Below are 57,671 nucleotides of genomic sequence, written 5' to 3' on the forward strand. Positions count from 1 at the left end.
AAGCCAATCAATGTTAGGGCATATGGCGTAATCCTACTTGAAAAGAATAGTTCAAGTTCTGGAAAGCTTAATTGAAGTGCATTATGCAAGTGCATCCGTGTACGTTTTATTTCTTCTTCTACTTCTTGATAGAACCGAGAAAGGTCACGGATTTCATTATAAATTTCCGGCTGTTGTATTTTTTCTGGTCGATCATTTTTTTGATGGGCTTGTGCTAATTTGTGGGCGTCATGTTTGTCTGTTTTCCAGCTCCTCAAGGTTCCTTGTTCTAGTTGTTTCTTTGCTACAAGAGGATTTAATAAGCAATAACGCAATTGGTTTTCTCGACAAAAGGTTTCAACTGGATTTGAATAAATACCGGTTGATTCAAAGACAAAAATAGGTTCTTCAGAAAGGTTTCGGACTTCATCAAGCAACGTTTGAAAACCATCCTTGTTATGAAGAATTTCTCCTTCAGAAAGACATGTTTGACCATCGTATAGCACTTTGTAGCTTTTCCCCATAGAAATATCTAAAGCGATAACTAATTCCAATATTTTTCCTCTCTCTTCTTGATCATTTTGAAAGATCTCCACTTATTCATTTCGATTCCAATTTCCTATACACGAGCTCCATGGCCCCAACATACTTAAATCTGATTCAAAAATGAAAGTGAAGAAGCTCGGTTTATTTTGCGGATTCGAGATCCCTGAGGCTGGTCGAGCTTTCTTTCACTCCTCACTATAGCTCAAAAAAAGAAAAATAGTGGGTAAAGTCATCCGTCGATGACCTTACCCACTAATCTTAGTATGTTTTTTTAAACGATAAAATCATGGTCATCAAGGCGATGGTTTTTCTTAATTATAAAGCGGTGACTCTAATTTCTTATTCTTCATATGATCATAGATGAGATAAACAGCGCCAAGCGTTGTGACAATAAACGCAAGAAAGTAAGGGGACATCAGATGGCGGACAAGCCCTGAAGTGAGCGTACTCAGGATCGCGCCAAGGGAAAAAACAGCCGACAAGATGCCGAAGGCTGATCCGTATTGGCTGTGGCCGACTTTTTGGGCAAGAAGCGAGGTGATGGCTGGGAAAATAAGCCCAAACGTCAATCCCATTCCGAATAAGTCAAACGTCATGCCCACAGGAAGTATTTCAGCAGCCATTTGATAATAGAGAAGGCCAGTGAGCACCATCCCGATGACAATCCGCCCTGTCGCTGAGAACCGATTGAGCCAGAAGAAGCTGAGGGAAACTAAAGATCCAAACCCCATAAAACTAAAAAGGATCCCTGTTTGTGTTGAGGAGAGTCCCTTTTCAACGGTTAAGAATGGAAGCTCATAGATAAGGGCGCCATGCCCAAACATGAGGGCAAACCCGACAAAGAATAAGGGGAGGAGTTTTTTATTTGATAAAATAGCTCGTAATGAAGTGCTTTCTCTTGTATGGACAATAATCGGATCAACATCTTTCACAAAAGCTAGGGCGAGCAGCGCGGCTATGAATAGTGCACCGCCAACAAAAAGGTAGGTTCCTCTATAGTCAAAAACGTCGGCCAATCTTCCGCCAATAAATGGAGCAATGATATTGGCAAGTGTCACAGTTAAACCATGAATAGCCATGTTTTTCCCTTCCTGACGTCTATTGCGAGCATAAGCTGCAAGCAGAGCGAAACAAGCCGGTCCCATAAAAGCCAAGATAAACCCATTTAGGATTCTAAAGACAAGGAGTTGCAAAGGATCATGGGCAGTGGCATGAGCCGCCATAAAAATGGAAGATAAGAACAGGGGCAGAACGATAAATGGCTTTTTGCCTATACGGTCAATAAAGGGTCCAGCGATCACATGTCCAAATAAGTTGGTAATGGATGAACTACTTAACAGGATACTTACGAAAAAACTAGAAGCCCCAATTGCTATGGCAAAGGGGGTGAAAATCGGAAATTGAATATGTAAACTTAATGACATTAAAAACAACACTAAATAAATTGCTGCTTTGCCTGGCTGTCTTTTCATTAATCTTCGCCTCCACTTTTGAAATGTATGACGTTGTCCGCAGAATTAGACATCCCTTCAAAAAGTGTTCACAATTTATTCACAGAGTTGAATGGAGAGCAATGCTTTTTAGCAAGAAGGAAAAAAGGGGGACTACGTCGAAAGAACTAATTAAAGAGGCCAGTGGAGGCCAAAAAAAGTGAAACTTCAATCAGTGGGGTTTTTGCTCTTCACCACTGATAGTTAGTTGAACCATCGGGATGGTAGCGTCCGTTGCTTTACACTAAACAGCCTTGTAACTCTTCATGTTTGAAGTGGGAGTTTTACGGATGGTTGCACTGGGATAAATAGGAAAAAGTAGGGTGGGGTTATATTGAAATTTAGCGAGTATGCGTATCAAAGACCAGATATTCAAGTTATTGACAAGCAGATTCATGATCTTCTTGAGCAGTTTAACGCGGCGGATTCAGCCGAGGCCCAAAGCCATCTTATTGATGAAATGAATAAAGTGAGGGGCGAGTTTGAATCGATGGCAGAAGTTGCCGCCATTCGCCACACGATAGACACAACAGACCCGTATTATGAACAGGAACAGGATTATTTTGATGAGACACAGCCATTGTACCAAGGGCTCGTGACGGATATTTATCAAGCACTCATCCACTCTAAATTTAGAAATGAGTTAGAGGCTAAGAAGGGGAAACAGCTTTTTAAAATGGCTGAACTTACCCTAAAGACATTTTCTCCTGAAGTTATCGAAGAGCTGCAGCAAGAGAATCGCTTAGCAACAGAGTATGATAAGCTGATTGCCTCCGCAAAAGTAGTCTTTGAGGGCGAGGAATATAATCTCAATCAATTGACACCTTTTCGTGTGTCTATAGATCGATCAGTCAGAAAGGCAGCAACCGAGGCCTTCTACCAATTTATGTCTGACAATGAGGCGCAATTCGATGGAATTTATGATAAACTCGTCAAGGTTCGCTCTAAAATTGCCCAGAAGTTAGGGTTTGAAAGCTTTGTTGAATTGGGTTATGCACGCATGCTTCGGACAGACTATAGTGCGGATCATGTCGCAAAGTTCCGTAAACAAGTCGAAGATTTCCTAGTCCCTTTGACGACCAAGCTCTTACAAAGACAACAAGAACGCCTGGGTTTAGATGTCTTTACTTATTATGATGAGGCTGTACAATATAAGACCGGCAATGCAACACCAAAAGGAGATGCCGATTGGATTGTCAAGCAAGCCAAGCAAATGTATGCTGAAATGTCTCCTGAGACCGATGAATTTTTTAGCTTTATGACAGATCATGGGCTCATGGATCTCTTGGCTAAGAAAGGGAAAGCCTCGGGCGGCTATTGTACTTATATTAGTAAATGGCAATCTCCTTTTATTTTTGCCAACTTTAATGGGACCTCAGGCGATATTGATGTATTAACACATGAAGGTGGGCATGCCTTCCAAGCTTATTCGAGTAGAGACTTCGCAACGCCTGAATATCAGTTTCCTACCTATGAAGCGGCAGAGATCCATTCCATGAGTATGGAATTCTTTGCTTGGCCTTGGATGGAGAGGTTCTTTGGAGAAGACGTTGACAAATATAAATTTACGCATCTTGGTGGAGCGTTATTGTTTATTCCATATGGCGTAGCCGTTGATGAATTCCAGCATTTTGTTTACGCCCATCCTGAAGCGACACCAACAGAACGGAAGGCGGCATGGCGGAGTCTTGAGAAGCGCTATCTTCCCCATCTCAACTATGAAGGCAACAACTATTTAGAGAACGGTGGTTTTTGGCACAAGCAAGGGCATATCTTTAGCTCACCTTTTTATTATATTGATTATACCTTGGCTCAAATTTGCGCCTTACAGTTTTGGAAGAAGATGAATGAAAACCATGAGGCAGCATGGGCCGATTATGTTCATCTTTGTCAGCAGGGAGGAAGCCGATCCTTTATAGAATTAGTGAAACTCGCCGGCCTCATGTCTCCTTTTGAAGAAGGGTGTGTGGAAGCCGTTGTTGGCGCGGCTGAAGACTATTTGAATCAGATTGACGATAAGAAGCTTTAAAAGAGAAGGGCCGACGCTGTCGGTCCTTCTTTAAAAGAAAAGAAACCACATAGCGGTTAAGAGCATGCCGCTACTATATATAATGTAAATGGAAAAGTGTATAATCTTGATTCATGAGAATTAACATAAATAAGTTGTACTGTTCCAATAAGCGTTGTTTTCATACAAAAGCATAAACTTTTAGGTCACTAGGATAGTGTGGATTTCCGCTTTAATTAACGGGGTGACAGAAAGCGCAGCCTTAGTATAAGAAAACCTTTTCAGTGCTTTAATAAGGACCAGGCTTGCTCAGTTGTTTTCATGAATTGTTTAGGACTGCTGTCTTAAATTCCCTAATGTTTTTTCATATTGTGCGTCCCATCAATATGTTATGATTTCTATTAGATGTTAATTTTCAGGCGTATGGTGGGTTTTTAATGAAAGAAAAGCAGTATTCAGTCACGCCTTCTGGAAGTGTGAACACCAAAATTCCTATTTCAGAATTGGCAAGTAAGCGCACAAGTAAGGACTTAATTGAGGATTCGGAGTTTGATGCCTTCTTTTTTCGGTCTCTTGAACATCAAGGGACACTATTAAATGAGGCGCAAATTGCAGCTGTTAGACATACAGAGGGGCCATTTTTGACATTAGCTGGAGCGGGTTCAGGAAAGACCTCTGTGCTGATAAGTCGGACAGGTTATCTTATTAATGTCTTAAATGTTTCCCCGCGAAATATTCTTTTAGTCACCTTTACTCGTAAGGCGGCAGGTGAAATGAAGGCACGTATTGCAAAGCTACCGGGACTTACTCCGCTGGAGGCACGACAAATTCAAGCGAATACCTTTCATGCCTTTTTTTTGACGATTTTAAGGCATCAGGGGATTCGCGAAGAAATTTTAAGCTCAGATCGCTATCGTCAAATTATTATGAAGAAGATCCTGAAGAGTGAGGGTCTTCAAGATGATTATCAGCCCGAGGCTTTACTAGGATTATTTTCTCATTTTAAAATTAATCGCATGACAATGGCGGATATACCGGATAAAACGCCCGCAGAGAAGGAGCAAAAAAACCTTTTCAGACGGTATGAGGAATGGAAAAAACAGCATAGGCAGATGGACTTTGATGATATTTTAGTGAAAGCCTATGATGTGCTGATGGATACCCCCCAACTGCTTCGTTCTTTACAAGCACGGTTTCAATATGTGATGGTCGATGAGTTTCAAGACACGAATGCCTTACAGTATGAACTTATAAAGCTGTTAGTGGCTCAACATCAAAACCTTTTTGTTGTCGGGGATGATGATCAAACTATCTATTCGTTCAACGGAGCAAGCAACCACTATATTTTGAATTTCCATAAGCAATTTCCAAGTAGCCAAATGACAACATTAACCATTAATTATCGATCGAGTGCTGAAATTGTCGGTCTTGGCAACCAGGTGATTGCTAAAAATCATGAGCGTAAGATGAAGGTCCTACAGGCAGTCCGTAAGGGGGAAGTGGGTCCAAAGTACTTACGCCCAGACACCATAGATGAAGAGGCTGATATAGTTGTTGAACGGATTAAAAAGGCGATCAGCCAGGATGGGAGAAGCTTTCGTGATTGTGCTATTCTCCATCGGACCGCCAACAATAGTCGCGCTATATTTGAAGCATTAATCTTAAATGATATCCCTTTTATCCCTTATTCTTTGGGCCAAGAGAACTTTTATGAACAATGGATTGTAAAACCCGTTGTGGATTATTTACGTTTAGCAGAAAATCCTCGCCATTTCGAGGCTATTGAAGGCGTCTTACCATCGCTTTATATTAACCGGCAGCAAGGAATGGATTGGATTCAGCGTCAAGAGAGAAGCGAGAAGAAAAAATATCCTCTCATTCATCTTAAGACACTCTCGGGCCTAAAACAGTTTCAGATAAAAGCTATAGAAGAGCGGATGAGGTGGATCAAGAAATGGTGGGAGATGCCCCCACTGGCTGCGATAAAATCGATAAGAAAAGAATTTTATGATGCTTTTCTGGAAGCGAATCATGAAAAGTTATCTTTACACAAAGAAATGATTAAAGAAACCTTGGATGAGTTAGAGACCTCTGCCAAACGTTTTGCTGAGCATGAAGATTTCTTAAGGTTTGTTGAGGATATGATTCAGCGTCATAAGGACATGCAGCATTTAAAAAGTCAATCTGAGGCAAATGCCGTATCACTTATGACGATTCATAGAGCAAAGGGATTGGAATTCCCGGTGGTCTATCTCATTGGAGCATCTGAAGGTATTTTGCCACACAGCTCGGCTATTGACGCCGAGGTACTCGAGGACAAAAGAACACAAACCCATGAAAAAGGCAAAACAATGGCTGCGATTGAAGAGGAAAGGCGGCTTGCCTATGTCGCCATTACAAGAGCAATGGACGAATTGTATATCAGTTCCCCAATCTATTATCGGGGTAAGAAAACAGAAGTGTCTCGGTTTATTCTCTCGCCTTTTGTTCCAGAGGCAAGACAAAAAGAAGAGGTGTCCTCTACCGGAAAGCGAGAGACAACGTCTACTATTAGACAGGCCGAACAGAGAACCGATGAACCGCAAACTTTTCTGGCTTGGTTATGCACGAGTCAAGCGTGTATTGCGTGGCAACGTATTCAAACCCACGAAGAGGCGACTCAAAAATCAAAGGTATGTCCTGTGTGTTCAGCTAAAATGGTTCAAGGTGTCAAGGAACAATAAAAGGGCCCGTTACCACCGGGCCCAACTGGGTAAAAGTAAATGAAGGTTACATTATTGAGGTGGCACAATGCCGTACACATTCCCAATCTTTGTCGTCATTGCTGGATCAGCAGGTTCTAGAGGATAGAAGCCTTGTTGAACCATCCATTGCCAGACTTCATAAGCATGATTACAGCTCATCATAAAGGCATTTTGACAAAAAAGTCGGATTTGCGGTTGGCTGAGTTCCATCGCTGCCCATGCATATTCACGACCTGCCCGTTTTAAGGTTAAAAGATAAGCAGTGGCCATTTCACGATCATTAAAGTCTTGTACAGAAGTCCGTGGAGTAACGGGTGGATAAGCACTTACAGGTGAAGTCGTATAGGATTGTAGGTTTTGATTGAGTTCAGGAATGGGGAGCTGTGTTTGTGCGCCTTCAACTTTGCTTAGATATTCCACCTTTATATCATAGTCTCTAATGTGATAAGGGAGATGTTTCTCAACAATGGCCTTGAGTTCAGGATTTTGGATATGCTGAATGAAATAGCCCATATTGGTGATCGAATTGACACAGCTAAGCGTCAGCTCATGTAATTCATGAACTTCATGTGCAGCAAGTTGCATGTTTATCACTCCTCAGTTTTAGTCTTGGGTAGATTCCCCTCGGTTGAGGAAATTATTCAATCCAGCCCCTTGATAGGAAACTTTTACAGTCCTTTATGAGCGGATTACGGTCTGAAGCTATAAATAGTTTACAAAAAGAGGGAATGATTTTGACTATCACTAAAAGGCTTTTTGTTTTAAAATAGAAGGATGAAAAGAGAGATAAGCGGGGAATAGCATGAAGGCGAAATCATTACACAATAAAAACAAAATCTTAGGCTTGCTCCTTTTTGGTATCATCTTAATTGCAGTGATGGTCCTCATTGACACACTAAGTACTCCAACTAAACATATAGTGGAAGATCATATCGATCCCTTTAAAAACGTAAAACAGTACGAGCCTGTTATCCAGAAGGAATTAGCCCATAAAAATTTAGAGCAATATACACCCGTCATGTTGGCGCTGATGCAGCAAGAAAGCCATGGTAAGGGTGGGGATCCAATGCAAGCTTCAGAATCTGCCGGTCTCTCTCCAAATAGTATTAAGGATCCTAAGAAAAGTATCGATCAGGGTATCAAACATTTTCAAAGTATTCTTCAGTACGGCGATAAAAAAGGCGTGGATTTCCAAACGATTTTGCAGGCCTATAATATGGGAACCGGTTATATCAACTTCGTTGCTCAGCATGGGGGGCATCACTCAGAGAAATTGGCAAAGGAGTTCTCTCTTCAGCAAGTCCATAAGAATCCAGAGCTTTATAATTGTGGTGGAGATAAAAGTAATTTCCGTTATCCATACTGTTATGGCGATTTTTCCTATAGCGAAAAGGTTGCGGCAAATGTGAAGTCGTTGACGGATAGTACTCCCGTTTATCTTACGAGTCAGGACCATAAATCTACGGAACAATAAAAGGTCAAGCTTCGCGAGTCCTCGTGTCACAAGGCTACTACTATTTAGTTAGAAAAGCGCAGGGCTGTGCCAGCTTCTATTTTTTAAAGAATAAGAAGGCTATCGAAGCCATAAAGAGATCGGTAGAAAAACCTGTCTTCATGGATAAGGACTTGGTGTAAGCCAAGCAATGCTTTATTTGAAACCTCATGAACTAAAAAGTAAAAGGATTCCGATTATCATTTTTAGATAACTGGAATCCTTTTTTTAACGTCAGAAACGGTAATTTTGCAGTGGACTTTTAGTAGCCTCATGAAAAGGCTACTAGGTCTCTGTCCTTAGCTTCCACAGTCGATATAAATTCACAACGACTGTTTTAACAACAGCATAGACAGGAACGGCTAAGATCATCCCGAGAATGCCGGCAAGGTTCCCGGCGACGAGAAGTAGGATGATAATTGTCAAAGGGTGTAAATCTAATTTTTTCCCGATAATAAGAGGGGACATAATATTCCCATCAAGCTGTTGAACAATCACCACCACTAAAATAACAAAAAGCGCTTTGGCGGGTGAGATAAGCAGAGCAACAATAACAGCAGGAGCTGCCCCGATAAAGGGTCCCACATAAGGGATAATATTGGTGACCCCTGCAATAATTCCGAGAAGAAGTGCGTAAGGCTGACCAATAATTAAGTACCCGATAAATGTAAAGGTCCCGACGAACAAACAAACAATCGTTTGCCCTTGGATGTAAGTCCCTAAGGTTGTTGCTGTTTCCTTTAGAATATTAATGCCTTCCTGACGATAGTGAGAAGGAACAAATCTTGAAGCCGCTTCAGGAAATTTCCGACCATCCTTAAACATGTAAAACAAAATAAAAGGTACGGTGATGATCGTAATGGTGATGCTTGTTAAAACACTAAAAGCAGTTTGAAGCCCCGTTGTTATGTTTTTAGTTAAGCTTGAAGCCGTCGAACCTAATATATCGTTAATCTTATTGAGGAAATCTTGTTCGGAATTCATGGAGTCACTGATTTTCTCGAGATAATCCTGTTTCATGATCCATTTAAACCATTCAGTATGAGAAGTCTTGTCGGCCAAATCTTTAATAATGACCATATAATCTGGAACATGATTGATAAACTGATCAATTTGTCGAACAACAACTGGTCCTAACCATCCGATGATAAGAGCGACTATTCCTGCAAAGAGAACATATAAAATAAGGATAGCCACGGTTCGAGGGATTTTGGCGCGTTGTATGGTATTGACCACTGGATTGAGTAAAAAATACAAAAAGGTTGACACTAAAAACGGGAAAAACAAGGTAGAAATAAATGTGAAAATCGGTTGAAAAATAAAAGTAAGCTTAGTACAGACAAAGAGGATAACCACAATCATTAAAATTTCAAACGTCCACATCTGCAGCTTAGTTTTAAACACCTCTGCATGAACTCCTCTCAGTTAAAATAACAATTTCTATGTATCTCATCATCTATCTCCTATTTGCCTTAATGTTATACGAGAATAGGGCAATAAGCAACGTTCTAACAAAGATTATTCAATCCTCTTTTGAACAGAATCTGATTTGCCTTTATTCGTAAAATTTGTTTTAATGTAAATATATTATATGACACGGAGGTAACCAATCATACAATGAAGCTCACACATGATTCCTTAAAGCGTTAAGAGAATAACGTCATATGCAAGTTCAAAAGAGTTGTTTTAAAGCTGTATAATAGGACTCTTTGGACAGCATTTATGAGTGCGTTTCGCCTTTGTGAGACGGACGGGATCAGTGTGTGTACTTTTGTAAAATTGCATCATTTTGAGAATGAAAAGCGTTTCATGTATAGAAGGAGTATGCGTTGAGCGTTTCATTTCCCGTATCTGTCCACAGGCTGACGTCTGTGTTTTTTTATTTTAAGGATATGGGGGTTAAAGGATGTATATTTTTAAGGCAGATCACCTGCAAAAGGACTGGAATGGACGGCAGCTTTTTACAGATGTCAATTTAGAATTAAAAGAAGGAGAGCACCTGGCACTGTTTGGTCGTAATGGGTCAGGCAAAACCACGCTCCTTAAAGGGTTGTTTAATCAGCTTGCCTTTGAGAAAGGGACAGTTCACCGCTTTGTACCATTAGAGCAGTGGGCGTGGTTGGAACAGAATGTTTCAGCGGATTCGGATCTTAGTGCAAGACAAATGGTGGAATCTGCTGATCGTGAACGATTTAGGTTGAAAAGTGAGCTTGAAGTTGCGGAAAGTCGATTAAAGGGGGATGCCACAAGTTATCCCGATATATGGGAGACTTATAGTACAGTTTATGAAAAATTCCTTGCTGCTGATGGTTATAACCTAATGAATGAAGCTGAAAGAGCGCTTGTGGAAGTCAGGCTTGATGAGGTGGCATGGGATGTTCCCTTTCAGCAATTAAGTGGTGGGCAGAAAACAAAGGTGCAGCTTGCTCGCCTTTTGTTACATCATCCTCGCTGTATATTGATGGATGAGCCAACCAATCATCTCGATCAGGAGTCATTATTATGGTTAGAGGAATGGGTCAGACAGTTTAAAGGGGCTATCCTCTTTGTCTCCCACGATCGTTTGTTTTTGGATCGGGTCGCAGATGCCTTATATGAGTTAAGTCCAAACGGGGTCAAGCGTTATACGGGTGGTTACTCCGCTTATCGAGAACAAAAAAGGATTGAATGGCAAACGCAAGAAACACTTTATAAGAAACAGGAAAAGGAGCGGAAAGAACTCCAAGAAGCGATTAATCGCTATCAGAAGTGGTTCAGTTTAGCCCATAAAGCAGCGGGACAAAATGATTTTTTAAGGTCAAAGGCAAAGAAAAATGTGTCGCGATTTAAAGCTAAGGAATCAGCACTCGAACGTTTGGAAAAGGATCAAGTAGATCGACCGAAGGAAGATAAAAAACTCAACCTTCATTTGCAAGACAGTGACTTTTCCGCTCGACAGCTATTACAAGTTGAGCACTTGGGCTTTTCCTATGGGGAGGTTCAGGTGTTGTCAGGGGTTTCTCTCCATATAGGACGTGGCGACCGGATAGCGGTGATCGGGGATAATGGGTCAGGAAAAACCACATTGCTGAAATTACTAATTAACGAACTCAAGCCTTCACAAGGAACTATTTATCGCCATCCGCAATTAAAGATTGGGTATTTTTCTCAGGAGCTAAATAATCTCCATGAGGATGAGACGTTACTAGATAGTCTTTTGGTGATGCCAGAAATGACTCAGTCAGAAGCCCGAACCATTCTAGGAAGTTTTCTTTTTCCGCAGGATGATGTCTTCAAGAAGATCAAACATTTAAGTATGGGTGAAAAGTGTCGGATTGCTTTTCTGAAGCTATATTTTAGTGACGCAAATTTGCTCGTGTTAGACGAGCCGACCAATTTCCTTGATGTTGCGACTCGGGAGGTCATCGAGTATGCTCTAGAGGCCTATCCGGGAGCACTCGTCGTCGTCTCCCATGATCGCTACTTAGTGCAAAAAGTGGCTAACCGGATTGTTCATTTAAAGGATCAACAGATTGAGGATTTTCATGGAAACCTTCAAGAGTATGAGCAATTTTTACAAAAAGGTCACTTAACGAATGATGAACAAAGAAAGGAGAATGAACGGCAGCAGCTTAATCTCCAATTAACGCAATTAATGTCTGAAAATCAGGAAGGCGCATCCGTGGAAGAACAAGAACTGCTCCTTCAGAAAATCAAAGAGACGAAGCAGAGAATAGCTGATTTAATGAAAGGCCAGGACAAAACAAAATAATCAATTAAAAATACTGAACCGATGCAAGTTCAAAGGTGGAGTTAGAAACAGAGAACGTCGTCAAAATGCGGAGACTCAAAATCTTTAAACCATGATGGGCCTCTTGCTAAGAATAAAGCAAAATCCGTTCATTCAAATCGAGTGTTCGGATTTTGCTATGAGTGAAAGACTTCTGTTCCAACCTCCTTTCTCCAAAGTGGATCTTCGGATCATTCCTTTTGTTGAAAAAACTTACTCCCTCGACTTCAGCCCCTTGCTTAACGCTCCCTTTAGCATAAAAACCTTTTTTCATTGCCTCAACAAAGGACATGTTACGCCTTGCTCGTTATTTCGTATAAATTAGGCACATTATTTTTTATTTTTACATACATTAGAGTTGAAAAGAGGGGTGGGAGAATGGAAATATATGTTGTTCGTCAAGGCGATACGTTGGGACAAATTGCACAGAAGTATAATGTGAATATCCCTCAAATTGTGGCTGTTAATGAACTCGAGGATTCCAATCAATTGGTCCCTGGAGAAGCGCTCGTTATTCCGACATCCACACGAAGTTATACAGTGCAGTATGGCGATACATTGTGGAGCATTGCGCAAAAAACAGGTTCAACCGTACAGGCGCTGATCCAAATGAATGGATTAACAGATCCCAATACGATTAGTCCAGGGATGACCTTGACGATTCCAAGTCATGGTCAAAAACCGTTGATCGAGACCAATGGCTTTATTTATGATTTGGATAGTCATGGCGTGAATGCAGTTAGACAAGTGAGTGAGCATTTGACCTATTTAGCACCGTTTGCCTATGGGATTAAAGAAGACGGTGGCTTAACGGCTCTTGGTGATACGGATGTGATTCGCGAAGGGTTGAATCATGGGGCTGTTCCAATGATGTCGATTTCAAATTTCACCTCTCAGGAACTCGGCTCCGATTTAGCCCATACTCTTTTAATAAGCGAGGATCTCCAACAAAAATTATTTGAAGCTATCATCAGCATAGCAAAGCAGAAAGCGTATCAGGGTGTTAATATCGATTTTGAAAATGTCTATCCATATGATCGCGGCTCTTATAATCAATTTTTGGAGCGTGCGGTCCGGCGCTTGCATGATGCGGGACTCTTTGTCTCGACATCACTTGCACCGAAGACGAGCGCCTCTCAACAAGGGTTGTTGTATGAAGCACATGATTATCCTGCGCATGGGCGAATTGTCGACTTTGTCGTCTTAATGACCTATGAATGGGGCTATCGCTTTGGGCCGCCGCAGGCCATTTCTCCACTAAATCGGATACGACAAGTCATTGATTATGCCGTGACAGTTATACCGAGAAATAAAATTATGATGGGTTTCCAAGTCTATGCTCGGGATTGGCGGATTCCTCATGTTCAGGGACAAGAGGCGGAGACCTTTAGCCCGAAAGAAGCAAGGGAACGGGCCCTTCAATATCAATCTACTATCCAATATGATCACAAGGCACAATCGCCTTTTTTTCAATACACTGATCAACAAGGCCAAAGGCATGAAGTTTGGTTTGAAGATGCCCGAAGCGCTCAAGCAAAATTTGATCTCGTTAAAAGTGCACATCTTAGAGGAATTAGTTATTGGGTTCTCGGTTACCCCTATCCTGAAAATTGGACATTGCTTGAGGACAACTTTACGATTAGGAAAAGACTGTAAAAACTAGATAAAGAAACGTCTATAAGTAAAATTCGAACGATGTTCCGGGGAATCACCATGATCCGGATGATCGTTCTTTTTTGTAATATCACCAGAATTTATAAGTTTAACGCTTATAGTGTTGCTCTCCACTCCAGGCTGTTAAAGCGAATGTCATCAAAATTTAAAGGGAAAGGACGTGAGTATGGTGAATAGAATACTATAGAGGAATGAACAGCTATTCATAATTTGAAAACGCTGTCAAAAAGGAGTGCTTTTATGAAAAAAACAACCGAGGTGTCGGTTCAAGAACTGTTTGCAGAAGTTGAACGCCTAATGAATGAGGATCCGGCCCCTTATCAAGAACTCGATGTTGTCTATCAGTTTGAACTTAAGGGTGAAGAGGAAGGGACTTATCAATTAAAGCTCTCTCAGGGTAAGGCAAGGGTAAAAGATCAACCAATAGAGGAGGCGGATTGTCGCTTACAAATGAAGGTGACAGACTTTAAAAAACTGATTACGGGTCAACTTAAGGGAACCACGGCCTTTATGCTCGGGAAATTAAAAGTCAAAGGCAATATAGGTTTAGCGTTAAAGTTGGATCAGTTACTAGAATACTATGCTGTAGACTAATCGTGTTGTTTGAAAGGGATTGGAACGGAAGGAGTACGTATCAGAGGCGAAGTGAAAAAATCTAAATGGGAGAGGAGGCTGAGGTATAACTTCTTTCCGCACTTTGTGTGTTTAAGAGTTAAAGGAGTTAACTTAATAAACACCTTTAGAAGTTAGCCTTGTATTCATGAAGCCGAAGAATCTGGTTGAAATGCTTAAAAGAACCGTTGACCGTTACCCTGATAAAACAGCCTTAATGTGGAAAGAAAATGGGAAGTATCGTGGGATGAGCTACCGAACGATGTGGAAGCAAGTCAAAGATTGTGCCAGTGGTCTAGCTCATCTAGGAGTGAGTGAAGAGGATAAGGTCGCGATTCTCTCCGAAAATAACCCGAAGTGGCCCATATCGGATTTTGCGATTAGTAGTTTAGGCGCTGTCAGTGTTCCAATCTACCCGACACAGACAGTTGAACAAACGGCTTTTATACTCAATAATGCTGAATGCAAAGTCGCTATTGTAGAGAATGAGGCTCAGCTAAGCAAGGTCCTTCAAGGAGATAGCGCGGTAACTCGGATTATTGTGATGTACCCTGAGGAAGAAGTTCTCCCGGGCTCAGCACTTAGTTTTATAACCCTTATGGCCATAGGGGAATCTAAACCTCTCGAGGACTGGACAGAAAGGTGGGCCGCCATTGAGAGCAATCATTTAGCGACTATTATTCATACCTCAGGAACGACCGGGAATCCAAAAGGCGCCATGCTGACCCATGAAAATTTTCTAGCCAATATTGAAGGTGTCCAATTTTGGGTTCTTGAAGCGCGTTCAGAGGATGTTCTTTTGTCCTATCTCCCTTTATCCCATGTCTTTGAAAGAACAGCCGGACAGTTTATTCCATTGAATGTAGGGGCAGCTATTGCCTATGCAGAAAGCTTAGAGACGATTGTTGATGACCTTCTTTTAGTACGGCCCACGGTGATGACGAGTGTACCGAGATTATTTGAAAAAATATACGCAAAGGTTCAAGAAGAGATTCATGCGGGTTCATCTTTTAAAAAGAAAATTTTTAACTGGGCAGTAGAGGTGGGGAGGGAGCGCTATGATTATTTAATCTCGAGTTCCCCCGATCACTTGTTATTTGGTGAATTGCCTTCGGAGCTTAGAAGAAAGTGGAAGTTAGCGGAACGGCTGGTTTATCGGAAAATTAAAGAGAAAGTGGGTGGACGTATACGGGGGTTGATTTCTGGAGGGGCGTCACTGAACCCAGAGATTGCGCAATTCTTTTGGAGTATTGATATTCCGGTAATGGAGGGCTATGGACTGACTGAAACCGCCCCTGTCATAGCGGCAAATCCAATCACTCGGACTAAGATCGGAACAGTGGGAAAGCCACTTCCAAATTTAGAAGTGAAGCTGGCTGAGGATGGTGAGATCCTTGTCCGAGGCCTTGTTGTCATGCAAGGATATTATAAGGATGAAGAAGCAACAGCCCAAGCCTTTGACAATGGCTATTTTAAAACAGGTGATATCGGACAATTTGATGAGGAAGGCTATTTGAAAGTGGTCGATCGTAAAAAGAGCATTTTGATTCTCTCAACAGGGAAAAATGTGGCTCCACAGCCTGTGGAAAATGCCATCAATCAAAGTTCTTACATTGAGCAAAGTGCCCTGATTGGTCAAGGTAGAAAGTATGTGACAGCCTTGCTTACGCCTAACTTTGAGTATCTGGTCCCATGGGCTCAGGCTCAAGGTGTGAAGTTTGCCTCTCATGCTGAATTACTCCACTCTGAAAAAGTCAGAGTCTTAATCATTAATGAAGTGCAAAACTATACCCGGGCGTTTGCATCCTTCGAGCAACCTAAAAAAATGCTTTTATTTGGGAGACAGTGGACGGTGGAACGAGAAGAGATTACGCCGAGCCTCAAGGTTAAAGTGTCACATCTTGAAAGGAAATATCAACCGTTTATAGAGGCTTTATATCTTGATCAAAGGCAAGACTATGGGCCTTTACAAGAAGAGGAAGTTCTGATCCCCTTAATTGTACCTAACGAGAGGGATAAGAAGTCGAAAACAGAGAGTGCATAAGGCGTAAGGGTGAACTTTTAAAATAATAAAAACTGACGAGAGCGGGGGACTGACTTTTTACACGGGGGTCCTTTGCTCTCTTCACCTAATTAACCAAAATAAAACTGTCAGCAAGTGTGCTAACAGTCTAATTATAGAAGTTTATTTAAACGCTGGGTTAAGAGCTCATTTAAGAGGTCAAGGATGGTATTCTGGCTTTTCTTTATTTGCGTCATCGTATCCTTAGTGAGAGATTCTAGCTGGTCTTTCTGATCTTGAAGTGTTTGGGCTTTAACGATGGACGCGTTTATTTTCGAGGTTAATCCCTTTAATTTCTGTTCTTCAGCGGTCTTTTTTAGTTGTTTTAATGGTGTGAGGGTAGAATGAATGATCTCAATAGCTTCAAGTGACTTTTGCGTCTGATTTAAACCCTCCTTAAGGTTTTGAATGTATTGGTCACGCTCATTCATGTGCAAAACGAAGCCGAGAACTGAACTGTGAATTTTATCTAGTTTCTCTTGATTTTCTTTCAGGTTCTTTTCCAAATCAAGAGTCACTTGAGTGATACTTTGATCCTTCTTATCTAACCGCTTTTGGAGAGCACCCCATTGCCTATTCAGTGCTTCACTGATCGTATCCTTTTTATTTGAAGAGGGGAGGTCAGTTCCTGGGTCTTGCGAATCCGGAACAGTATTGATGCCCGTATCCGTTGGTGTATCTTGATTATCAGAAGGGACTAACTCTTCTGTTTGCTTCTCATCGATAGGGGGATCGGTTGTACCGTTACCCTCTTGCTGAGTTGATACAGCAGGATCTGATGGGGGATCTTGGTCCTCTTGGCTCGGGTTTGCTGGTGAGGTTGGTGGACTTGAAGGATTTGACGATTTGTCTTTAGACTCTGTCTTCTCGTTGGTTTGATTTTGCTCTTTTAATTTAGTTGTCTTGGCCTGATTAAGCTGTCCATCCTTGCTATCTTCTAGAATATCTTTAAATGACTGATTTTGGTTCCTAAGTTTTTCTTCATTATCAGGAGCAGGGACTTTGGGGCTCACCTTGCTGAAAGTAACATCAAGTGCGGGGAGAACCGCATCATCGCCTGTTTGATGATGGGCGACTAAGGTCACTTCCTTCATACCTAATTGGCCGATCTTTGGAATATAGAGGCTTCCAAATTCAATGTGAGTGACATCAACCCCCATATTTTTTATATGGACCTTTTCTTGCGAGGCCATTTTAAGGGTGACGGGGCCATTCTCAGTATCCACCGTCTTATAGATCGTGAGACCGTAAAGGGTGATGTCACTAAAGTTGAGGCGGAGCATGAGTTGCTGCTTCTTTTCGGCAGTCTCTCCAACTTGAAGACCTGGTAAGCCCATTGCTCCTTCTACGCGCTCCGCCTTGATGAGAATACCTGAAGAAGAGGCGCTAGCAACAGTGGCGTTGGCTCTGTGTGGAACGATGGGAACTACTATTGAGAGTAAGAATGCCAGAATAGAGAGAGAGGTGATCATTTTATAGGAGTGCATACGCACCATTCCTTTGCTTTCCTATGAACAGGTTAGTCAAAACATCACGTAATTAAGAGGTTTTTACTTTATCTTCAAGTTCAAGATTAGACTCGGATGGAAGATTTTCTGACGTTGGCGTTCGCTCTTCCACCGTCGTTTTTTTCCAAGCGATCGCCATTGCTCCCCCGATAATGCCGACGAGGGTACCCATCAGGAAGCCACCAAGAGCACCCATCACGGATAAGACCGCCAAAAAAATAATAATGATGCCACAAAGGATGTTAAATTGTGGGTAAATATATAATAGGACGCTTAAAATGAGGATCAACCCGCCAAATAAAAATCCGATAAAGGCCATGCTTCCTGGAGCAAAGGCAATAGCATAGAGTTGCAAGGGGATCCATAGAATAAGAAGGCCAGAAAGGAGCGACAATGTCGCTCCCCAAAAGGGACGAGTATTTTTCCAGTGTTTGAATTTTTGCCACTTTGAGAGAGTCTCTACCATTTGATCATCCTCCAAATAGAAAATGAATGCGTTACTTCGAGTCTATGTGTTGAAAGGAAACTTTTAGACCTGGAAGTTCAATGGCTTTTTGGAAGAGATACGTCGTATCTAAGGACCCGTTTTTCAAGGTAATGGATTGGGAGTCCTGTGTAAATTCCTTGGACACTTTCTTAATAGGGTCTTTGACATCACCGACATAATTCTCCTTCATGGTCATTTTATTAAATTCTGCATCTGCTCTGATCGTTCGTGCCTTTTGGATAAGTCCCGTTATTTTTACGGGTTTATCGGATGTAATGTTTACCCGAAGTGTTCCCATACCAGGTAGGCTAAAATCTTTGGCGATATGCAAGCCATAAATGGTGGCGTGATCTAATTCGTTGACGAAGATAGGGGTTTGTTTGGCCTCACCCGATTCCCCGAGTCCACCATAAAGTTTAAACCCATCACCGACGAGTTTGTCAAAGGTGACTGAAAAATTTCCTACGCCACCAATAGGGACAGCATAGGCGACACCACCAGCGCCAAAGAAGGTGAGAAGAGCGCCAAGGAATAGAAAGCCAGAGATAAGAGCTATAAAGAACCTTTTTTTAACCGTTCTTCCTCTCACTAAAACATGTTCAATCAACAGAGGTCCTCCTTCTAAGAATAAATTGATAACGCTTACAACATACTTTAATCATATGTAAAAAGAAGGAGGCTCACTATTCCTAATAATGTAGGGGGAGGTGAAGATGCCATACGACAAATGAAGGTTTGGCATTGAAGGAATAGGGGAAACGATAAGACATCGAGTTGTTTGTTAACTTATAAATTTATAAATTTTCTAAATGGAAAGCGTTGTGAATAGTGGATTGAAGGCTATGCAATCATTGGTTGAAAGGAAGTCCTCGCTATGGATCGTGAGCTGAACCTACAAATGGAGGAAATTATTGAAAAAGCCATAGAGGATATCAATACTTTTTATGAAGCGATCATGAAGGAATGGGCAAGCATCGCTGAATATTTAGAAGCAAAGGGATCAACGGTAACTCCCTATTATAAAAAAGCGATGGCCATTTTCTCAGAATTGCTCTCGATGTATCAAAAAGGACCTGACTCTGACACGCTACTAGAACAGTTCCATAAACGTTGGTTTCGGGATATCCATGAACAAACAAAGCCTAATTTGGTCCTGTATATATTAACTCTTATGGAAAATGCGGTCTTCAAAATTGTTCGACCGATTACCGTGACAAATACACAATACTTAGGAATTCAGTTTCTGTTTATTAAGATTTCAGAAGTGATCTTAATGAAACAGGATCGTCCCGTTCTTCAAAGAGACAGCCTTTTGAACATGCTCGTAGAGGCGCAACAATCACCGATACTATGGATTGCCCGAGTCTGTCAAACGGCGAATGGCTACCAAGTGGTGAGCATTTATACGTCACAAGGAAAACCTAATCCGCCGTCTGTTTCACCACAGCCCTCCTTATTTCTTTTAACAGAGTCCTTGATTAGGACCTATCAGTCTGATCCTCAACAGAGGGTGATGTCCTACCCTTTTCAAAACGAAACTCTTATTATAGGGTCACAGCGAATGGAAGATTCCGAGCTCTTCTTCTTTCTTCAAATTCTTACTCACGTGTTAGAAACGGATGAAACTCGGGTGAAGGTCCCGACACATAGCGATTGGAAAGACGCGGTGGTCATGTTTACTGAGCTAATTATTCGTTCACAAACACTCTATGAGGCAGTTCAAAATATTACGTATGGATTTGTACAGTTTCTTAAATTTGAAAGGTGTGCCCTTTTTTCTTATTCCGATAAGGAGGAGAGTGGTTTTGGTCTTTCTGGCTATCATGTAAACAAAGAGGAGATTAGAGGGATCGAGGAGCATATTGGTCAGGTCCCCTTAATCTATGAAAGTTTAAGCAGACTCAAGCCCTTAGGGAAAGAGCTTTATTACTATCAACCGATTTATTTTAAAGACATCGCGGCAACCTTTCCGAAACAATATGTCGAACAGTTCCAGCTTAGCTCCATTGTGGTTGCCCCTATCTATGTGCCTTCGAAAACACAACTCATTGGGGCGGCCATTCTTGATTGTGGCCCCAATACTTTCTTTGATATTGATAGTGAAACGTTGTTAATTTTAAAGAAGTTCGGGCGTTTGGCTGGAGAACTCCTATCAAAATTCCTTATGGTAAAACCTGAGTACTTTGGGGAATCTGAAAATATTTCATTGTCCTCACGTGAACTTGATGTATTAAAATTACTTGCTGATGGCGCTTCAACCACAGAAGCAGCTGAGATCTTGGAACTTAGTGAATACACAGTCAGAGATTATATCTCTCATTTAATGAAGCGTCTTCGAGCGCGGAATCGAACAGAGGCGGTAGTTAAAGCAATAAGGATGGGGATAATTCAATAGTCTTTAAAGGGGTGATCGTAGAAATCACTCCTTTAAAGCTAAGGGCAGACCATGATCCCTTGATTTCTGTATAGGTTTGGGCGAACCTTGGTGTCCTATATCGATTGATCATGATCAATGTTACACACACTTAAGACATTGCCATCGAGATCTTCAAAACCAAAGCCGCCATAGCCTTGTTCGTTTACATTAAGCGCTCCTACTTCCACGCCTTTTGATTGCAAGGATGTGTAGGCTTGTTCTAAATCATCGGCATACAGATCAATGACAGAGCTTTGAGGAATATTCCAAGGGGTGTTGGCAAAAACGAGGCGTCTCGTATCGTCAGTGCCTACGAGAAAAAGAGTCGGAACACCAGGAGTATTAAATGAAAGCATCGCTGTAGTCTCGTCTTTATGGAGGACACTCAGATTGAGGACACGAACATACCATTCGAGGGACTTCTCGATATTGGCAACAGGAATTTCTATTGTTGCCACTTTACTAATGAATGTATCAGCCATAAAACAACCTCATTTCTTTATTTTTTTAAAGGATTATATAACAAAAGTGAGCGAATGCCTATAACTTATTTGGCTATAGATGCAGAAGTTTAGCTAGAACTTGCTCACGGACATAAAATAAGACTGCCGAGCGTTGTGACTCGGGCAGCCTATAAATGACCCAATGTTTATTTTGCTTCTTGAGCAGCCTTAAGTGCAGCCTCATAATTAGGATGATTAGTGACCTCACTGACGTATTCAACGTAAGTGATGCGGTCTTGGCTATCGATAACAAATACCGCACGAGCTAAAAGTCTTAATTCTTTAATGGCTAAACCATAGGCTTGTCCAAAGGATAGATCGCGATGGTCGGATAATGTAATGGCTTTATTAAGCCCAGCGTTTCCGCACCAACGTTGTTGAGCAAATGGAAGGTCAACACTAATTGTTAATAAAGTGACATCGTCTAACTTTTCAACTTCTTCATTAAATTTGCGGGTCTGGGCATCGCAAACCCCTGTGTCTAAGGAAGGCACAGCACTAATAATGCGAACACCTTTAAAATCTCCTAATTTCTTCTCTGATAGATCGTTGGCTAAAACAGTGAAATCGGGTGCCTGTTGACCTACACTTACCTCATTACCTAATAAAGTTACAGGATCTCCACCAAAAGTTACACTTGCCATTATAAACACCTCCATTTATGTACTGATTCTATATTATTATGCTTTGCACCCAAAATGCAAAAAAATGGCCTTGTTTTTTCCAGGCAGACAGCAGACTTTATGGTTTGTTTTTCTCATGATAATATAAAAGGAGCGGAAAATAACATAGTTAAAAACAGAGAATTGAGGTGGCCGGGTTGGTATCACGTTTTGATGAAATTATTGAGCGCAGGCAAACGGGCGCAGTAAAGTGGGATAGCCGTAAAGAAGTTTTTGGAACAGAAGACGTTTTGCCACTATGGGTAGCAGATATGGATTTTGCTTGTCCGCCAGAAGTTGTAGACGCTATTGTAAAAAAGGCACAGCACCCAGTCTATGGTTATCCGAAGCAACCTGTAGAATTATTTGAAGCGATACAAGGATGGTTAAAGAGGCGATTCGATGCTGAAGTCCCAAAAGAATGGTTAGGAACGATTCCAGGTGTTGTCCCTGGCATACGCATGGCTGTGGAGACTTTTACAAAACCGGGGGATAAGATTGTCATACAAACACCCGTATACCCTCCTTTCTATTCATCGGTAGAAGATTTAGGGCGCCATCTCATTAAGAATCCACTTAAGGAAAATGATGGCTATTATACAATGGATTTTGAAGATCTAGAACGGAAAATTGATGCGAAGACGAAGATGCTCATTTTATGTCACCCACATAATCCTATTGGACGCGTTTGGACTAAAGAGGAATTAATGCAACTTGCCGAGATTTGTCGTAAGCATGGAGTCATCATTGTTTCAGATGAAATACATTCGGACTTAGTTTATGAAAAAGGGGCACATACTCCTTTCTATACTTTGCCAGAAGAACTATCTCAGCAAAGCATTTCCTTCATTGCGGGGAGTAAGACCTTCAATTTGGCCGGCCTATTTTCATCCATTGTGATTTCAAATAATACAAAAATCCTTGATGAATTTAAGTCAACTTCAGCTAAATTTGGGCTTAATAGCATTAATCTATTTGGTTTAGAGGCCATGATAGCGGCTTATACACATGGAGATACATGGTTGGATGAGCTTCTTGAGTATTTAAAAGGGAATGCTGACTATATTTCCAACTTTTTAAAGACAAGAATACCAGAGATTAAAATGCGGGTGCCTGAGGCCACTTACCTTGGATGGTTAGACTTCCGCGCGTTAAATCTTTCAGGACAAGCCTTGCGTGATTTTGTGATTAAAGAAGCAAGATTAGGCTTAAATGACGGGGATAGCTTTGGAGTTGAAGGCCAAGGCTTCCAGAGGATCAATTTCGCTTGTCCCCGTTCCATACTTGAAGAAGCGATGGAACGGTTAGAAGCCGCTGTGAAGAAATTGCAGTCTTAATTATAATAAAGGGGAAGAGGACGGCAAACTGCCGCCTCTGATCCTGTTTTTATAACGTCAGAATGTATAACCTAGTGGAAGACCTTATAAGTGCAACTTAGGCTTTCGCCATTAAGGCTTGGCGGAAGCCAAGTTTTCTAACCTTTTCCTTGCACATTTTTAGTAGATGGGTTTATAATATTTTTGTTATTGATTTGCGGATGTGGCGGAATTGGCAGACGCGCTAGGTTCAGGGTCTAGTGGCTTTACAGCCGTGGGGGTTCGAGTCCCTTCATCCGCACCAAAAAATAGTCTTAACGGGAAGTAACTCAGCTTTTTAGAGCACTCTAGTCTAACCATCTATGAGTAAGCGACGCTGAGGAATGCGGAAAGCATTCCGAACTAACTAAGGTAAGCTACGAAGCATAAGCTTCAGCGCACTAGCCGAGAGGCAGCGTGATAAGCTATCTATGGCTAGGGTGGCAATTAAGTAAAATTATCTATGAGTAAGCGACGCTGAGGAATGCGGAAAGCATTCCGAACTAACTAAGGTAAGCTACGAAGCATAAGCTTCAGCGCACTAGCCGAGAGGCAGCGTGATAAGCTATCTGAGGCTAGGGTGACAATTAAGTAAAACCATCTATGAGTAAGCGACGCTGAGGAATGCGGAAAGCATTCCGAACTAACTAAGGTAAGCTACGAAGCATAAGCTTCAGCGCACTAGCCGAGAGGCAGCGTGATAAGCTATCTGAGGCTAGGGTGGCAATTAAGTAAAATTATCTATGAGTAAGCGACGCTGAGGAATGCGGAAAGCATTCCGAACATACCAAAACCAAGCACAGAAACGAAAAAGTTTTTAACGGGAAGTGGCTCAGCTTGGTAGAGCACCACGTTCGGGACGTGGGGGTCGCAGGTTCAAATCCTGTCTTCCCGACCACTACTGCGTTCATTAAGCGATATGCCCATCGGAAAACTACCGTAGGGGTCGCAACAATACGGGTCGTCTCTTTTATAAGGAGGCGGCCTTTTTATGTGCGCAAGAAAAGCGAAGCTATACCGTAGCAAGAATACTGCAAACTATTCTACCGACTTATCGTTCGATTGGGACGACCTCATTTCGATTTACCTCGAATCATGCGAAGCCAATGGCGTACAAGAATCCACGCTTATTAGGCGACGCGATTACTTCAAAACGTTTACCAAATACAACGCAGACAACGGAATAAAGCCATATGAATACGACACAGCCACCGCAAGGGCTTACGTTTCATATTTGCGGAAAGATCACGTTAAACACGCGGGGAACCACTACGTCAAGCAGCAATATAAGACGAAGGGGCTTGCGCCTGCCACCGTTGCAACAATCGTGCAGCTTGTGCGGTCAGCCTTCACGTTTTGGATTGACGAAGAATACCTGGGGCATGAGTTTAATCCGTTTGATCGGATTAAGGCCAAGCGGAACGACCTCGACAATGTTACCGCGCTTACGATCGACGAAGTAAAGAAGCTGTTAAAGGCGCCCGATCAGCGCACGTATGCAGGCTTTCGCGATTATGTACTTATTACATTGTTGATGGATTGCGGCTTGCGCATATCTGAAGCGCTAACCCTAACGTGGCATTATATCGATTTTAAGTCGTCGGTGATAGAGATTCGCGGGAAGATAGCGAAGAACGGTAAGACGCGTTATGTCCCCTTTAGTCGAAGGACAAGCCGCTTGTTGCGTGAATTGAGAGCGGAAGCTAAGACGATGCCCGAATATGCGGACCCTAACGTATTTCTTTCGGTTTACGGTAATAAACTCGATCCTCACCGTTTGAGGCAAAGGCTAAGGAAATACGCGCAAGAGGCGAAGATAAAGAGCCGTGTAACGCCGCACGTCCTTAGGCACACTTTCGCGAAGTATTACTTACTAAATCATGGCGACGTGATGACGTTGCAAAAAATACTCGGCCATAGCTCTATGGATATGGTTCGTCGGTACGTGCAGATGACCGACGCAGATGTACAAGAAAAGCACTCGGAATTTAGCCCGATTAAACGATTATAAAATTAAACAAAAGAAAAGCCGCAGGCGCGCCAACGCCTACGACCCGAACAAAACTATTTAATGTTATTTTAACGCGAATCTAACAAATTCGCAAGTGGTCTGCGCGGTTTTTCTAAACGGAGGGAAACCGGAATGACAGTCGAATCTACACGTCACTATTACCGCGACTATGCGCAATATCAGTCGCATGGCTCGGTCGAGCAATTAAACGAGTCTATTCGCGCTCACCTATTCGAGCACAAAGCGAGCCTCACGAAATCAGCCGTCGCTATCTTTAAGCTACTAGGACGCTACTCATGCGTGTTTCCTGGCGTCTCGTGGCTTAAATGCGCCACCATCGGTAAATACGCGGACAAATCCGACAAGACGGTCAGAACGGCGCTCAAGGCGCTAGAGGACTGCGGCATGATTAAGCGCATCGCAACACAGCGCAAGCAAGGTGGTCGTGGTCATTACGTTTACATAATCACGCGTAAGGAGTTACCGGAGGAAATTACCGGTCGTCCAATCGCTGAGAAACCGCATGACAGCACGGATAAGAAGGCGGTTGAATTAAAAGAAACATTGAAAAACACCGTAGATAAAAAAGACGTAAGGAACGCGCATAACCTCGACGAATCCTTTACGCCTTCTCACATACATAACGCGTTTACAAAAGCGTGCAAGCCGTTCTTCGGGGCGTATCGCATTTATCGACTATGGGGGACCGTTAAGGCAGCGTATGCCAAAAGCGCGCTAGAAATACCGCTAGAGCACGTCATGGACACCGTTATACAAGCGTTCAAAGAATCGGTGTTTGCGTTCAAGGTGGGTCGCGTTAAGGGCGAGCTTGGCGGCTACTTCTACGGAGCTCTACGCGGAATGTTAGCTGTCATTCGACGCAAAGAGGTCGCAGAAACACGAAGGGCATACGACTGGCTTGCGCAAGGATAGCGAATATTTACAATTTAACCAAAATATATTAACTTTAATGAAAAGGGGGAATATGGAATGAAAGAAGGCAAAAAGAAGAAACCGTTTTATAGGCGTTGGTGGTTTATCGTGATCGCGGTGATAGTTATACTCGGCGCAATTGGGGCAGTGTTTGGTGACGATGAGGAAAGCGCTAAGCCGGCCGCCAAAGCAACGGAAACCGTCGCCAAGCCAAAGCCGAAGCCTAAACAGTCGGAGTCCGATAAGATTAAGTCGATTATTTCGAAGGACGTCGGCAAGAAAAACGTGGTCAAAGTCGAAGTGAACGACGATGCCTCGACCCAGGACAACGCGAAGGATAAGGTCGTTATTGCCACGTTAAAGGGCAGCGAAAACCTCACGAAGAACATGACACGTAAAGGCATACTTATGGATTCGCGCGACCTGCTCGCTAAGCTATACGCGGATAAGAACGTCAGCCAAGTCACGGTTATGTGGCAGTTAACGCTACAAGACCAGTACGGCAACGAGTCGGACGATACCGTTGTTAAGATCGGGCTAACGCGCAAGACAGCGGATAAGATTAACTGGAAAAACTTCGACTACAACAATTTCGAAACGGTAGCCGATACTTATTTCGTGCACCCTGCGATTAAATAACTAAATATCCCAAAAGTCCGTACTCTTTGCGCTAGGGTCTACTTTGCGCACGGCTTTTAGTATTTTCTTCATGGTGGTTCCAGTAGGAACATAGTCAGGGTCAGAACATGCTTTGCTGATTGTGTTTCTACTAACCTTTGATTCTTCGATTAAATCCTCTTGAGTAAAACCATTTCGATCAATCCATTTACCAAGTTTTGACCTCTTTTTATTTAACCCGAACAAGTCTATCACTCTCCTTTTATATGACATTCTCGTCCATCTTTCACAAATTTATACGAGCCTTTCACAACTTTTTGTGAATATTGTACAAGCGGGGCAACGTAAGTTAAAACATAAGCACCTACTCGAGTAGCAAAAACATTGGTTTTCGCCGTTATATTCGCGGTATGACGGTAAAACGGAAATTTGTTTAATAGAGAGGGTGGAGGAAGAGTGAGGACTGAGAGTTATGACTTCAAGAAATTTATAAATGGTAAAAGGGTACCAATTAATAAATCAGCAGCAACAGTCCTATATTCACTAGGAACACCAATATCCATAGCAAGCCTTTTCCAAATGTCGCCGATGATGAAAACGGGTTTCGCGATAGTAATAGGAGTGGGCGTCCTGGCAATCGGCTCGGCAATATATGAGCGTAAGCTGTATAAACGCAATGAGGATGAAGCGGAAAGGTTCGGCATGATTATCTCGGTATTAATAATCGCTGCTTGTGTGTTTGGTGTCGGTTATCTATTCTTGCATAATCCGTTATGGAGGTTTTGGCAATGAGCGTACTTGACTTGTTACTCGGTAATCGCAACAAATCGAAATTAAAGTCGGCATTTAAGGCGGCAGGACTCACGCGAAAAATAAAGCGACGTGGCCAAGCGAAGGACCTCGAAATACTACCGACTATTCATAGCGTGCGTTACCTCGACAAGCGCACCGAGTTTGTCTTTACGTTGCCCAACGGAGTAGATCCCGAGCTTGTCGCAAAAAATGATTATGTATTTAAGCAGTACCTCGGTACGCAAACGGAAATAAGCGGGAACCTCAAGCGGTTTGTGGTGAACGTGTATAAAGGGCGCATGCCTTCGCAATTCGACTACGCCTACACTGACACGGACCATCGCTTGCCTATTATCTGCGGCATTAACCGCGTAGGTGAGCTAGTGACCTACGATATGGCCCTTACGCCGCACTTGCTGATAACTGGCGAAACTGGCGCAGGGAAATCAACGCAATTAAGGTCGGTCATTACGCAACTCATTCTATCGCGTGGCCCCGATCAGTTGCGGCTGGTGCTCGGCGACCTTAAAATGTCGGAGTTTCACGTCTTTCGCAACTTGGCGCACGTTGAGGCGGTCTGTTATAACGCCGGGGAACTCACGAAGCAACTCGATTGGGTGGACGGTGAACTCAAGAAACGCGGCAAGTTGCTGAACGAACATGAGCTCACGCATATAAGCGAATTACCTAGCCCGCCGCCGGCTATCGTGGTTGCTATTGACGAGTTTGCGTTGCTACGTGAGGAAAAGGCCGTCATGCGCGTTGTTGAGGATATAAGCGCCATAGGGCGAGCGTTGGACGTTTACCTTGTGTTGAGCCAACAACGCGCTGATAAGGACGTTATGAACGGCAGACTCAAACAAAACCTAACCGTGCGCATGGCTTTCCGTGCAGCTGACGCAATCAACTCGCGAATAACAATCGGGAGCGGAGAGGCTGCGGAAATAAGTATCGAAGATCGCGGCCGTTTTTACCTCAAACGCGAGCAACTTGAAATATTGCAAGGGCCGTTCTTGAGCGTGGAAAAGGCGCGGGCATTGTTGAAGCCGTATAAGCGAAGGGGTGTCGATAGTAGCGACTCCCCTCACAAGGGAGAGTATCCTGTACCCACCCTTAACGACCCACTAGGCTTGCTCGGCGATAGCCCTGCCGGTTTTGCAGGCGGTGATGACGATGCGTAAACGTGACAAAGCGATCATAGCCGACCTCGAGCGTTTTCGGGTAATGTCACGCGATCAGATAGCCTCGATACACTTCGGGAACCTCTCAAAGCCTGCAACGTCAGCCAACCTTGTGCTCAAGCGACTGCGCGATCGTGGCTATATCGACGCAATTACGACCGAGCAACCGTATCTATACAAGTCGGCTGGCTCGCGATTAAAGCCGGACAGCCAAAAGATTCCGCATTATCTCGCAATATGTAACGTCTACAATACGCTTATCCATAATGTTGCGGTCCAGCGGTTTGACGTCGAGGTAAAATACGACAAAGGCGACATCGAGCCGGACGCCCTCGCGGTCTTTGCAGGCACGCCATTTTACATCGAGGTGCAGCTGTCGGCATCGTATAGCAAGCGGGAGTTTGACGCCAAATTGAAGCGATATGAGGCGTTTAAGCGCGAAGGTAAGTGGAAGTACGCGGAGTGGCAGGCGAAGAACAAAAAAACATTTCCGTATATTGTCATCGTTAGCAAGAAACGGTATGATACGTCGGCTTTTCGGGGGCTGCCGGTTATCCAGGTTCGCGAGATAAGCGAGTTAGTGGCGATGGTTAAACGTAAGAAGGCATAAAAAGGGCGCCCGTTGAGGCGCCTATTTCTCGTAATCTATTATATTATGTATTCCTATTTTTTCATTACCATCGTTAAGATTATTTAAGGCGTCCAAAATATTTATTAGAGTGTCAAGTTCGATCCTCCTTGCATCTCCATTTACTAATGACGCGATAGTCGCTGGCCTTACCTTAGATTCTACAGCGATTTTGTTTTTGGTTATATTATCACCCATTTTCTCTATAGTTTCCCCAAGTGTAAATTTAATTTTCCCCATTATTCTCCACTCCGTTCTGTAGTCTTACTCTACAAGTTATACTATTCTTAAAAAAATTTCAATATTACTATTGACGTTTTACTCCTGAAGTCATATAATAAGAAGCAGATACAGAAGTCATGCTACAGTAGTTAAATAGGAGGGTATCAAGTGGGAATTATGGATGCTTTAGTAATTGTTGGTAGTTTCATATTGGCAGCTGCTACTTATGGGTATGTTAGTGAGATCGTTTCAGTACGATTGGCAAGGAAGCGCGAACAATGAGCCGTATGGTACAGGTTGTAAGCATTGAGCGCGATGGGGACGGTAAGCTGATTTACTCTACTGATCGCGCGTTATTACTAGGAGATAACTTGACCCTACGCGTTGTTGGCGATGACCTAACCGCTGAACGCGTGATACCAACAAGCCGCAATCATACATACTTGAGAGACAACACACAACGCGCGGTATTCGATCACCCGGCGCCGGCAAATTATAAGCTTGAAGAAGTTGCGGGCATGTCTGTAGCAGAGTTTATCGAGTCTTTGGATCTAAACAAAAAATAAAAGAAGCAAAGGGAGAGATTTATTATGGCAGTAGAATGGATTAGTGCGGAGGTATTTCAACCGAAACCAGTGAGAATCCGCGATAAAGTAACTTGCATGTATACGGGCGAAATTGAAATCCACGAAAGTATGACTGGCGTCTTAATCGATTATGATCTCGTGATGTCATTTGATGGGAAAGATGGTTCCCAGCTCTTTATCGACGAGGTGCAGCCGACAGAGCACGAAGACATGGTATTTATTGACTACGATCTTGAAGATAGATTTTCCGTCACACTCGAAACTAGTAGCTTACCGCACAACCTTTACAAAACGATCGCATCCACACCGAGGTTGGCCGAAGCGTTGGTCGATATGATTCGCGGAGGAATGGCGTAATGATCGATCCAGGATGCGACAGCGGTGCGGGAGGGTGTGGCGGCAATGGATGCGCGTGATTTTGACGAGCTAATCGCGACGGCAACGCGAGTGAAGACTGAGGCAGAGCGTAGGGGAAACGAATGGCTGGCACGGCAATGTCAGCGCGAAATAGAATGGGCAACCGAAAAGAAGGCCGCTGCAACGGCTAACTAACGGTGAAGGGCGTCTCGGCGGCAAACGGGGCGCCTTTATTACGTTTGTGTTACAAATTGCGTTTCGACCTTACATTTTAGGCGTTTAGTTGGTTATACGTATTGAGGACCCGATATTTTATGCGATTTTGTATCTATGCACTATGAAGGGGAATTTAACGATAACCGTGTATTATTACTGTTTTCATGGCTAAGCACTATGAGGGAAGTTTACGAGATTAACTTATATTTTACCCCTTTAGTTGGCTATACGTAGTGATGGCGTGTGAACAGTTATTTCTTTAAGTGGGTAATAAGTGCAGAGAATGAACTTTCGCTCCAGCAGGCGTACTAGAACATATGAGAAGGGTGAGCTTTAGCGCTTGTATGAAGGCTACTAATGAGTACTAATTTTGGTTCGTGAACATTATCGCGAAAACTCACCTTTAGTGTGTACGTGAACTTTCGGGGGAGTTCCGTGGCTATAAGGGGGAGAATATGAACTTTTATCTTACTTCTGCCTATGACTAATAGGGAACCCGATAATTTACCTTATTAGCTGGTATTGCCTTATAGAGATAGTTAGTCTCGGCCATTCGGTCGGGGCTTTTTTAATAGCATTAAGTTAGAAAAAACTAACCGAAGGGGGAAACGAAATGAAGATCACGGCTGACCAATTATTTAAAATTCGCAAAGTATATCGACTTACACAAACCGATATTGGCGCATTGTGTGACGTGTCCGACGCGTTCATTAATCAGATCGAACACAATAAACGATCAATAACCGATAAGGTGTGCGCTGGGATTACGCGGGAACTTAATCTTACGCCTACGAAGTTACAACAGATAATCGATATTTACGAAAAGTTCGATATTAAGTCGGAGCAACCGGAACAAGAACAAGAGATCAGCTAAGCCTATCGCCTTAGCGCGGGTCTTCGCTTCGCTCAGCCCGCCATATACTTTTTATCGCGTATGTACTTTATATTTAAATTCTTACGCGGTTAAAGAGATTGTATGGCAGGCGGTTTTTGCCTGCGGGCGTTAGCCCTGCCTTTGTCTTTTACAAACGTTAATAACGATTAATGCCGCTATTCCTTTCATCGCGTAACGGTTTTGACGTTAGTAACTGTATAGAAGATAAAGATACAATCAAATTGACGGGAGCTAGGAAAATGGAGAAAAACCTTGATATAGCGGGGTTTTTGGGGGTAAAAGTGCTATTTAAGAGGTGGACAAAAAGGTGACACAGTTTGGGGTATATTGGACAAAAAGGTGACACATATTTAGGGGGGACGACAGGAATGGGTGAAATGCACCGTAGAATTCAACGATTATTAAGTGAAAAGCCGATCGGAAAAGTTACGCCAATCGGCGACAACGGCTACGGCAAGGACGAGGCGGGCCGGATATTTATGTTAGAGTCCGCAGAAGCGACTGAACGCAAGCGGGCGGTTGGGCACCGAAAGCGCGACAAGCGACATTTTACGTTTAGCCACATGAGAAACATGCACGAGGTTACAGATAACCTATCGAATAAACTTTGCGGATATATTCTCATGTTGCAGCCGTATATCCATTTTAAGACTAACATTATAGGGATACAGGGACGGAATCCAATGCCACTAGATGATAAAGGAATCGCGAAAATATTCGGAATACACGTAAAGCACACGAGGACAGCGCTAAGTAAACTCAAAGATGCGGATGTGTTGGAGCAGACCGACAGTGGTTATTATCGAATAAATGACCGTTACCATTTTAGAAAAAAAGCTGGGGGAGATGCGGCTATGCTAGTAAAAACATTTCACACAACCTTGAAGACTTTGAAGCTAAGTGCGGCCGAAGCGGGATTTCTATATAAGCTAACGCCGTTTGTTCATTACGAAACAAATCTTATTTGCGAGAATCCTTTCGAGGAAGTGGCCCAGGATGTCCGTTACATGAATAAAACCCAAATCGCAAAGTGTGTTGGCATATCACGTCAAAAGGTTGAAGAAGTGTTGCGTAGATTAAAAAAGGCTGGGGCGTTAGTCACAGTCGAACGCCGCGCTATGCTTCTAGAGAATTCCGATGACGGTGACGGACGCGATACGCTCGTTATTCTTAATCCGCGAATATTTAGCAGACTGCAAGGCGAGAACGGTTATGATAATACAATTTTACAAATGTTTGCAGGCTTGTAAGTAAGCTCTTTCGACGTTAAAAATCGAAGGGGCTTTTTATATACAAAAATATTAAAAAGAGGTGTAACCGATGAACAGCCGAAATAAACCGCACGGGCGCCGCAAGCAATCGCGCAAGCCGCGTAAACCATTACCGCTCAATAAGAACGGTATTCCGATTTCCTCACCGCGACCGCCTAAATATACGCTAGTCAACGAACGCGAATATTAATCGAATGCCCTGGGTTGGCAGGGCGCAGAACCACCGGACACGAGTACCGTAAACACTCGGCCAACCATCGCCGGACAAACAAATAACAAGACGTTAAGGACGGCACGAAACGCATAAGGACGATTTACAGTGTTAAAAAACGACTTACAAAAGCACGTAGAAAGCCATTGCGCCACATATAACCGCGACGGCAAGTGTCACCTCGAAACATCGCCCGGCTGCAATCAATGTCCGTTTTTTCGCGAGGGTGACGGTTTTGGTCGCTGCGCTTATTTCGAGAACGCGGTCTTGCCCGCCGACGACAAACTAAAAGCGCGCTACTGGCAGGCGTTCGGGGCAGCGTATTGGGGCGACAAGCCAAACGCGGTGTGCAAGCGGTGTGAGCAACCGTATGAGCGCAAGTCTAATCGGCAAGTGTATTGCGAGTCATGTGCCGCGCAAGTCAGGGCGGAAAACAAGGCCGCTAGGAATCGGCGTTACTACCAGCAAAATAAAGGCGAGCATTAAGACGCTTTTAAGCAAAAAATGCCCGTTTTGAGCGCCGTATATAAGCCGTGTGGCGTTTTTAATATCGACCTAGACTATTTGGTTATGAATCTTAATTAAGACGTTATAGGAGAGTGCTCGATGCCACGGAAAAATAGCAAGCAAGCGAGATTCGACCGGATGACGCAACGACAGCAGCATCGCTATAAAAAGCAGAAATACTTCGCTAAAAAGCATGACGGTAAAAATTGGACTGATCGCATGTTCAAAAATCTAAATAATACGGAGGCGGATGAAAGCTGACAGCGACGATTAATCACCATGTAAGAGTTGCGATGTGTGGAGTATACGGCGCTAAAGTTGAAATAATCGAAAACGAAAGTGGCGCTAAAGTATTCGAGTGGGATTATGAGTACAAAAGAGTAAAACGAGGATCGGCAGCCCGCAAGTCATTGGAGTCGGCGCTTAAATATTGCCGGAATGCTGGTTATGAACCTACTGAATTGAATAGCAATTATTACGACGAATTACCACAAAGGAGCGTGAGTTAAATTGACACCGGAACAGTGGGCGCAGGAACGCGCCAAACTAGAACGCGAGATTATTGAATGCAAGCAAACGATTAGTAGTTACGATGGAACGTTTAAGCCATATCGCAATGTTACCGATAGCGAGTATCGTGTGGCACGCAAGCGAATAACCGAAGCGGCGACGGAAATCTCGCAGGGAGATTACGAAATTAATAAGCCGGCTGACCCTTACATGGGCATGACCTACGACGAACTTAAAACAAAATACGACGAAATGACCGCGGATTATCAAGCGCGCGATGGACGAGATACACGCGCAATGGTCGAGATCATGAAAGTAAACACGAGAATGCAGGCGATGGAAAATGAAAAGGGAGCGGATGAGTAAATGGGGATGCTTAAATCATTGCGGGAGTACCAAGAATTCAAAGAAGCGAGGGAAACAAGCCTAGACGAGTTGACCGCGCAGGTAAAGGTGTATAAAGAGGAACTAAAAAACCTCGAAAGTGATCGCCTTGATGCGCTCGCTGACGCCGATGACAAAGCGCTTGAAAAGGCGGACAAGGCAATCGCTGCCATGAAACGTAAAATTGAAATCGCGGAGTATCAGCAAAAACACAAACAATCGTATGACCCGCAACAATCGGCTGCACTAGCGGAGAAAATCCGAAAGGAAGCGACAAAGGAACTCGAAGCCAAGCGCAAGAAAGACGAGGCAATCCGTCAAGCGATACTCGACGCAAAGCAGGCGTACCTCACCAAAGTGGCCGAGCACGCAGCGTTGGCCACAGAAAGCCGCGTCCTTGTCAGCGAGGTGAACGAAGCACTCAAGCCGCTCGAGTTATCGGTAGAACGTGAGGCGGAAAGCTACGCAGAGCAAGGACGTTTAATCGACCGTCGAATATACGAGTTGTCACCGAGCGCAGGCTTCATTAGTGACGCCGAGGAAGCGCGTCTTGAGGAGTTATGGACTAAAAAGGGCGAAGCGGTAAGGACAGCGGCCAAATTACGTGAGCAAGTTAAACCGATCCTCAACGGTATTCGCGAGTTGAAAGAACATTCGTTGAGCGGCGCTGGTAATCCGTATCTGATTCACAGTGACGATCAGCACAACGCGATGAAAGGCGAAGTCAAAGCGCCGGAACAAGCAAGTGGTGGCTCAGCGTTCGGTGCCGATATGAGAAAGCGGGGGAAATAAATGAGCGGATTTGAGCAACTACAAGCAATCAACGCAAAATACTTCGATGGTGTTGGTCGCGAGTTTGACGCAACGGTAAACGAAACCAACATGCGAGAAAAGTGCGAATGGGCCAAAGCGCAGCTCGAAGAAGGTATCGAGAAAATGAAGGCGTTAGAGTTAACCGAAATTGAACGCGCTGACTTACCGCATTTATTGCGTGCATTTAGAGCAGCAAGGGATGCGTTCCAGGCGCATATTAAAGGTCGGCATATTAAGGCGGTGCGCAAGATGGAGCAGGCGAAGAAACACGCGTTGGCTTATCAAGAAAATTTAACCGCACGAATTAAGAGTGACCTATGATGGGTTGCTCTTTTTATTTACCACAAAGGTCAAAGTTAGTCAAAGTCAAACTAGAAAGGAAGGTGAGTTGAAATGTCTTTGAACCTTTCGTACCGTATAAGTGCTATTGATAATTTTTCCCAGACTATGAACAACCTTGATAGGCAAGTTAGCGGTATAGCCGAGAAAACTAAAACACTGGGTAAGGGAGTAATGGCTTTCGGGGCAGGCATGGGCGCTGCAGTCGGAGCCACGCTAGGTATCGGCACCAAGTACCTAGCGGATATGGAGCAAGCGGAGGTAGGGCTCAACGTTTTCACGAAGTCAGCGAGTAAAACCAAAGATGTCATGGCCGACCTTCAAAATTTTGCTGTAAAAACACCGTTTGATTTCCCATCGATGCTTAAAGGCGATCAGCGACTAATGGCGATGGGTATGAGCGCGACAAAATCTACAAAGTACATGAAGGACCTCGCGGACGCAGTTGCCGGCACTGGTGGTGGTGTCGATGAATTAGACGGCGTAGTAACCGCAATAGGTCAGATTCAAGCGAAAGGTAAAATATCCGCGGAGGAAATGCAACAACTCGCAGAACGCGGTATACCATCTTGGCAACTCCTGTCAAAGTCAATGAAAATGCCGATTAAAGACTTAATGCAAATGGCTGCAAACGGGAAGTTGATGGCCGACGACGCCCTACCGGCATTGCAGAAGGGTATTCAATCAACATTCGGTGGATCGGCGGCTGCTCAAGCGGACACATTCAGCGGCCGACTGCAAAACCTCAAGGAGAACTTCCAAATATTCGCGAAGAACTTGGCCAAACCAATATTCGAGCCGCTAAAAAATGCGCTTGGTTCGATGTCATCAGCCATGCAAACGGTGGGTACGTGGTTCGCAAAATTGCCCAACGGTATACAAATAGCGGCCACCGCAGTCATGATTCTAGTGCCGATTTTAACTATACTTGGAGGCGGACTTCTAGTTATCGCGGGTATGTTACCGACTATGATCACCGGATTTGGGGTGCTAGGTTCAGTCATGACCGCAACAGCAGCCGCATTTACTACGGTTATCTTGCCTATTATCGCTATTGTTGCAGCGATAGGGCTTATCGTAACCGCGTTGGTGCTCGCGTACAAAAAAGTCGGCTGGTTTCGCGGTATGGTCAACGCGGCATGGGCGGCAATCAAGCAAGCGTGGAACACGGCGGTGCAGTTTATCAGCACGATAACAAAGCAGATTATAGGCGCGGTCACTTCGTTCCTGGGCGACCAGCTAGCGAAAATAAAGGCGTTTTGGGCGGAAAACGGTGCGGATATAGTTTCAATGGTACGATCTTATTTCGGCATAGTCGCGTCCGTCATTAAGGCGGTCATGGGCGTCATTAAAGGCGTTTTCCAAGCGGTATGGCCGATAATTAGTGGCGTTGTTAAAGTCGCGTGGGGTGTTATTAAGACGGTAGTTAGCGCGGGGCTAGACATAATCCTCGGCTTAATAAAAACGGTCATGCGGCTGCTAAAAGGCGACTGGAAAGGCGCTTGGAACGCGATAAAGGGCACGGTTAAGAACGTTTGGGCTGACATCAAGAAATATCTCGGAGGAATCGATTTAGTTGGCATCGGCAAAGACATCATTCGCGGCTTAGCCAACGGAATCACCTCGGCGGTGGGTTCGGTAGTCAGCGCGGCTAAGAGCGTGGGCTCGAAGATCAAAGGTGCGTTTACGTCGTTCTTCGGCATCCACTCACCATCGCGTCTGATGAGCGACACAGTCGGTAAGTACCTACCGTCGGGCATCGCGGTCGGCATGGAAAAGTCAATCGGCACGGTACGCAAGGCAGCCGACAAAGTAAGCGCAGCGGCAACGCCACAAGTCGGTCAAGTTGCGATGCCGGTGGTTGATAATCAACAAGTAATAAGGCGTAGTTACGCGGGCGTCAGTGACAGTAATAACAAAAGATCAAGCGCAGCTAACGGAAATACAACGCCTGCGATGCCAAGCAATATGAAAGCAACTATCAATATTGCGGGATTTGAGGCGGAGGCGCTACTCACGTTTATTGCGGATAAAACGGATCGTAGATTTGGGGCAAAATCGAGAACTAACAGCTACTTTGCAGGAATTAAGAAGAAATAATTTAATATGAAAGGCGGTAAACGATAATGAAAAAACTTGATGAAACACAACAACGAGCGATCGAATTGTTACTCGAACGCAAAATAAAGCGCCGTGAATACCAGGACATTGCGGACGAACTCGGCGTGCATCGAAATACGTTATTATCATGGCGTAAAGACCCGTTGTTTCAAGCGGAATACAAGCGCGCAGTAGTAACGAACTCACACGACCGACTCGACGAGCTAGTAACCGCGATGCTAGATAACGCGATTTCCGAAGGCAATGCGGCAATGGCAAAATTAGTGCTGCAAATGAACGGCATGCTAACGGATAAGCTAGAGGTCGAAAATAAAGGCGCTGACAATACGCAAACAAGCGACATAGACGCAATGAAAGCGGAAATCGCCCGTATGCGTGCTGCGCGTAACACATTATAAAAGTTGGCTTGAAATATTATGGTTGTCGCGATATAATAAATTATAGATTAATAGCATGTCCGTAGGCTTGTTAGTATACTTTTAAAAAAATTCGCATATACTGTTAGCACTAATTTATAGGTGGTGAGAGTATTGAGCGATTATGATGAGGTGAAAAAAGATATGGCTACAAAATTAAAAAATGAAGATGTAAGTGTAATTAACTATACCATTAGTGAATCTATGGCTAGAAAAATCCTCATGACTCCACCGGCCATTCTGTCTAGAAGTGAAGCAAGACATGATAAAGACACCGTCGAACATGCGGCTTTCATTTTAGATTCAAGACAATAATGGAAATAGTTAAATTACGTAAATTTATTGATGCTCGAGGAGAGGAAAGTACTAATAAATACCTCTCCTCTTTTACATGTGAAATCAATAAAGATGTGGAGTCTTTTTTACATGAAAATGCTGTAGAGTGCGAGAATAGGCATTACACTCGTACTTATTTAGTAATTGATGAGCAAAATAATTTTGACATAATAGGTTATTATACCCTTAAGACGAGCTATTTTGCATTTGAAGGCAATGTTTCTAAAACGACAAAACAGAGATTAGTTCAAAACAAAGAAGCTGTTGGGTTTGAGTCGATTTTAATTGCTCAATTAGGGCGATCTGATCAATATAAGGGCATTGTTCCAGGTAAAGAAATTTTAAAAGAAGCTTTGCATGCTTGTAAGCAAATTTTTGAGAGTGTAGCATTAAGGATTGTAACTGTTGAATATAACCCAACACCGAACTTAAGGGATTTTTATTTGTCCAACGGATTTAAAGAACTACAAAAGACTCAAAATGGTAATATGATGTCCTATATAAGGTTTTGAGTATAAGCTACCAATATGGGTGGCTTTTTTAATTATTAATTTTAATATGCGAAAATGTGCGTTTCACTAGCTGACACCCGCTGACGCGCGACCCCTCGGAAATTTTTCGGGCAATCCGTGTATTGCGGCGACCAATTGACCACTATTCGCGTATTACATAGAAGAAACTGGATTTCGTAAGGTTCAGCGGTGTTCATCATAATACATTTTACCGGCTTTGGCGTTCGCCGCGAGAGGCCTTCGAAAACTCACGGGGTTGCCGATGCACATTCCGATATTTCCGTAAAAGTATACCTTCGCGGACTATAAATAATACTCGTTATCACCGACCGTAAATGCGTTGAAATTAATTTATGAACGTTCGTAAAATAACATTGACATTTACGGAAATAGGCGTATACTTTAATTAAAGGAGTGATACGGATGGGCGAACGCAAACTAGGTTACATTCGCGTAAGTAGTGCGGATCAGAACATTGATCGCCAGTTGTCGGAAATGAAGGCGCAGGGCTTAGAAGATCGTGATATATTCATCGATAAGGTGAGCGGTAAGGACTTTATTCGCGATGAGTATACGATAATGAAACGGGTCATCAGTGAAGGCGATGTGTTGTTCGTAAAGTCGATAGATCGGTTCGGTCGCAATAGCCGTGACATTAAGCGCGAGTGGGAAGACATTACGCAGAATATTGGTGCTGACATATGCGTGCTTGATATGCCGTTGCTAGACACGCGACAGTATAGAGATACGCTAGGCACATTCGTTAGTGACCTCGTATTGCAGGTGCTTGCGTTTGTTGCGCAGAAGGAACGCGAGGACATACGCCAACGCCAGGCGGAAGGCATAGCCGCAGCAAAGGCGAAGGGCAAGCGGTTAGGTAGGCCGACTGTTAGCGTTGATACACTAAGCGAAGAACAACGCAAGGTACTCGCACATAACTACTCGCGATGGAAGGGCAACGATATAACAAGCGTTGAGTTCATGCGACTACTCGAATTAAAGAAGACAACGTTCTATAAGATCGTGAATGAATATGCGGAGAGGGTCGGCCAGTAGGGTCGGCTCTTTTTTTCGATGGGGGGGGCCGGTCGAATTTCGCCCCACTTCACCTGGTGCCTCTTAAATGCGCGCAAAAAATTTAAACTTCGGGGGTACGCAAAGCCACCGTAAGGTGAGACGTGTTGCTGACGTGCGCTCAGACGCAATTAACTTTTATCGCATGGTATCTCGTACATTGAACGCAAAATAACGACGATCATTAAACGATAATGCCCACGAAAAACTATCGTGTGTACGGGTTGCCAATGCTAGAATTAACGTGTATAATAGCGTTAAATTAACTTGAGACGGCTTATACATACGTAAAGAACGTTCGGGACGTGGGGGTCGCAGGTTCAAATCCTGTCTTCCCGACCATATATACGTTGATACAATGCGATTTTTTACCTCTTGGTGGGAAGTCGCATTTTTACGTGGGGCTCACTTGCAAACATTTTTGCTAACAATAAGGGAGTATAAAGTACTCAGTGATATAAAAGGTTTACGATAGAATTCAAGAGCGAGTATTTTTAGTTTTTGAAGGAAAAATAGACTCTTTGTCGAAATCTATCCAAGTGATTCTGATAAAATTCCTTTAAGGTAATTGAACAAATAATGGCTAAATGAAAAAACGAACAGCAATCCGTGTATTAATTTCATACACATGGATCATTGTTCGCTGTTTTCTTGAATTTTCTGACTGACTTAGTCTCTGATAAAAGAGCAAAGGTTTCAATCGATTAGTGAATATTACGTTTCTTGAAGTTACCGCCTTTAACATCATGGATATCCCCGATAGCAAGAAAGGCAGAAGGGTCAATCTCATTGACAATATTTTTGAGTTTAGCCTCTTCTAAACGCGTCACTACAGTAAAAATGACTTGTTTGTCATCACCGGAATAAGCTCCCTCACCATTAAGGTAGGTGACCCCTCGTCCAAGCCGATCATTTAAGGTATCACCGATTTCAGTATGTTTATCACTAATAATCCATACCGATTTAGAGGATTCGAGTCCTTCTACGGTAATATCAATCATTTTAAAGGCGATAAAGTATGCGATGAGGGAATACATCGCGTGGTTCCATCCGAAAACGAACCCTGCACAACCAAGAATGAAAATATTGAAAAACATAACAGTCTCACCGACTGAAAAGGGTATGGACTTATTGAAAAGGACGGCTACGATTTCTGTTCCGTCTGATGTCCCGCCGTTACGAATGACTAATCCAATGCCGATCCCAAGAAAAATTCCGCCAAATACTGCTGCTAGAAGTGGATCTTGTGTAAAAGCAGGGACTTCAGTGAAAAGAACGGTTAATAGAGAAAGGACGACAATAGCCCCTAAGGATGTGATCGTGAACGTTTTCCCCATGTGCTTGTAACCCAAAATCATAAAAGGAAGGTTAAGAAGAAATAGGAATAGACCCAGCGCGAGCCCTGTAATATGTGAAAGCATAATTGAGATACCGGTAATGCCCCCATCAATAATCCCATTGGGAACGAGGAATATCTCTAGGGCAACAGCTTCTAAAGAAACCCCGATGAGAATAAAGATCATTCGCCTTATAAATTCGGCTTTAGACATTTTGCGATGTTTAATTTTTTCAGATGCCAACAAAGACCCCACCCCGTTATATATAAATTATTTATTATCTTAATTATACCCCATAGAATTGATAAAGTTTAATAATAAACTTGACTTTTTTTGTCACACCTTATAAAATAAGCGGTTACATTTTGAGCATACGATGAGTGTTATTGTCATCATTTCTGGTATGATATAAGGGAAGATGGAAAGGGGCTCTTGTATGGGGAGAAGAAATAGCAGTCATAGGGCATCGGAACTCCTGAAAGAAGCAACAGACTTTATAAAGAGGTGCTATAAGGAATTAGGGAAAACAGCTGAAGAAACGGACGCTAGAATCTTCCAAATAAAAGAGTCTATTGATCATGTTGGTTATTATGTACATACTTCAGAGGAACTCCGTCACGGGGCTAAAATGGCCTGGCGGAATTCTAATCGTTGCATTGGCCGTTTGTTTTGGGAGCGACTCAATGTCATTGATGCCCGGTCAATCGATCAACCCGATGAGATTTTTGTAAGCCTATTTGACCATATTCGCTTGGCGACAAATGGAGGGAAAATTCGACCCACCATCACTTTATTTAAACCAAAGTCCGACCATTTTCAACTTAAAATATGGAACCACCAACTGCTAAGATATGCTGGATATGAAACAGACAAGGGGATTATTGGTGATCCCCATTCTATTGCGTTTACTAAAGCTTGTATGGCCCTCGGCTGGGAAGGGCAAGGCACCGCGTTTGACATCCTTCCACTGGTTATTCAAGTGGGAAGTCATGAGCCGCGATGGTTGGAAATCCCGCAGGACATTATTTTAGAGGTGCCTATTGAGCATCCGACTGTTTCTTTATTTGACAGCTTGGAGGTCAAGTGGTACGCGGTCCCGATCATTTCTGATATGCGTTTAGAAATCGGAGGGATTAATTATACCGCGGCTCCTTTTAATGGCTGGTACATGGGGACAGAGATAGGGGCAAGAAATCTTGCGGACGAAACACGTTACAATTTATTACCTATGATTGGCAAACAGCTTGGGCTTCCCATCCATTCCAATCGCTCATTATGGAAGGATAAAGCCCTGGTCGAGTTGAATCTTGCGGTTCTTGATTCATTTGATAAAATGGGTGTCAGTATTGTCGATCATCACACGGCTGCAAGTCAGTTTAAAGTTTTTGAAAAAAATGAAGAGCAAGCAGGGCGTGAAGTGACGGGCAGGTGGTCTTGGCTTGTACCGCCTTTAGCTTCGGCGACCACTCATGTTTTTCATCGTCGTTATAGTGACGATCTTGTGATGCCGAATTACTTTTACCAAGATAAGCCTTATTAAAGAATAGGCTCGAAAAATAAATTTATTCGATGGCTGGGAACGTTTTAACTATTGATGTATAGCGTTTTCTTCCAAATATTCTTTGACTGTTTAAAGTGGAAAAGACTTGACAGAACATTTAAGTTTGTTTATCTTTTGAGACAATATTAGCAGAAATAAATAAAATTTTATGATGATAGTGTACAAGGTTATTAAATTGGGAGGATTGTATCTAATGGCTGAAAGTTTAGAAGCATTGCGTAAAAGAATTGATGAGATTGATCTTGAACTTTTAAGTTTATTAAACAAACGTGGTGAAGTTGTAAATAGTATTGGTAAAATAAAGGAAACACAAGGGACAAAACGCTTTGACCCCGTACGTGAAACCCAATTACTTGAATCCATAAAAGAAAATAATGAAGGACCTTTCTCAACATCAACACTCCAGCACTTATTCAAACAAATATTTAAGGCGAGTTTAGACCTACAAAAAACAGAAACAAAAAAAATACTCCTCGTATCACGCGAAAAGCGTTCAGAAGACACTGTTATTGATGTCAAGGGCGAGAAAATCGGGGATGGCAATACTCATTTTGTCATGGGGCCATGCTCTGTGGAAAGCTATGAGCAAGTAAGAGAAGTCGCACTTGAAATGAAAAATCAAGGCCTTCAACTTCTCCGTGGCGGAGCGTTCAAACCAAGAACTTCCCCTTATGACTTCCAAGGCTTAGGCGTTGAAGGTCTTAAAATCCTAAGACAAGTGGCTGATGAGTTGGATATGGCTGTCGTCAGTGAAATCACTAGTCCGGAGAACATTGAAGTGGCTCTTGACTATGTGGATATTATTCAAATCGGGGCCCGCAATATGCAGAACTTTGATCTCCTAAAAACAGCGGGGTCCGTGGATCGTCCAGTTTGGCTAAAAAGAGGGCTTTCAGCCACAATTGAAGAATTGATTTATGCTGCTGAATACATTCACTCCAGAGGGAATAGTCAAATTATTTTATGTGAACGCGGGATTAGGACCTATGAAAAAGCAACGCGAAACACTCTAGATATTTCCAGTGTGCCTATTCTTAAAAAGGAAACACACTTACCTGTTGCGGTTGATGTGACTCACTCTACTGGTCGCCGTGATCTTCTTTTGCCAGCCGCTAAGGCAGCCATCGCGATTGGTGCTGATGTTGTTATGGCAGAGGTACATCCTGACCCAGCTACGGCCCTTTCAGATTCTGCACAGCAAATGGATATTGCCCAATTCAGGGACTTCATGAAGGGTCTCCAGCCTCTCTTGAATATGAATCAAAAAGCGACTGTATGATAAAACATCTTTAGATAAATAAAGGGATTAAGGGAAAGCGTCGTTATCGGCGCTTTTTGTTTTTAAGTCATAAAAAAGTCAGCGAGGCAATAGAGAGAGTGGTGAATATCTTGTGTTCATTGATGAGGACTAGGTGTCAGCCGAGTTTTTCTCATTTAAGGAAAAGGTAGACATTTCATTAAGCATAATGTGGAGGCAATGCTATAATATTTTTAATAACAGACTGGAATCATGTTTAAATTCTAAGAAATGAAAAAGAATAGGAACAACAGCTATTTAAGAATGGTAAAAAGGGTTCTCTCTGTTTGCAAAACAGTATTAAGGCGGAGGCAAAGCGATGAAACAGAAGATGAATGATGACAGTTATGCATTACATACCGATCTTTACCAAATAAATATGGCAGAAACCTATTGGGAAGACGATCTGCATAATAGAAGAGCCGTTTTTGATCTTTATTTCAGAACAATTCCGTTCAATAATGGTTATGCGATATTTGCAGGGTTAGAAAAGGTTATTGATTACATACAAAATTTTAAGTTTAGCCAAACGGACATTGACTACCTTAGAGAGATTGGCTATAAAGATGACTTCTTAGATTATTTAAAGACAGTCACTTTTAAGGGGAATATTTGCTCAGTGCAAGAGGGAGAGCTTGTGTTTGGAAATGAGCCCTTATTACGAGTTGAGGCCTCTTTGGCAGAAGCCCAACTCATCGAGACTGCATTATTAAATATTATTAACTATCAGACATTGATCGCAACAAAAGCATCACGTATCAAGCAAGCCGCAAAGGAACAGACTGTGATGGAGTTTGGGACAAGACGAGCTCAAGAATTCGATGCGGCCATTTGGGGGACAAGAGCAGCTTTTATTGGAGGTTGTTCCTCAACGAGTAATGTCAGAGCAGGCAAATTATTTGGTATTCCTGTTTCAGGGACACATGCTCATTCTCTTGTTCAGGCTTATAAAGATGAATATACAGCCTTTCATAAATATGCCCGCCGCCACAAGGATTGTGTGTTCTTAGTGGATACCTATGATACTTTGAGGTCAGGTGTCCCAACAGCAATAAAAGTGGCAAAGGAACTAGGAGACGCTATTAATTTTATCGGGATCCGTCTTGATAGTGGAGACCTTGCCTATTTGTCTAAGAAGGCGAGGAAGATGCTTGATGATGCAGGTTTTCCAGATGCAAAAATTGTGGCATCTAATGACCTTGATGAACAAACCATCATGAATTTAAAGGCGCAAGGTGCGCAAATTGATATTTGGGGCGTCGGAACCAAACTGATTACAGCTTACGATCAACCAGCTTTAGGTGCTGTGTATAAATTAGCGGCAATTGAAGATGAGGATGGAAAGATGATTGATACCATCAAAATTTCTGGGAATCCAAAAAAGGTATCGACTCCAGGGATGAAGAAGGTTTATCGGATTATTAACACCATTAATCATAAGTCCGAAGGGGATTATATCACTCTAGAACACGAAAATCCTAATGACGAACCGCGCTTAAAAATGTTTCATCCTGTTCACACGTTTATTAGCAAGTTTGTGACCAACTTTAAAGCAAAAGAACTCCTCCATGACATATTTAAGGAGGGGGAGCTTGTCTACCAGACCCCTGATTTATATGCTATACAGCACTATGCCAAAGAAAATTTAGAGCTATTATGGGAAGAATATAAACGGTCTTTAAACCCAGAGGAATATCCCGTTGATTTAAGTCAGAAGTGCTGGGACAACAAAATGGAAAACATCCATGAAGTGAAGGAAAAAGTCCAAGCCAAAATAAAGAGTTAAGGTTATGTCGGTGAAATAGGGAGCCTTCTACGAAATTAGCACGGGCCCGAAGAACCACTCAGGAATGCCAATGTTGCTTTCCTGAGTGAGCTAGTCCGTGCCAGTGGCAGGCGACCCATAGATTACTTCGCTAAGAAAAGAACACAAGGCCTAAAGGAAAATAATGTTCGGTTTCTGAGGTGTTTGTTTTAATAATGTCCTAACCTCTCTATTCTAGTCACCCTTATAGATCTCCATTGAATGGTCCTTCGTTATAACATGTTCATTCCTATGTACAGCGCTAATCGATTCCAAAATAAGGCTAAGATAATAAATAAGACACCGTAGACGATTAAGGTCGCATACAAGGGATCAACCTTTGTCTTTGATTGCTTTTTGTATGAATATACAACTGCAAATATCGAGCTGAGATAAACCAATAACATGAGCACAAGGAAAAGGGCGAGGAGTCCGTAGATCCTTGGTATAGATAAGATGAGGGCAATAACAGCTAAGGCTAAATAAAGGGTTGAAAATGCTCCAAAGCGTCCGACAACATCATGAAAGCTCACGTTGACGTGCAACAAGATACGGGTAACTCCCCAAATAATGAGCACAGTCATTAGTGTAATCAGGATCATTAAAAAGAGTGCTGGGAAAAAAGTTTTTGAAAAGCTAAAAGAATCCTGATAGACATACAAGCTAAATGAATGAAGCGGACGAGTCATGAAGAAAAAGATGAAACCATATATAATTGAAAAGAGCCCAAAGGTGACATAACCATAAATATAGTGCTTTTTGTCGGCTGTTTCACCGTGAGGAGTGGGTGATTTCAAACTATCAATGAAAAACGCCCAATAAGCGTTGATAAATGTTGTCGCTTTTACAATATTAGGATGCGGAGCAGAAGGCTGTTGTCGGTCATGGATATTGCTTGGTTCGACATCGGATGAGGCTGCATGCTCATGTGTTGAGTATTCAATGCCACAGTGTGGACAAAACTTGGCATCGTTAGGGATGTCTTGCTTACAATTTGAACAATTCATTGGTACACCTTCTTTTTAAGAGATTTTAAAACCTTGCCATCGATCAGTTTTCTTCATTATACAGTAATTTGTATCACTTTTTATATATAATTTTTGATCCATTCTTTATAAATGTGGAAATGGGGGAAGAGGATGCGGTCACATACGTTTAAAGTCAGGGGAATAGAGGGGCTTGAACTTCATACTTATTTCTGGGGCCCTGAAGGGGATTCTTGCAGAGGGGTTGTTCAACTTGCACACGGAATGGCAGAACATGCGGGGCGCTATCAAATGTTTGCAGAAGCGTTATGTGCACAAGGCTTTGCCCTTTATGCGAATGATCATAGAGGACACGGGCGGACGGCACGGTCTCCAGAGGAACGGGTCCATTTAGATGATGAGAATGGTTGGGAGAAAACAGTTGAAGATATGAAGAGGTTGTCCGATTATATTCAGTTACACCATCATGAGGTTCCCCTTTTCTTATTTGGTCATAGTATGGGCTCGTTTCTTGTTAGACGATTTATCCAAAAATATTGTGAGGGTTTAGCTGGTGTTATTCTATCGGGGACAGGCGCTGATCCAGGTCTTGCAAGTACAATAGGAATAAAAATTGCAGAAAGAGCAAGGCGGAAATACGGTAGTCGTGCGCGAAGTGAAAAGTTAAACCAATTGATCATTGGACGCTATAATAAGTCCTTTAAACAAAAGCGTACAGCTTCAGATTGGCTCTCTCGTGATCAAGAAGAGGTCGAGAGATATATTAATGACCCTTATTGTGGACAAACACCTACTATCGGCTTTTTCATTGATCTCATGACGGGTCTCAAGGCATTAGATAAAAAGGCAAACTTAAAACAAGTACCAATGGACCTTCCCGTCCTTTTTATTTCTGGAGCTCAGGATCCAGTAGGAGGAGCGAAAAAGGGTGTGATTAAAACGTATCATCACTTTAAAAAAGCTGGTCTTCAAAAGTTAGAATTAAAGTTTTACGAAGGAGCCCGGCATGAATTGTTGAATGAGACCAATCGAGAAGAAGTGACAAGAGATATTATTCAATGGTTGAATGATAAAATCAGCCACTTAAATTAAAGAACATGTAAGAGAAACGTGACATATACCGCAACGGTGCACGAAACAAAAGTGAAAATAACAAAAGAGTATAGCGCCCGCACGAAAGAGTCGCCGCGCTAACAAAAGGTGCACGAAACAAGAGCGAAATTAACGAGAGAAGGTAGCGTCCGCATAAAAAGAATTGCCGCATTTGATAAAAGTGGCTTTGGGCCTGTGTGGATAGAAACTGTTATAATTGATTGTGATAAACGATAGAAACTGGGTGATGATCAATGGATAATCAAGATGAACATTTTATTGACGAGGAAACCCTCTTTGTTGCTTCGCAAATATTTAAGGCCTTATCGGAACCTACACGTATTCGGATTTTGCATTTATTAAATAAAAAAGAGTGTTCTGTCAATGAAATCGCTAAGGAATTAGGCCTTCAACAATCAACAGTTTCTCATCAACTGCGCTTATTAAAAAATTTACGGTTAGTAAAATTTAGGCGTCAAGGTAAAGCGGTTTATTATTCACCTGAGGATAACCATGTCATGAATTTGCTTGAACAAACTTTGAAGCATGCGCGTCATGATTAAAACTGCATATACTGATATTCTTCAAAGAAACATAAAAAAGAGGCATTGGGCTACATAATATAAGGTGTCTTTCGTAAAATAAATGACCAACGTTTGTTTTTTATAAAGTTTAAGTAAGCAAACACAGCAATGGGACCCTATAAAAAAGAGCGATTTTTCCTTATTTAAGCATTGCAAATCCTGTGCATACTTAATATAATAAACATATGAACATATATTCATATGAGAGATAAAAAAGGTACCAACGGGGAGAGAGTTTATGGCACATTCACACGGGCATGATCATGGGCATGACCACACGCATCATGCGAATAAAAAAGCTTTGCTTATTAGTTTTATCCTGACCGCAGCCTTTATGATTGCTGAGGCCATTGGAGGATTCCTTTCTCACAGTTTAGCGCTTTTATCGGATGCGGGTCATATGCTGAGTGATGCTGTTTCTCTAGCCGTAGGTCTTGCCGCTTTTATATTTGGAGAAAAATTGGCAACAGGAAGCAAGACGTTTGGGTATAAGAGGTTTGAAATCCTTGCTGCTTTATTTAACGGTGTTGTGCTTATTGTCATCTCCATTATCATTATTGTTGAAGCCTTTGATCGATTCTTTTCTTCTACACATGTTAATGGTACGGATATGCTTTGGATTGCTGTTTTAGGATTGATCATTAACATCGTAGTGGCTTGGATCCTCATGAGAGGCGATACGAGCGAAAATTTAAATTTAAAAGCTGCATTTTTGCATGTGATTGGTGATTTATTGGGCTCAGTGGGCGCCATTATTGCTTCACTTCTGATTCTTTTCTTCGATTGGAATTGGGCTGATCCTGTAGCCAGCATTCTAGTGAGCGTATTAATTTTAGTTAGTGGTTGGAGGGTTACCCGGCAATCTATCCATGTTCTTATGGAGGGAACACCCTCAGGAATAGAACTTCAGGATGTTGTTGAGGCTGTCCAGTCGGTAAAAGGTGTCAAAAATATTCATGATTTGCATGTATGGAGCATTTCCAGTGGTATTAATGCCTTGTCTTGTCATGTTGTCCTAGAGGGAGATAGGGATTCTCTAATAAAGAGTCAAGAGATATTACAAGACATTGAACATACACTATTGCATAAAGGGATTGGTCACACCACCATTCAAATTGAAACGGCTGACCATGATCATGAAGACTCCATTCTCTGTTCCATTCAGGATGATGAGGGAAAGCACCATCATCACCATCATTGAGCACCCAACGAATAAACGAAATACTTTTTCCACATACTGAAATAAGGGGTGCGAAAAATGGATCATAAAAAATCACAAGGTCAAGATCGCAAAAAGGAAAATGAAAAAAATGCCTTAGACAAAACCTTAGGCCGGCCACAAAATCCACCACCACAACCGAAGGATTATGAGGAAATTGAATATTAGAGCTTCTAAAAAACGCGATCTTATCGGTCGTGTTTTTTTCAATGAAGGTTACATTGACATCGGATTTTAGGGTGCAATGGTTTTTCTCAAAAGATTTGTCTCCTCGATTGGACTCTCGAGAATTTTGTCTTTCTAAGTAATCGCTAACAAAAAATCGTCAAAAGGGAGGCTATGGCTTGCCTAAGTAGGGTCAAATATGATTATAATTTAGGATAGAGGACTCTCTTGCTGAGGTGGTATCGATATGAAAAACAGAAAATTACGATTGTTTGTTCGTACAGTCATCTTATTTGTGATTGTGATTGCTATGGGTTATACCATTTTCCAAGTTGTCAAGAGTAAGAACACTGTTAAAGTCGGCGATACAGCTGAGAATTTCACACTCAAGAATTTGGATGGGAGATCAGTCAGTCTAAATGATCTTCGCGGTAAGGGTGTGATGCTCAATTTTTGGGGATCGTGGTGTAAGCCCTGTGAAGAAGAAATGCCTTACATAGAAGCGGCTTATAAGCAAAAGCCTGATAATGTTGAGATATATGGGATCAATGTGGGAGATTCGAATCTTGTGGCTCAAAAATTTATGGAACGGGTAGGCGCGACCTTTCCGACATTACTTGACCATAATAAGGATATCACGCACGCCTATACACTTTCAGAAACACCCACCACTTTTTTTATTGATAAAAATGGCACGATAAAGAAAATCTCGTTAACAATGACAAGTTCACAGGAAGTATTGAATAATTTAAAGTTAATCGCTCCTTAAATCGTGAGAAGTGCTGGGGTTGGAGGTGAAAGGGCAGTGGGGACGGATATTAATATTTTTTTAGCCTTCGGTGCAGGGATTCTTTCCTTTCTTTCGCCGTGCACCTTGCCTTTATACCCGGGGTTTCTTTCCTATATCACGGGTGTATCGGTGAATGAACTTAAAGAGAATAATGGCATGCTTAAAAAGCGAGCTATGTTACATACGTTGCTTTTTTTACTCGGTTTTTTTATTGTTTTCGCAGCCATTGGCTGGTCGGCGACACTGGTGGGATCTTTTTTGAATCGTTATGATGACGCGATTCGACAAATAGGTGCAATTTTAATTGTCGTCTTTGGTTTGATCATTCTTGGTGTTTTTAAACCCAAATTCTTAATGAAGGATAAGAGAATTCAGTTTACGAGTCGGCCTTCGGGATTGGTAGGGACTATTCTTATTGGTATGGGGTTTGCGGCAGGATGGACTCCCTGTACGGGTCCTATACTAGCCGCCGTCTTCACTCTTGCGTCAACCGCACCAGCACAAGGATTTCTTTACATATTAATTTATGCTTGCGGTTTTGCCATTCCCTTTTTTCTGCTGGCCTTTTTCATCGGTCATCTTAAATGGATTAAGAAATATAATGTTATTTTTATGAAAGCAGGAGGCGTGCTGATGGTCTTCATGGGGGTCTTTCTGTACTTTGACTGGATGACAAAAATCTCCTCTTTCATGACTAATCAATTATTTGGGGGATTCACAGGTTTTTAAAAGTAAATATACGACTTATCGAGTACAGGTCTTCGCCTTAGGTGGAGGCCTTTTTTTACTATCACTAGAATTTGTAAGTTACTCTTATGGGTGTCCTTTTTGGTGGAGCACTGCAATTTTTTTGGATGTCGATAGTATGGATGGTGTTGACCTCCACTCCAGGTCGCTCGCTCTCCTCATGCCCACAGGACTATGGAGCGCCTTCCGTTCCAACCAACTGGGTTGCTGACGATGCCTTTGGTAAAAAACATTTTCATTGCTTAATAAGAATCGGGCCTTTGTCTGGTTTTTTTATGGATAAATATGTCGTTTTTGGTGAACATAAGGATTGAAGGAAGGGATGTTGGATATGAAAGGGATTATTCTAGCGGGAGGAAGGGGTTCGCGACTTTATCCTCTGACTTTAGTGAGCAACAAACATTTGTTACCGGTTTATCAAAAACCGATGATTTATTATCCTCTTTCGGTGTTGATGCTTGCAGGAATCCGCGACATTTTGCTCATTACAACACCACAGGATCATGATCGGTTTCAAGCGCTGCTCGGCGATGGAAGTGCTTATGGCATTCATCTTCAATATGCTATTCAGGAGGAACCGAACGGGATAGCAGAAGCTTTTATCATCGGTGAGAGATTTATTGCAGGCGATCGTGTGGCGTTGATTCTTGGCGATAATATCTTTTACGGGCCGGGGTTTACCTCTTTACTGCGTCGAGTGAATCAGCGCAAAGAGGGAGCAACTGTTTTTGGTCATCGTGTGAAAGATCCCGAGCGTTTTGGTGTTGTTGAATTTACGGATGATCGACGCGTGATTTCCATTGAGGAAAAACCGCAGCAGCCTAAATCAGACTTTGCAGTGACCGGTCTATATTTCTATGATCACCAGGTTGTCGAACATGCTCATCGTTTAAAAAAGTCAGAGCGCGGCGAGTTGGAAATTACTGATCTTAATGAGCTTTACCTTAAAAAGGGTCAATTGCATGTTGAGTTGTTAGGGCGCGGGTTTGTTTGGATGGATGTCGGGACCCATGAATCTCTTAATGAGGCCACAGAGTTTATAAAAAACATTGAGCTGCGACAAGGCTTCAAGATTGGGTGCTTAGAGGAGATTTCTTATTACATGGATTCCATGTCAAAGGAACAGCTTTTGCAACAGGCTAGTCGATTTAAAAATGAATATGGAAGATATCTCCTAGATATCGCCAAAAGAAAGTATATCCAACAGTATTGGGAACCGCTACAGCATCAATCCTCCGAAAGATGGATGGAAATGTAACTTAAAAAATAGAAAATGGGACGGAAGTATAATGAATCCAAAGATCTCTGTTGTTACCCCTGTGTATGGGTGTGAGGGCTGTATTAAAGAACTTTATAATCGCATCAAACAAGCCTTAGAGACCATTCATAGCCATTTTGAAATCATTATGGTTAATGACTCGAGCCCCGATCAATCCTGGAGCATGATTCAAAAGCTGGCACAACAAGATCCCAGGGTAAAGGGATTAGCCTTTTCAAGAAATTTTGGTCAACATTCAGCCATTACCGCTGGACTTGATTATTCATCGGGGGACTGGGTCGTCGTTATGGATTGTGATCTTCAGGACCAACCTGAAGAGATTAAGTCTCTATATAATAAGGCCATGGAAGGTTACGATATTGTTTTCGCTAGGAGAGCGGAGCGCCAAGATCGCTGGCTCAAGCGCCTTCAGTCCAAACTTTTTTACAAGGTGTATGACTATTTTACCGATAATCATTATGATCATTCCATTGCTAATTTTAGTATTTGTTCCCGAACGGTTGTTGATCAGCTTTGTTTAATGAGAGAGAAGAGCCGCTCTTATCCATTGTTTTTAAAGTGGCTTGGGTTTAAGTGGACTGCTATTGATGTGAAGCATGCCGCAAGGACCACAGGGAAATCGAGCTATACCTTTTCTAAGTTAATTAATTTTGCGATTGACAGCATTGTCTCCCAGTCAAATAAGCCTTTGCGCTTATCGATTAAATTTGGATTCCTCATTGCCTTTATTTCGATGGTGTATGGCTGCTTTTTAATCTATAAATACTTATTTTTATTTCAACCTATAGCGGGCTGGACAAGTGTCATGGTGTCCATTTATTTTATTGGTGGTCTATTATTCGCTAATTTGGGCATCATTGGATTGTATCTCGGCAAGGTGTTTGATGAGGCGAAGGATCGTCCTTTATATATCATAAAAAATAAAGTGGGCTTTACTGATGATGACCATCAGCAATTTAATGCCCTTTCATCTGTAAAGGAGTAAAAGCGTGCAACCATTGAAGGAAACACCATGGGATGAACGGGTATATGGGATTAAGACCTATGAAATTGAGAGATTAACAGAAGAAGCGTTGGACTTAAGCAATACATTTACGGGTCATTTTACGATTAAGGTCAATCCACTTGTCTCGAAAAAGGCCTTACATCAGTATGATTTTTATTATTGTGACACCTTAATTGAACCCTTTTGTTCCCCCGCAAATTTTAAGCCCGTTTACAATAAGCAAACATCCTTGACCCCTCAAATGGCAGCTCAGGATGTTACGTGTTTTTGTAAGAATACTTTTCAATATGACCGTTTTCATCGTGATTTTAATTTAGAGCACACAAAAGGAGATAGTCGTTATGCTTATTGGCTTGAAGACATTATCCAACAAGGTGGCGAAATTTTAGGATTAAACTTCCAAGGTGAGTTGGTAGGCTTTTTTGCTTATAAAGATAATCACATTCTCCTTCATGCCATAGGCGATCGGCATCGGGGAAGGGGGCTCGCTAAATACCTTTGGAGTGATGCCTGTAACTATATTCTGAATAAAGGTTGGAATGAGATTAAAAGTTCTATATCGGCGGCAAATCTCGCTGTTCTTAATCTTTATCGCTCTTTAGGCTTTTCCTTTAGACATCCTGTTGATATTTATCACAAGTATAATGTAAAGGAGTGTTAGCCTTAAGATGGGATACATATATATTGGGGGAACGATTTTCTTTACTGTTTATGGTCAGCTTATACTTAAATGGCGAATAAACCATTTCGGAGAGCTTCCAGAGGCAGTGTTGGATAAATGCTTATTTTTATTTAAAATCGTGTTTGATCCTTTCGTCTTTTCAGGACTTGCAGCTGCATTTATTGCTTCACTTTTTTGGATGGCTGCGATGACTAAATTTCAATTAAGTTATGCTTATCCTTTTATGAGTCTTTCCTTTTTGGCCGTGTTTATCTTGTCTGTTGTTTTATTTCATGAGGTGTTAACTTGGCAAAAGGTCATTGGCCTTGCTTTTGTTATTGTGGGGATTATCATTTCAAGTCAAGGCACCTAAATACACAATAGCATGAGAGAAAGTGAGGGGGCAGTGTGATTCCTTTTAATCAACCCGCAGTGACAGGACAAGAGTTGTCCTATCTTGAAGAAGCGATCAAGAATCGAAAATTGTGTGGAGACGGGTACTTTACGGAGAAATGCCAAGACTGGATTAAAAATCGCACCGGAGCCGAACAAGTGTTATTGACACCTTCCTGTACGCATGCTCTTGAAATGTGTGCCGTTTTAATGGAGCTTGTTCCTGGAGATGAAGTCATTCTCCCTTCTTATACTTTTTCCTCAACCGCTAATGCTTTTGCATTGCGAGGAGCTCGATTGGTTTTTGTGGATATCGATCCCGCAACGATGAATATGGATGCGAGGGCTGTAGAACAGGCCATTACAGAGCAAACTAAGGGGATTATTGTGGTTCATTATGCTGGCGTGGCTTGTGAGATGGCCCCCTTAATGGAGCTAGCTAAAGCTCATAGTTTATTTGTCATTGAAGATGCTGCTCAAGGAGTCATGAGTCATTATAGGGAACAGCCATTAGGGGCCATTGGTCATTTAGGGTGTTACAGCTTTCACGAGACCAAGAACATTACAAGCGGTGAGGGTGGTGCCTTGCTTATTAATGATCCTAAACTTGTTGAACGTGCCGAGATTATCCGCGAGAAAGGGACGAACCGTAGACGCTTTATTCAAGGCTATGTAGATAAGTATTCATGGGTTGATATTGGTTCCTCTTTTTTACCAAGTGAATTGAATGCCGCCTTCCTCTATGCTCAGTTAGAACACATTGAAGTCATTCAGAATAAGCGTCTAAGCCTTTGGAGCCAATATTATGAGGGTCTCCAAAAAGTGCAGGAAAAGGGATGTATCGAACGCCCTGTGGTCCCACCGCACTGTTCGCATAACGCCCATATGTTTTATATCAAAACCAAGGATTATCAAGAGCGCAGCCAGCTTATTGCTTACTTAAAAGATAGAGGGATTGCTGCCACCTTTCATTATATTCCTCTACATAGTTCGGATGCTGGCAGGCAATTAGGGCGTTTTCATGGTGTTGACCGCTATACAACGAAAGAAAGTGAAAGGCTACTTCGACTGCCTCTTTATTATGATTTACAGCCTGAAGAGGTCGATTACATTGTTCAACACATTCACTGTTTTTATTCGTAGAAGCATGAATAAACTTAGAGCAAGGTTGCACAATAATATCGATTCATCAAAATAAGCAGGAAATGGAATGGAGGACTGTTAAATGGTAGACCAAACCCCAAAGCCAGACGATCGCAGCGATAACGTTGAAAAGCTTCAGCAGCATGTTCAAAATACAATTGAAAATATTGAAGCAGCCAACGAAACGCTAGAAAATGGTGCTATTGACGGAAATGACCGTGAAGCAATAGAAGCTAAAAATGCGCGTCGTGAAGAGGCGATTGAAGGCATGAGGAAAGAAATTATCGATGAGGCTAGAGATCATTAAGCAGATATTGAAGAATAAAACGGAAATCTATAGCCATAAAACTCTAAGAAGCCAGAAGAAAACGGTGGGTCTATACTCAGGCATAGCACAGTTTAAACTCTAATGTGCGTCAATCGACAATCCGCTGATTGAGGCGGGTTGCAAAGAGTGAAGGCGGAACAATAGAGGCCTTCAATCATAACCGAAATTTGGGGCAGGATGGTCACAGAGAGGTCTACATGTGATCGCCTGCCCTTTTGCCGTCCTTAGAAAATTGCCGTATGGGGGCTGTCGAATTACAGCATTTATTGTTTTTTTATAATAACCTTTGTCAAAACGATTGAATTTTTCTCCGACGATATTCATAATAGTTTTGGTTGAAAGATTGTGTAAAAGGGAAAAGGTAGGGGTTATAGGTATATGTTAAAATTAGAAGCAATGAAAGAAAATGATCTAATGGCGTCGATTTCTAAAAAGAGAAAAGAGATGTTAGAAGTCGCAAAGCTCAGAGGATTGGTTAATCATGAGACAGTTAGACAAAGTCATGAATTGGATAACTTGATTGTGGTTTATCAGAAACGCTTTACTACAATATGTAATTTTAAGTAAGTGTATAATATAGGGATTTATTAAAGATTTAAATGACCTTTTTGAACAAATCAAATTGTAGTTTGAAGCGGTTTATTGTATGATAGACGTAATATTGAATCTATTCTAATGTTAACGACAATATTCAAATAGAAGGGCGTTCATTAATGAAGAATTCAACATTAGGTCTGTTATTATTGGGATGTTTTTTTCTGATTAGTGTCGGTTACATGGTCTATGTTGTAAATTGGTAAATAGACCTCATGAATTGGAAGTATGGTTTGCTCCTGTAAAACACAAAATAGGAAAGCAACACGTGTTTTTAAAGTAAAAGGAGTGACCGATTATGGCAAAAGATGTGTTGTGTGAAGTGAATAACTGTAAATACTGGGAAAAAGGGAATAAATGTAGTGCGGATGCTATTTATGTGGTGAGTCATACCGGCAAAAAGGCATCTGAAACAGAAGAAACCGACTGTAAAACGTTTGACCC

60 protein-coding genes and 2 tRNA genes (1 of these 62 running past the window's edge) are annotated in these 57,671 nt (G+C 42.4%); 49 read left to right on the plus strand and 13 right to left on the minus strand.

Features of this window, described 5'->3' with window-relative positions; all coding sequences use genetic code 11:
• Both IEV91_RS14565 and IEV91_RS14570 read right to left on the minus strand, forming a co-directional pair.
• Positions 1-533 (minus strand): IS110 family transposase (locus IEV91_RS14565; protein WP_188498155.1); only part of this gene is annotated, 533 nt, incomplete at its 3' end.
• A 303-nt stretch (positions 534-836) separates the two neighbouring features.
• Complete coding sequence (locus IEV91_RS14570) at positions 837-1,997, minus strand: MFS transporter (RefSeq protein ID WP_188498156.1); 1,161 nt, start codon at positions 1,995-1,997, stop codon at positions 837-839.
• Between the two features lie 352 nt (positions 1,998-2,349).
• Here IEV91_RS14570 and IEV91_RS14575 point away from each other — a divergent pair, with 352 nt between their 5' ends.
• Positions 2,350-4,044, plus strand: coding sequence for a M3 family oligoendopeptidase (locus IEV91_RS14575; RefSeq protein WP_188498157.1), 1,695 nt, complete (start codon positions 2,350-2,352; stop codon positions 4,042-4,044).
• 416 nt (positions 4,045-4,460) lie between these two features.
• Complete coding sequence (locus IEV91_RS14580; protein WP_188498158.1) at positions 4,461-6,746, plus strand: ATP-dependent helicase; 2,286 nt, start codon at positions 4,461-4,463, stop codon at positions 6,744-6,746.
• Positions 6,747-6,797: 51 nt separating this feature from the next.
• Here IEV91_RS14580 and IEV91_RS14585 read toward each other — a convergent pair whose 3' ends face one another.
• Positions 6,798-7,352, minus strand: a complete 555-nt coding sequence (locus IEV91_RS14585; RefSeq protein ID WP_188498159.1) for a spore coat protein — start codon at positions 7,350-7,352, stop codon at positions 6,798-6,800.
• A gap of 217 nt (positions 7,353-7,569) precedes the next feature.
• Here IEV91_RS14585 and IEV91_RS14590 point away from each other — a divergent pair, with 217 nt between their 5' ends.
• A complete protein-coding gene (locus tag IEV91_RS14590) occupies positions 7,570-8,241 on the plus strand; it encodes a lysozyme family protein (protein ID WP_188498160.1) in 672 nt (223 codons plus the stop codon).
• Between the two features lie 303 nt (positions 8,242-8,544).
• Here IEV91_RS14590 and IEV91_RS14595 read toward each other — a convergent pair whose 3' ends face one another.
• Positions 8,545-9,663, minus strand: a complete 1,119-nt coding sequence (locus tag IEV91_RS14595) for an AI-2E family transporter (RefSeq protein WP_188498161.1) — start codon at positions 9,661-9,663, stop codon at positions 8,545-8,547.
• Positions 9,664-10,165: 502 nt separating this feature from the next.
• Between IEV91_RS14595 and abc-f the strand changes: the two genes are divergently transcribed.
• The 4 genes from abc-f to IEV91_RS14615 all read left to right on the plus strand — a co-directional run bounded on the left by abc-f (position 10,166) and on the right by IEV91_RS14615 (position 16,358).
• Positions 10,166-12,010 (plus strand): ribosomal protection-like ABC-F family protein, encoded by a 1,845-nt coding sequence (abc-f, locus tag IEV91_RS14600; protein WP_188498162.1) that lies wholly within the window; start codon positions 10,166-10,168, stop codon positions 12,008-12,010.
• 396 nt (positions 12,011-12,406) lie between these two features.
• Positions 12,407-13,684 carry a glycoside hydrolase family 18 protein gene (locus IEV91_RS14605; RefSeq protein ID WP_188498163.1) on the plus strand — a complete coding sequence of 426 codons (1,278 nt, stop codon included), beginning with the start codon at positions 12,407-12,409 and terminating at the stop codon, positions 13,682-13,684.
• Positions 13,685-13,942: 258 nt separating this feature from the next.
• On the plus strand, positions 13,943-14,296 hold the full coding sequence (locus tag IEV91_RS14610; RefSeq protein WP_188498164.1) for an SCP2 sterol-binding domain-containing protein: 354 nt from the start codon (positions 13,943-13,945) through the stop codon (positions 14,294-14,296).
• 166 nt (positions 14,297-14,462) lie between these two features.
• A complete protein-coding gene (locus IEV91_RS14615) occupies positions 14,463-16,358 on the plus strand; it encodes an AMP-dependent synthetase/ligase (RefSeq protein WP_188498165.1) in 1,896 nt (631 codons plus the stop codon).
• 131 nt (positions 16,359-16,489) lie between these two features.
• On the opposite strand, the gene IEV91_RS14620 is transcribed toward IEV91_RS14615, so the two are convergent.
• Genes IEV91_RS14620 through IEV91_RS14630 form a run of 3 tightly spaced genes read right to left on the minus strand, consistent with a single transcriptional unit; the run spans position 16,490 to position 18,978 of the window.
• On the minus strand, positions 16,490-17,872 hold the full coding sequence (locus IEV91_RS14620) for a hypothetical protein (protein ID WP_188498166.1): 1,383 nt from the start codon (positions 17,870-17,872) through the stop codon (positions 16,490-16,492).
• A gap of 43 nt (positions 17,873-17,915) precedes the next feature.
• Positions 17,916-18,350 carry a DUF6114 domain-containing protein gene (locus IEV91_RS14625; RefSeq protein WP_188498167.1) on the minus strand — a complete coding sequence of 145 codons (435 nt, stop codon included), beginning with the start codon at positions 18,348-18,350 and terminating at the stop codon, positions 17,916-17,918.
• A 31-nt stretch (positions 18,351-18,381) separates the two neighbouring features.
• The gene (locus IEV91_RS14630) at positions 18,382-18,978 is read right to left on the minus strand and encodes a DUF6230 family protein (RefSeq protein ID WP_188498168.1); all 597 of its coding nucleotides are present in this window, start codon (positions 18,976-18,978) and stop codon (positions 18,382-18,384) included.
• 267 nt (positions 18,979-19,245) lie between these two features.
• Between IEV91_RS14630 and IEV91_RS14635 the strand changes: the two genes are divergently transcribed.
• Positions 19,246-20,766, plus strand: a complete 1,521-nt coding sequence (locus IEV91_RS14635) for a response regulator transcription factor (RefSeq protein WP_188498169.1) — start codon at positions 19,246-19,248, stop codon at positions 20,764-20,766.
• A 95-nt stretch (positions 20,767-20,861) separates the two neighbouring features.
• Here the strand turns inward: IEV91_RS14635 and IEV91_RS14640 are convergent, their stop codons facing one another.
• Positions 20,862-21,269, minus strand: coding sequence for a VOC family protein (locus IEV91_RS14640; protein ID WP_188498170.1), 408 nt, complete (start codon positions 21,267-21,269; stop codon positions 20,862-20,864).
• A gap of 167 nt (positions 21,270-21,436) precedes the next feature.
• Positions 21,437-21,934: a thiol peroxidase gene (gene tpx, locus IEV91_RS14645; protein ID WP_188498171.1), complete on the minus strand. Its 498-nt coding sequence runs from the start codon at positions 21,932-21,934 to the stop codon at positions 21,437-21,439.
• Positions 21,935-22,101: 167 nt separating this feature from the next.
• On the opposite strand from tpx, the gene IEV91_RS14650 reads away from it, so the two are divergent.
• The 6 genes from IEV91_RS14650 to IEV91_RS14675 all read left to right on the plus strand — a co-directional run bounded on the left by IEV91_RS14650 (position 22,102) and on the right by IEV91_RS14675 (position 26,890).
• Positions 22,102-23,289, plus strand: coding sequence for a MalY/PatB family protein (locus IEV91_RS14650; RefSeq protein WP_308420042.1), 1,188 nt, complete (start codon positions 22,102-22,104; stop codon positions 23,287-23,289).
• A 196-nt stretch (positions 23,290-23,485) separates the two neighbouring features.
• A tRNA-Leu gene (locus IEV91_RS14655) sits at positions 23,486-23,572 on the plus strand.
• Between the two features lie 556 nt (positions 23,573-24,128).
• A tRNA-Pro gene (locus IEV91_RS14660) sits at positions 24,129-24,205 on the plus strand.
• Positions 24,206-24,298: 93 nt separating this feature from the next.
• Positions 24,299-25,318, plus strand: coding sequence for a tyrosine-type recombinase/integrase (locus tag IEV91_RS14665; protein WP_188498173.1), 1,020 nt, complete (start codon positions 24,299-24,301; stop codon positions 25,316-25,318).
• Positions 25,319-25,450: 132 nt separating this feature from the next.
• Complete coding sequence (locus tag IEV91_RS14670) at positions 25,451-26,251, plus strand: hypothetical protein (RefSeq protein WP_188498174.1); 801 nt, start codon at positions 25,451-25,453, stop codon at positions 26,249-26,251.
• Between the two features lie 57 nt (positions 26,252-26,308).
• A complete protein-coding gene (locus tag IEV91_RS14675; RefSeq protein WP_188498175.1) occupies positions 26,309-26,890 on the plus strand; it encodes a flagellar basal body-associated FliL family protein in 582 nt (193 codons plus the stop codon).
• Here IEV91_RS14675 and IEV91_RS14680 read toward each other — a convergent pair whose 3' ends face one another.
• On the minus strand, positions 26,891-27,115 hold the full coding sequence (locus IEV91_RS14680) for a helix-turn-helix domain-containing protein (RefSeq protein WP_373284453.1): 225 nt from the start codon (positions 27,113-27,115) through the stop codon (positions 26,891-26,893).
• A 210-nt stretch (positions 27,116-27,325) separates the two neighbouring features.
• On the opposite strand from IEV91_RS14680, the gene IEV91_RS14685 reads away from it, so the two are divergent.
• The 3 genes from IEV91_RS14685 to IEV91_RS14695 are packed head-to-tail and all read left to right on the plus strand — an operon-like array spanning position 27,326 to position 29,452.
• Positions 27,326-27,661, plus strand: a complete 336-nt coding sequence (locus IEV91_RS14685; RefSeq protein WP_188498176.1) for a hypothetical protein — start codon at positions 27,326-27,328, stop codon at positions 27,659-27,661.
• Positions 27,658-28,842, plus strand: a complete 1,185-nt coding sequence (locus IEV91_RS14690) for an FtsK/SpoIIIE domain-containing protein (RefSeq protein ID WP_188498177.1) — start codon at positions 27,658-27,660, stop codon at positions 28,840-28,842. Before IEV91_RS14685 ends, IEV91_RS14690 begins: the two co-directional genes overlap by 4 nt.
• Positions 28,835-29,452 carry a replication-relaxation family protein gene (locus tag IEV91_RS14695; RefSeq protein WP_188498178.1) on the plus strand — a complete coding sequence of 206 codons (618 nt, stop codon included), beginning with the start codon at positions 28,835-28,837 and terminating at the stop codon, positions 29,450-29,452. The genes IEV91_RS14690 and IEV91_RS14695 overlap by 8 nt, the downstream gene beginning before the upstream one ends.
• Before the next feature lie 21 nt (positions 29,453-29,473).
• Here the strand turns inward: IEV91_RS14695 and IEV91_RS14700 are convergent, their stop codons facing one another.
• Positions 29,474-29,710 (minus strand): helix-turn-helix domain-containing protein, encoded by a 237-nt coding sequence (locus tag IEV91_RS14700; RefSeq protein WP_188498179.1) that lies wholly within the window; start codon positions 29,708-29,710, stop codon positions 29,474-29,476.
• A 353-nt stretch (positions 29,711-30,063) separates the two neighbouring features.
• Between IEV91_RS14700 and IEV91_RS14705 the strand changes: the two genes are divergently transcribed.
• The 15 genes from IEV91_RS14705 to IEV91_RS14775 all read left to right on the plus strand — a co-directional run bounded on the left by IEV91_RS14705 (position 30,064) and on the right by IEV91_RS14775 (position 40,223).
• On the plus strand, positions 30,064-30,258 hold the full coding sequence (locus IEV91_RS14705) for a hypothetical protein (protein ID WP_188498180.1): 195 nt from the start codon (positions 30,064-30,066) through the stop codon (positions 30,256-30,258).
• 24 nt (positions 30,259-30,282) lie between these two features.
• The gene (locus IEV91_RS14710) at positions 30,283-30,636 is read left to right on the plus strand and encodes a hypothetical protein (protein ID WP_188498181.1); all 354 of its coding nucleotides are present in this window, start codon (positions 30,283-30,285) and stop codon (positions 30,634-30,636) included.
• 24 nt (positions 30,637-30,660) lie between these two features.
• Positions 30,661-30,831 (plus strand): hypothetical protein, encoded by a 171-nt coding sequence (locus IEV91_RS14715; protein ID WP_188498182.1) that lies wholly within the window; start codon positions 30,661-30,663, stop codon positions 30,829-30,831.
• A 634-nt stretch (positions 30,832-31,465) separates the two neighbouring features.
• Positions 31,466-31,726 carry a helix-turn-helix domain-containing protein gene (locus IEV91_RS14720; protein ID WP_188498183.1) on the plus strand — a complete coding sequence of 87 codons (261 nt, stop codon included), beginning with the start codon at positions 31,466-31,468 and terminating at the stop codon, positions 31,724-31,726.
• Between the two features lie 338 nt (positions 31,727-32,064).
• Positions 32,065-32,997, plus strand: coding sequence for a helix-turn-helix domain-containing protein (locus IEV91_RS14725; protein WP_188498184.1), 933 nt, complete (start codon positions 32,065-32,067; stop codon positions 32,995-32,997).
• Positions 32,998-33,337: 340 nt separating this feature from the next.
• Complete coding sequence (locus tag IEV91_RS14730) at positions 33,338-33,715, plus strand: hypothetical protein (protein WP_188498185.1); 378 nt, start codon at positions 33,338-33,340, stop codon at positions 33,713-33,715.
• Positions 33,716-33,835: 120 nt separating this feature from the next.
• On the plus strand, positions 33,836-33,997 hold the full coding sequence (locus IEV91_RS14735) for a hypothetical protein (RefSeq protein WP_188498186.1): 162 nt from the start codon (positions 33,836-33,838) through the stop codon (positions 33,995-33,997).
• Between the two features lie 249 nt (positions 33,998-34,246).
• Complete coding sequence (locus IEV91_RS14740) at positions 34,247-34,612, plus strand: hypothetical protein (protein WP_188498187.1); 366 nt, start codon at positions 34,247-34,249, stop codon at positions 34,610-34,612.
• Entirely contained in the window at positions 34,613-35,422 is an 810-nt protein-coding gene (locus IEV91_RS14745) for a hypothetical protein (RefSeq protein WP_188498188.1), read from the plus strand.
• The gene (locus IEV91_RS14750) at positions 35,423-35,764 is read left to right on the plus strand and encodes a hypothetical protein (RefSeq protein ID WP_188498189.1); all 342 of its coding nucleotides are present in this window, start codon (positions 35,423-35,425) and stop codon (positions 35,762-35,764) included. It abuts the gene before it with no gap.
• Positions 35,765-35,836: 72 nt separating this feature from the next.
• Positions 35,837-37,882: a tape measure protein gene (locus IEV91_RS14755; protein ID WP_188498190.1), complete on the plus strand. Its 2,046-nt coding sequence runs from the start codon at positions 35,837-35,839 to the stop codon at positions 37,880-37,882.
• A gap of 26 nt (positions 37,883-37,908) precedes the next feature.
• Positions 37,909-38,301 (plus strand): phBC6A51 family helix-turn-helix protein, encoded by a 393-nt coding sequence (locus tag IEV91_RS14760; RefSeq protein ID WP_188498191.1) that lies wholly within the window; start codon positions 37,909-37,911, stop codon positions 38,299-38,301.
• Between the two features lie 132 nt (positions 38,302-38,433).
• Complete coding sequence (locus IEV91_RS14765) at positions 38,434-38,634, plus strand: hypothetical protein (protein ID WP_188498192.1); 201 nt, start codon at positions 38,434-38,436, stop codon at positions 38,632-38,634.
• Complete coding sequence (locus IEV91_RS14770) at positions 38,634-39,167, plus strand: GNAT family protein (RefSeq protein ID WP_188498193.1); 534 nt, start codon at positions 38,634-38,636, stop codon at positions 39,165-39,167. Before IEV91_RS14765 ends, IEV91_RS14770 begins: the two co-directional genes overlap by 1 nt.
• Positions 39,168-39,590: 423 nt before the next feature.
• On the plus strand, positions 39,591-40,223 hold the full coding sequence (locus IEV91_RS14775; protein WP_188498194.1) for a recombinase family protein: 633 nt from the start codon (positions 39,591-39,593) through the stop codon (positions 40,221-40,223).
• 722 nt (positions 40,224-40,945) lie between these two features.
• Here IEV91_RS14775 and IEV91_RS14780 read toward each other — a convergent pair.
• Positions 40,946-41,791, minus strand: a complete 846-nt coding sequence (locus IEV91_RS14780; RefSeq protein WP_188498218.1) for a YitT family protein — start codon at positions 41,789-41,791, stop codon at positions 40,946-40,948.
• A gap of 223 nt (positions 41,792-42,014) precedes the next feature.
• Between IEV91_RS14780 and IEV91_RS14785 the strand changes: the two genes are divergently transcribed.
• From IEV91_RS14785 to IEV91_RS14795, 3 genes are all read left to right on the plus strand, one after another.
• Positions 42,015-43,118, plus strand: a complete 1,104-nt coding sequence (locus tag IEV91_RS14785) for a nitric oxide synthase oxygenase (RefSeq protein WP_188498195.1) — start codon at positions 42,015-42,017, stop codon at positions 43,116-43,118.
• Positions 43,119-43,332: 214 nt separating this feature from the next.
• Positions 43,333-44,418 carry a bifunctional 3-deoxy-7-phosphoheptulonate synthase/chorismate mutase gene (locus IEV91_RS14790; protein ID WP_188498196.1) on the plus strand — a complete coding sequence of 362 codons (1,086 nt, stop codon included), beginning with the start codon at positions 43,333-43,335 and terminating at the stop codon, positions 44,416-44,418.
• A 337-nt stretch (positions 44,419-44,755) separates the two neighbouring features.
• Positions 44,756-46,222, plus strand: a complete 1,467-nt coding sequence (locus tag IEV91_RS14795) for a nicotinate phosphoribosyltransferase (protein WP_188498197.1) — start codon at positions 44,756-44,758, stop codon at positions 46,220-46,222.
• A 251-nt stretch (positions 46,223-46,473) separates the two neighbouring features.
• Here the strand turns inward: IEV91_RS14795 and IEV91_RS14800 are convergent, their stop codons facing one another.
• Positions 46,474-47,247, minus strand: a complete 774-nt coding sequence (locus tag IEV91_RS14800; RefSeq protein WP_188498198.1) for a zinc ribbon domain-containing protein — start codon at positions 47,245-47,247, stop codon at positions 46,474-46,476.
• A gap of 132 nt (positions 47,248-47,379) precedes the next feature.
• Between IEV91_RS14800 and IEV91_RS14805 the strand changes: the two genes are divergently transcribed.
• The 14 genes from IEV91_RS14805 to IEV91_RS14865 all read left to right on the plus strand — a co-directional run.
• Positions 47,380-48,318: an alpha/beta hydrolase gene (locus IEV91_RS14805; RefSeq protein ID WP_188498199.1), complete on the plus strand. Its 939-nt coding sequence runs from the start codon at positions 47,380-47,382 to the stop codon at positions 48,316-48,318.
• Positions 48,319-48,572: 254 nt separating this feature from the next.
• Entirely contained in the window at positions 48,573-48,881 is a 309-nt protein-coding gene (locus IEV91_RS14810; protein WP_188498200.1) for an ArsR/SmtB family transcription factor, read from the plus strand.
• 259 nt (positions 48,882-49,140) lie between these two features.
• On the plus strand, positions 49,141-50,103 hold the full coding sequence (locus IEV91_RS14815; RefSeq protein WP_188498201.1) for a cation diffusion facilitator family transporter: 963 nt from the start codon (positions 49,141-49,143) through the stop codon (positions 50,101-50,103).
• 57 nt (positions 50,104-50,160) lie between these two features.
• Entirely contained in the window at positions 50,161-50,289 is a 129-nt protein-coding gene (locus IEV91_RS21915) for a hypothetical protein (protein ID WP_268236403.1), read from the plus strand.
• 244 nt (positions 50,290-50,533) lie between these two features.
• Positions 50,534-51,055: a thiol-disulfide oxidoreductase ResA gene (resA, locus tag IEV91_RS14820; protein WP_188498202.1), complete on the plus strand. Its 522-nt coding sequence runs from the start codon at positions 50,534-50,536 to the stop codon at positions 51,053-51,055.
• Between the two features lie 36 nt (positions 51,056-51,091).
• Positions 51,092-51,805, plus strand: a complete 714-nt coding sequence (locus IEV91_RS14825) for a cytochrome c biogenesis CcdA family protein (protein ID WP_188498203.1) — start codon at positions 51,092-51,094, stop codon at positions 51,803-51,805.
• 349 nt (positions 51,806-52,154) lie between these two features.
• Positions 52,155-53,081: a glucose-1-phosphate thymidylyltransferase RfbA gene (gene rfbA / locus IEV91_RS14830; RefSeq protein ID WP_188498204.1), complete on the plus strand. Its 927-nt coding sequence runs from the start codon at positions 52,155-52,157 to the stop codon at positions 53,079-53,081.
• 31 nt (positions 53,082-53,112) lie between these two features.
• A complete protein-coding gene (locus IEV91_RS14835; protein ID WP_188498205.1) occupies positions 53,113-54,087 on the plus strand; it encodes a glycosyltransferase family 2 protein in 975 nt (324 codons plus the stop codon).
• 4 nt (positions 54,088-54,091) lie between these two features.
• A complete protein-coding gene (locus IEV91_RS14840; protein ID WP_188498206.1) occupies positions 54,092-54,769 on the plus strand; it encodes a GNAT family N-acetyltransferase in 678 nt (225 codons plus the stop codon).
• A 7-nt stretch (positions 54,770-54,776) separates the two neighbouring features.
• Complete coding sequence (locus tag IEV91_RS14845) at positions 54,777-55,142, plus strand: EamA family transporter (protein WP_188498207.1); 366 nt, start codon at positions 54,777-54,779, stop codon at positions 55,140-55,142.
• A gap of 35 nt (positions 55,143-55,177) precedes the next feature.
• Entirely contained in the window at positions 55,178-56,305 is a 1,128-nt protein-coding gene (gene rffA / locus IEV91_RS14850) for a dTDP-4-amino-4,6-dideoxygalactose transaminase (RefSeq protein ID WP_188498208.1), read from the plus strand.
• Between the two features lie 82 nt (positions 56,306-56,387).
• On the plus strand, positions 56,388-56,612 hold the full coding sequence (gene tlp, locus IEV91_RS14855) for a small acid-soluble spore protein Tlp (protein WP_188498209.1): 225 nt from the start codon (positions 56,388-56,390) through the stop codon (positions 56,610-56,612).
• Between the two features lie 399 nt (positions 56,613-57,011).
• The gene (locus tag IEV91_RS14860; protein ID WP_229745611.1) at positions 57,012-57,200 is read left to right on the plus strand and encodes an aspartyl-phosphate phosphatase Spo0E family protein; all 189 of its coding nucleotides are present in this window, start codon (positions 57,012-57,014) and stop codon (positions 57,198-57,200) included.
• Between the two features lie 325 nt (positions 57,201-57,525).
• Positions 57,526-57,671 carry the 5' portion of a DUF1540 domain-containing protein gene (locus tag IEV91_RS14865; RefSeq protein ID WP_188498210.1) on the plus strand. 7 nt of this gene lie beyond the right edge of the window, so the window shows 146 of its 153 coding nt (coding positions 1-146); it begins with the start codon at positions 57,526-57,528; its stop codon lies off the right edge, out of view.

Source organism: Pullulanibacillus pueri, assembly GCF_014639255.1.
In the GTDB taxonomy this organism is placed as follows: Bacteria; Bacillota; Bacilli; order Bacillales; family Sporolactobacillaceae; genus Pullulanibacillus; species Pullulanibacillus pueri.

What these genes read in the sequence shown, in the direction of transcription:
- IEV91_RS14675 (WP_188498175.1), top strand. Translation starts at nt 26,309, where the DNA reads ATGAAAGAAGGCAAAAAGAAGAAACCGTTTTATAGGCGTTGGTGGTTT.
- IEV91_RS14695 (WP_188498178.1), top strand. Translation starts at nt 28,835, where the DNA reads ATGCGTAAACGTGACAAAGCGATCATAGCCGACCTCGAGCGTTTTCGG.
- IEV91_RS14860 (WP_229745611.1), top strand. Translation starts at nt 57,012, where the DNA reads ATGTTAAAATTAGAAGCAATGAAAGAAAATGATCTAATGGCGTCGATT.
- IEV91_RS14665 (WP_188498173.1), top strand. Translation starts at nt 24,299, where the DNA reads ATGTGCGCAAGAAAAGCGAAGCTATACCGTAGCAAGAATACTGCAAAC.
- IEV91_RS14735 (WP_188498186.1), top strand. Translation starts at nt 33,836, where the DNA reads ATGCCACGGAAAAATAGCAAGCAAGCGAGATTCGACCGGATGACGCAA.
- IEV91_RS14785 (WP_188498195.1), top strand. Translation starts at nt 42,015, where the DNA reads ATGGGGAGAAGAAATAGCAGTCATAGGGCATCGGAACTCCTGAAAGAA.
- IEV91_RS14570 (WP_188498156.1), bottom strand. Translation starts at nt 1,997, where the DNA reads ATGAAAAGACAGCCAGGCAAAGCAGCAATTTATTTAGTGTTGTTTTTA.
- IEV91_RS14770 (WP_188498193.1), top strand. Translation starts at nt 38,634, where the DNA reads ATGGAAATAGTTAAATTACGTAAATTTATTGATGCTCGAGGAGAGGAA.
- IEV91_RS14800 (WP_188498198.1), bottom strand. Translation starts at nt 47,247, where the DNA reads ATGAATTGTTCAAATTGTAAGCAAGACATCCCTAACGATGCCAAGTTT.
- IEV91_RS14750 (WP_188498189.1), top strand. Translation starts at nt 35,423, where the DNA reads ATGAGCGGATTTGAGCAACTACAAGCAATCAACGCAAAATACTTCGAT.
- IEV91_RS14610 (WP_188498164.1), top strand. Translation starts at nt 13,943, where the DNA reads ATGAAAAAAACAACCGAGGTGTCGGTTCAAGAACTGTTTGCAGAAGTT.
- IEV91_RS14615 (WP_188498165.1), top strand. Translation starts at nt 14,463, where the DNA reads ATGAAGCCGAAGAATCTGGTTGAAATGCTTAAAAGAACCGTTGACCGT.
- IEV91_RS14845 (WP_188498207.1), top strand. Translation starts at nt 54,777, where the DNA reads ATGGGATACATATATATTGGGGGAACGATTTTCTTTACTGTTTATGGT.
- resA (WP_188498202.1), top strand. Translation starts at nt 50,534, where the DNA reads ATGAAAAACAGAAAATTACGATTGTTTGTTCGTACAGTCATCTTATTT.
- IEV91_RS14710 (WP_188498181.1), top strand. Translation starts at nt 30,283, where the DNA reads ATGGCAGTAGAATGGATTAGTGCGGAGGTATTTCAACCGAAACCAGTG.
- abc-f (WP_188498162.1), top strand. Translation starts at nt 10,166, where the DNA reads ATGTATATTTTTAAGGCAGATCACCTGCAAAAGGACTGGAATGGACGG.
- IEV91_RS14835 (WP_188498205.1), top strand. Translation starts at nt 53,113, where the DNA reads ATGAATCCAAAGATCTCTGTTGTTACCCCTGTGTATGGGTGTGAGGGC.
- IEV91_RS14755 (WP_188498190.1), top strand. Translation starts at nt 35,837, where the DNA reads ATGTCTTTGAACCTTTCGTACCGTATAAGTGCTATTGATAATTTTTCC.
- IEV91_RS14720 (WP_188498183.1), top strand. Translation starts at nt 31,466, where the DNA reads ATGAAGATCACGGCTGACCAATTATTTAAAATTCGCAAAGTATATCGA.
- IEV91_RS14640 (WP_188498170.1), bottom strand. Translation starts at nt 21,269, where the DNA reads ATGGCTGATACATTCATTAGTAAAGTGGCAACAATAGAAATTCCTGTT.
- IEV91_RS14810 (WP_188498200.1), top strand. Translation starts at nt 48,573, where the DNA reads ATGGATAATCAAGATGAACATTTTATTGACGAGGAAACCCTCTTTGTT.
- tlp (WP_188498209.1), top strand. Translation starts at nt 56,388, where the DNA reads ATGGTAGACCAAACCCCAAAGCCAGACGATCGCAGCGATAACGTTGAA.
- IEV91_RS14590 (WP_188498160.1), top strand. Translation starts at nt 7,570, where the DNA reads ATGAAGGCGAAATCATTACACAATAAAAACAAAATCTTAGGCTTGCTC.
- IEV91_RS14760 (WP_188498191.1), top strand. Translation starts at nt 37,909, where the DNA reads ATGAAAAAACTTGATGAAACACAACAACGAGCGATCGAATTGTTACTC.
- IEV91_RS14690 (WP_188498177.1), top strand. Translation starts at nt 27,658, where the DNA reads ATGAGCGTACTTGACTTGTTACTCGGTAATCGCAACAAATCGAAATTA.
- IEV91_RS14745 (WP_188498188.1), top strand. Translation starts at nt 34,613, where the DNA reads ATGGGGATGCTTAAATCATTGCGGGAGTACCAAGAATTCAAAGAAGCG.
- IEV91_RS14815 (WP_188498201.1), top strand. Translation starts at nt 49,141, where the DNA reads ATGGCACATTCACACGGGCATGATCATGGGCATGACCACACGCATCAT.
- IEV91_RS14635 (WP_188498169.1), top strand. Translation starts at nt 19,246, where the DNA reads ATGGATCGTGAGCTGAACCTACAAATGGAGGAAATTATTGAAAAAGCC.
- IEV91_RS14780 (WP_188498218.1), bottom strand. Translation starts at nt 41,791, where the DNA reads ATGTCTAAAGCCGAATTTATAAGGCGAATGATCTTTATTCTCATCGGG.
- IEV91_RS21915 (WP_268236403.1), top strand. Translation starts at nt 50,161, where the DNA reads ATGGATCATAAAAAATCACAAGGTCAAGATCGCAAAAAGGAAAATGAA.
- IEV91_RS14585 (WP_188498159.1), bottom strand. Translation starts at nt 7,352, where the DNA reads ATGCAACTTGCTGCACATGAAGTTCATGAATTACATGAGCTGACGCTT.
- IEV91_RS14775 (WP_188498194.1), top strand. Translation starts at nt 39,591, where the DNA reads ATGGGCGAACGCAAACTAGGTTACATTCGCGTAAGTAGTGCGGATCAG.
- IEV91_RS14805 (WP_188498199.1), top strand. Translation starts at nt 47,380, where the DNA reads ATGCGGTCACATACGTTTAAAGTCAGGGGAATAGAGGGGCTTGAACTT.
- IEV91_RS14670 (WP_188498174.1), top strand. Translation starts at nt 25,451, where the DNA reads ATGACAGTCGAATCTACACGTCACTATTACCGCGACTATGCGCAATAT.
- tpx (WP_188498171.1), bottom strand. Translation starts at nt 21,934, where the DNA reads ATGGCAAGTGTAACTTTTGGTGGAGATCCTGTAACTTTATTAGGTAAT.
- rfbA (WP_188498204.1), top strand. Translation starts at nt 52,155, where the DNA reads ATGAAAGGGATTATTCTAGCGGGAGGAAGGGGTTCGCGACTTTATCCT.
- IEV91_RS14625 (WP_188498167.1), bottom strand. Translation starts at nt 18,350, where the DNA reads ATGGTAGAGACTCTCTCAAAGTGGCAAAAATTCAAACACTGGAAAAAT.
- IEV91_RS14790 (WP_188498196.1), top strand. Translation starts at nt 43,333, where the DNA reads ATGGCTGAAAGTTTAGAAGCATTGCGTAAAAGAATTGATGAGATTGAT.
- IEV91_RS14580 (WP_188498158.1), top strand. Translation starts at nt 4,461, where the DNA reads ATGAAAGAAAAGCAGTATTCAGTCACGCCTTCTGGAAGTGTGAACACC.
- IEV91_RS14605 (WP_188498163.1), top strand. Translation starts at nt 12,407, where the DNA reads ATGGAAATATATGTTGTTCGTCAAGGCGATACGTTGGGACAAATTGCA.
- IEV91_RS14700 (WP_188498179.1), bottom strand. Translation starts at nt 29,710, where the DNA reads ATGGGGAAAATTAAATTTACACTTGGGGAAACTATAGAGAAAATGGGT.
- IEV91_RS14620 (WP_188498166.1), bottom strand. Translation starts at nt 17,872, where the DNA reads ATGGTGCGTATGCACTCCTATAAAATGATCACCTCTCTCTCTATTCTG.
- IEV91_RS14795 (WP_188498197.1), top strand. Translation starts at nt 44,756, where the DNA reads ATGAAACAGAAGATGAATGATGACAGTTATGCATTACATACCGATCTT.